This window comes from Streptococcus sp. AS20, assembly GCF_000524255.1.
Lineage (GTDB): Bacteria > Bacillota > Bacilli > Lactobacillales > Streptococcaceae > Streptococcus > Streptococcus constellatus.
Genome location: NZ_JANS01000005.1, coordinates 173015 through 230685, shown reverse-complemented (window position 1 = coordinate 230685; position 57671 = coordinate 173015). Strand labels below are relative to the sequence as shown.

Below are 57671 nucleotides of genomic sequence, written 5' to 3'. Positions count from 1 at the left end.
AAAGATCAATTTTTGTTAAATCCGACAGTTCCTCAATGGAATATCCACGACGAATGGCTTCAGAAAGATAGAAAAGACGATCATCTTGAGCCTTAACAATTTTGGCTACCAAAGCGTCGTCACTAACATTGGTAAGCTCTGGCATCTCATTATGGTAAACACCGATTTCAAGGGAACGGCAAGCTTTGAGAAGACTTTCTTCAATATTACGCCCAATAGCCATGACTTCACCAGTCGCCTTCATCTGTGTTCCAAGACGACGTTCACCATGTTCAAATTTATCAAATGGAAAACGCGGAATCTTAGCCACTACATAGTCCAAAGCTGGTTCAAACATGGCATAAGTTGTCCCCGTAACTGGATTAATCATCTCATCCAGAGTTAAACCAACAGCGATTTTTGCAGCTAATTTAGCGATAGGGTAGCCAGTTGCTTTAGAAGCTAGAGCTGATGAACGTGAGACACGTGGATTAACCTCAATGACATAGTATTTAAAGCTATGCGGATCCAGAGCCAGTTGTACATTACAACCACCTTCAATCTTAAGGGCACGAATAATTTTTAAACTAGCATCACGCAGCATTTGATTTTCGATATCTGAAAGTGTCTGCGTTGGCGCAAAAACGATAGAATCCCCTGTATGAATACCAACTGGATCAAAATTTTCCATGTTACAGACAACCAGAGCATTATCTGCACTGTCTCTCATAACTTCATATTCGATTTCCTTAAAGCCAGCAATAGAACGCTCAATCAGACATTGCGTTACAGGTGACAGTTTGAGACCATTTTCAGCAATTTCACGAAGTTCTTTCTCATCTGCACACATACCGCCACCTGTGCCGCCAAGAGTAAATGCCGGACGAACAATGACTGGATAGCCAATCTTAGCAGCAAATGCAACAGCTTCGTCAACGCTATTAACGATATCAGATTCTGGAATAGGCTGTTCTAAATCTTCCATCAATTGCTTGAAAAGATCGCGATCTTCAGCCTGATCAATAGCAGACAGCTTGGTTCCTAAAAGTTCAACACCCAACTCATCAAGAATCCCAGCTCTTGATAATTCCATCGCCATATTAAGACCTGTCTGTCCACCAAGAGTTGGCAGTATGGCATCGGGACGTTCTTTTCTTAAAATTCGAGTTACAAATTCAATAGTGATAGGTTCAATATAGACCTTATCTGCAATTTCTTTATCTGTCATGATTGTCGCTGGGTTTGAATTGACCAGAACGACACTATAACCTTCTTCTTTTAAAGCAAGACAGGCTTGGGTTCCTGCATAATCAAATTCAGCAGCCTGTCCAATGATAATGGGACCAGAGCCAATCACCATAATTTTTTTAATATCTGTACGTTTAGGCATTTATAAGATATTAAGGGCGTTAAGCGGATATAGCAAAAATAGGAAACTAGCCGACGACGCTCGCGTCTAGGATGTACTTATCTTTTTTGCAAAGTCCACATCCCGTATTCGGTTAAGCAAATACGAGAACTTGCCCTTCTCCTTTCTCTATTTGTCAACTTTCAGTATAACATCGAGTGTCACTTACCACTTTGTTTCAATTGAAAGGCAGCAATCATGTCCATAAATTCATCAAAGAGATAGCTGGCATCATGTGGCCCTGGTGCAGCATCAGGATGAAATTGCACTGAAAAAGCAGGATAGTATCTGTGACGTACACCTTCAATTGATTTATCATTGATTTCTTCATGTGTAATGATAAGCTCCTCTGGTAAACCATCACGCGAAACAGCATAACCATGATTTTGACTGGTAAAATCAATCCGACCTGTCGCAATCTCTCTGACAGCATGATTAAAGCCACGATGACCGAACCTCATTTTATAGGTATGAGCACCATTTGCCTTACTAAAAAGTTGATGTCCCATACAGATACCAAAAAGAGGAATTTTCCCTTGAATCCCTCGAATCATTTCTAGCACTTGTGGTAGGTCATCTGGATTTCCCGGACCGTTAGATAACATGACACCGTCAGGATGGAGGTACAGAATATCTGCTGCACTTGTATCATAAGGAACAACTGTCACATTACAATTGCGTGCTGCTAATTCACGAAGAATTGAATGTTTCAATCCAAAATCAACTAACACAATGCTAGGACCTGAACCCGGTGCTGGATACGATGTTTTCGTTGAAACTTGTTTGATATTATCAGTCGGCAAAACAGTTGCTTTCAACTGATCTTGAAGATGCACCATTTGGTCGCCAACATTAGCCAATGTTGCCTTCATCGTCCCATATTGCCGAATGATTTTTGTTAATGCCCTCGTATCAATACCAGCAATTCCTGGAATTTTCTTGATATTTAAAAACTCATTCAGGGTCATTTGATTGCGCCAATTACTTGCTCGGCGTGCCCACTCATAAACAACCACTCCCTTACATGTGGGAGTGATTGATTCATAGTCGTCGCGGTTAATTCCATAATTTCCAATTAACGGATAAGTAAAGGTTAAGATTTGTCCATTATAAGATTGATCTGTAATAGATTCTTGATAGCCGGTCATACCTGTATTAAACACAATTTCTCCAGTCACATCAATATCAGCCCCGAACGCCTCACCTTCAAATACCGTCCCGTCTTCCAGAATTAACAAGCGCTTTTCCATCTTTGCCCTCCGTTTGTTATTGCAGCAACGTATTAATGCTTATTATTTTTTTCGTCCATTTAGGACAGACTCGATAATTGCCATCCGAACAAATACACCATTTGTCATTTGCTCTACAATACGAGATTTTGGAGCTTCCACTAAGTGATCTGCAATTTCTACATCACGATTTACCGGAGCCGGATGCATGATGATTGCTGTATCTTTCAGCCTATCATATCGTTCCTGTGTTAGACCATGCATTTTATGGTAATTTTCTTTTGAAAAGAGCGAATCGTCATCATGACGCTCGTGTTGGACGCGCAGAAGCATCAAAACATCCACTTGGTCAACGACTTCATCAAGTGTGACAAATTGTCCATAATCAGCAAACTCTTCACTTCTCCATACATCTGGACCTGCAAAGAAAAGCTCTGCTCCAAGACGTTTTAGAATTTGCATATTGGACTTAGCCACGCGCGAGTGGTCTAAGTCACCAGCAATTGCTACCTTCAAGCCGTCAAAATGCCCAAACTCTTGATAAATGGTCATCAAATCTAGCAAACTTTGACTCGGATGTTGTCCAGAGCCATCACCACCATTGACAATTGCAGTTGTAATCGTTGGACTTTCAATCAATTCCTTGTAGTAATCCACTTCTGGATGCCGAATGACGCAAACATCTACTCCCAGGGCCGACATGGTTAATATCGTATCATACAAGGTTTCACCTTTATTGATGGAGCTCGTTTTTGAATCAAAATCAAGCAAATTACATCCCAGCTTCAATTCAGCCATTTCAAAAGCTTTGTGAGTTCGTGTAGATGGTTCAAAGAAAAGATTAGAAATAGTATGTCGTTCATCAAAATGAGCTTTCGCTCCATTTTTAAATTCAATTCCGCGTTTAATCAAACTCAATACTTCCTCATTCGTAAGAGTTTCCATTGATACAACATTTTTAAGAGCGATTTGATTGGATGACATGATGTGATTTCTCCTTTTATTAGATACGAGATATTTCTTTTAATAAAGTTAGGTGTCTAAACTAATTTTTAGGTTCCGGCAGAATAAGATAGAGCACAATTCCAAGAACTGTTGATAAAGCAACTCCCGAAATTTGCAGACCTGAAAGTTGAAGCGTTAAGCCGCCAATTCCTGCAACTAAAATTACACTGGCAATTAACAGGTTTTTCTTATTATCAAAGTCTGTTTGTTTTTCAATTAAAATTTTCAAACCACTAGAAGCGATGACTCCAAAGAGCGCAATAGAAATACCGCCTAGAACTGGAGTTGGAATAGATTGTAAGAGTGCCGATACTTTTCCGACAAAACTCATCACAATCGCAAGTACTGCTGCGCCTGCAATAACATAAACGCTATAGATTTTATTTAAAGCCATCACACCAATATTTTCACCATAACTAGTCACTGGTGGTGCACCAAAAATCCCAGCTATCACTTGTGCAAGACCGTCTCCAGCAAGAGTTTTATCCAATCCCGGGTCTTTAAAGAAATCTTTTTCGGTCAAACTATTCAGTACCATGACATGACCAAAATGCTCTGTCATAGTCACAAATGCAATTGGCGCCATTGTTAAAATTGCACTTGGATAGAATTTAACGCTATAGTCTAAGAAGGGAAGATGCATAGGTGGGACATGAAACCATGAAGCTTGAGAAACTTTTGTAAAGGAAATGATGTCTTCTCCTGTTACCGCTCCAAGAACGAGCGCAAAGACATATCCTACAATCAAGCCCAACAGCACTGGAATAATTCCTACAATCTTTTTACCATAAATATTGAAAAGAATGACTGCAAAGAGAGTAACAATCCCAATAATGAAATAAGTTAAATTATATTTACCATCTTTTAACATGACATCGTTTACCGCTGTGCTGGCCAGACTTAGTCCAATAACCATAATGATTGGTCCTACAACAACTGGCGGCAAAATTTTATCAATCCAAGCGTTTCCAGCAAATTTTACAGTGAGAGCGACAATGAAATAAACCAGACCACCAGTAATAGCTCCTTGAGCGACAGCAGCGATACCGTCTGTTTTCATCAACATTTGCATGGCTGCAATATAAGCAAAGCTAGAACCCATATAAGCTGGTACTTTGTATTTAGTAACTGTTAAATGCGCTAATGTTCCAAGACCACTTGAAAACAAGGCAACTGCTGGGTCAATTCCAACCAGAATTGGAACCAAAACCGTCGCTCCAAACATCGCAAACAAATGCTGAAATGACAATCCTACAAGTAGACCTGGCTTTGGCATATCATGAACATCGTATTTTACATTTTGACTCATTTTCTTATAACCCCTCCGCAATCAAGACACGGTCTTGACCATCCTGTTCTATCATTTCCACAATAATTTCTTCTGTTCGACTAGTTGGAATGTTTTTGCCCACATAATCTGCTCGAATCGGCAATTCACGGTGTCCGCGGTCTACTAAAACAGCCAGGCTAACACGTGACGGACGTCCCAAACTAACTAAATTATCAATAGCGGCACGAATGGTGCGTCCTGTATAGAGCACATCATCCACCAAGATAACTTCATGATCTGTAATATCAACCGGAACGTGTGTCGTATCTTCTTCCACCTTAAAGTCATCACGGAATGGTTTAGTATCCAACTCACCGATAGGTACATTGACCTTTTCAAGCTGTACCAATCGTTCCTGAATCCGTTGGGCAATGTAAACCCCCCTGGTCTTAATACCAATCAAGACAATCTTGTCTAGCTCTTTGTTGCGTTCGATGATTTCATAAGTAATGCGTGTAATAGCACGTTTCATTGTCAAACCATCAACAACTTCTTTCGTTTTCATAGAAAGCCTCCTTAAAAATAGAAAAAGTCTCCTTCACAAGGAGACTTCAGAAAATCTAGGCAAGCACAGAGAAACTACCAACAGCCTCACTGTGCGACACCATCTTATACTTTGACTCCTTGTCTGCCTCACGGGACAGATTTAAAGGATTATTTAATTTTTATAACTATATCACATTTTTTGAAAATATTCAAGAGAAAACTGTAAAGTTTTCACGGAAATCCCTAAATTGATTCTGCATATAACACAAAAACCGTACTTCTTTGTATTTCCTACAATTCATTTGCAATTTTATTGATTTTTCTCAAACGATGATTGACACCACTTTTCGTCAAAGGCTTACTAAGACTATCTGCCAATTGCTGAATAGAATAATCGGGGTGGTTGACACGCAGATAAGCAACTTCCTGTAAATCAACAGGCAAACTTTCTAAACCAACTGTATCAATAATCTTGCCAATATTGTGAATGGTCTTCATACTAGCCGTCACTGTTCGAGCGATATTAGCCGTTTCTGCATTGTTTGTCCGATTCAGGTCATTTCTAGCTTCTCGCAAAAGTTTGACCGACTCAAATTCAGTCATTGCTTTCATAGCACCAGTCACAATCAAAAAGTCCATAATATCTTCAGCTCGTTGCAGATAGGTCACCGCTCCTTTTTTACGCTCAATTATTTTTGCATCCAACAAAAATTTTCGCATTAAGGTTGCTAACCCTTCGGCATGATCAGAATAAACCGACAAGATTTCCAACTGATATTTTCCTGACTCTGGATCGCGCATACTGCCACTTGACAGAAAAGCCCCACGCAAATAAGCTCGGCTAGCTTCATCATCTGATAAAATAGCTTGATCAATACCTGCTTCAATTCCAAAAAAAGAGTCTGCCAAGTGCAAATCAGCTAAAATTTGTTCCACACTTTCATTTAAAAAAACAGTGTAAACACGATTTTTCCGAAGATTTGTTTTTTGATGATGGCGAATATCAGACTTAACGTGATAAAAAGCTGCCAATAATTCATAAATATGGCGAGCAATTTTTGCATTCTCTGTTGTAACGGATAATGTCAAACCCTGACTAGCAATTCCTAAGCTCCCTGACATTTTAATAATTGCAGATAATTCTGTTTTGTCTTTCCTGCCTAGACCGAGCAATTCTTCTTTCACTTTAATAGTAAAACTCATTTACGCACCTGTATGATCTTCATCAGTTCATCTACCACAGACTTACCGTCATGAAAAGCTCCGCCATTTTCCAAGCGAAGAAAATTAGACGAAATGACACGAGGAACTTGTTTTTTCAGGCCTTGAAAATCATGTTCAACTTGCACTAAATATTCATCAAATTTATTAGAATTCATATATTCTTGAGGAACTTGCTCAATGTTCACTAAAACCGTGTCAATAAATGCTTTCCCAAGATGACGATGCAAAACAGCTACGTGGTCACTATCTGTGAAATGCTCGGTTTCACCACGCTGCGTCATAATATTACAAACATAAGCAATCTCTGCTTGGGTTTCCAAGAGCGCTTGCCCAATTTCTTCTATCACCATATTGGGTAAGATAGAGGTAAACAATGATCCCGGTCCCAAAACTACCATATCACTTTCTAAAATTGTTTGTACCACTTTGCGACTAGCAGTTGGTTTTTGGTCATTATAGGTGTTGGTGACATAAACTCGTTCAATCATACCTTGGTGCTCTGCCAAATGACTTTCTCCAGCCACCTCACTTCCATCCGTAAATACTGCATGAAGCGTCAAAGGTGTATCACAAGACGGATAAATCTTGCCAGTTGTGTGGAAAAACTTGGTCAACAGCTGCATAGCATTATAAGTCGAACCCTGCATTTCTGAAATTCCGGCAATAATCAAGTTTCCAAGAGGATGTCCAGCTAAAGCACCGTCTTCTTCTGCAAAGCGATATTGAAAGACTTTTTCATAAAAACGAGGCATATCCGACAAAGCCACCAAAACATTTCGTAAATCACCTGGTGGTGTTAATTGCTGAATGTTTTTCCGTAATTCACCTGAACTTCCTCCGTCATCAGCGACTGTTACAATGGCTGCAATATCTACATCTTTCTTACGCAAACTGTCTAAAATCACAGAAATTCCTGTACCACCACCGATAACAGCAATTTTAGGTTTTCTCATGAACGGTTTACCGTTTCCTTTCTACGGTCTTTATCTCGATGAGACGAATGAACAGTCCAATCATTAGCCAAATCATCGGCTAAACGTTGGGCAAAAGCGACACTTCTGTGTTGACCACCTGTACAACCGACAGCAATTGTCAAAACAGACTTTCCTTCTTTTTTGTAACCCGGCAAAATAGGCTTGATAAGTGCCACTAAATGTTGATAAAATTCTTCTGACTCCGTATGATTCATGACATAATCATAAACTGCTTTATCAAGCCCTGTTTGATTGCGGAGTTCTGGTTGGTAATAAGGATTTGGTAAAAAACGCACATCAAAAACAAGATCCGCGTCTAACGGGATACCGTATTTAAAGCCGAAACTTACCACTTCAACGCGAAATGATTGGAGTTTTGTTGAGTCCGAGAAATGCTCAGAAATTGTTTTACGCAATGCACGTGGTGTTAAGTCAGTCGTATCTACCACATTTTGGCTCATGTTTTTTAATGGTGCAAGTAATTCCCGCTCTAATTTTATCCCGTCTAAAATACGCCCATCTGCCGCTAAAGGATGGCTACGTCGTGTTTCCTTGTAACGAGCGACCAATTCTGTGTCTGCTGCATCTAGAAATAAAATTTTAAAATCAAGTCCATCGTTATTTTCAATTTCATCTAAAACTTGTTGAATTTCCGAAAAGAAAGAACGACTGCGCATATCCACAACCATGGCAATTTTGTCATTGTCTTGCGTTGTTTCAACCAACTGCAAAAATTTAGGAACCAGCGTAGGAGGCATATTATCAATCGTAAAATAGCCCAAATCTTCAAAAGACTGGATGGCTACAGTCTTTCCTGCCCCACTCATTCCTGTCACAATTACTAAATGAATTTTTTTATCTGACATATCTCCTCCTTGATACAATAATCAATTTCAATATCCTAAAGTATCGTTAATTCTTTTTTATTATAACATACCAGACGTGAATCTTATAATAAAAAAGAGAGAATAACAGCGATTAATGTAGTTCTTCTCTCAATTCACATTTATATTTATTGCTTCATTCTTCATCGAACCAAAGGGCAATTTCTCGTTTGGCTGATGCTTCAGAATCTGAACCATGGACAACATTTTGAATCGTTGCACCATCCTCAGCTGCTTGCGCAAAATCCCCACGAATCGTCCCTGGTAGAGCTTCTTCTGGATGAGTAGCACCCATCATGTGACGCCAACCTGAAATCACTTGATTTCCCGATAAAATACCAACAATCAAAGGTCCACTTGTCATATACTCACGAATTGCGGGGTAAAACTCTTTTGTTAATAGAGCTTCATAATGCTGATCAATTATATGGTTTGGAACATTCGTTCTCATTTCTAATCGTTCAATTTTATAACCACGTCGTTCCACGCGCTTCAGTACTTCTCCAACCAAACCACGTTTTATACCATCTGGCTTTATAATAAAAAATGTTTGTTCCATGATTGACACACTCCTCTTTTATTACCTTTATTTTATCATAAATGAAAGAAAGTTGAAAGTCTTTTCAAAACTCTCTTTTATAAATGCCTTATCAATGTCAACGACGTTAGACACATAAAAAATACGAAGAGCCAAAACCAGACCGAGCGGAAAGCTTGCCGATATGTTCCTGGATATGCACGATTTCTCCGTACATACCTTTTTATATCTGTTTTATTTTTTAATAGGAAAATGACTGCGATGCTTGCACCAATTAGCAGGATAAACAAATGCAAGGCACCTCCTACATCGTCTGGCAAAAAAGAATAGAGATAAGTTAATCCTTCTCCGATAACTAAATTGTTAAAAATATGAAAAATCATTGCCCAGAAAATAGAATACTCCAAGGTCACATAAGAGAAGATCACTCCAACAAAAGTTGCAAAAACGAACTGCGGGAGATTACCATGAAACAAACCAAATAAGAGTGAGGACATCAGAATTGCAAAGATTTTTCCATATTTTTCAAACGTTCTTAAACCTGCCCCACGGAAAATCAATTCTTCTGAAACAGGTCCAAAAAAGCTTGCATACAAAAACATAGAAACACTATCTGAACCTGCCGAAGCTGATTCGACAGCTTTAAGCATAGTAAAACCAAATAAATTAAAGATTGTTTCAAAAATCTGATTAAACAGTACAAAACCTAATTGACCTAGAAGCAAGAAAGATAAGACTATCCCAAACGTTTTTGAAGTCATGGCTCTTTTCTGCATTCGTAAATCAGACTTAAATAATTTTCCGTCCCGATACAACCAAAAGATAAATACTCCTGCACAAACAGCAATTAGATAATAGCTGCCATCGCGTGACATAAAACTTTCCGTTGCTTTTTGGATTCTCTCAAGATTTCCGGGATAACGAATCGCTTGAAATAAGGTTACAATCGTTTGATAAATCAGACTAATCATTGCCATTACGGCCACATATAGTAGACATAAAGCAGAGAATAAACCAATATCTTTTCTTACTTGCTGATTTGTTTGCATCAGTTTCCTTTCTTTTTCAAATAACTTTTTTTACTCCAGCTATAGAGTAATAATGCGAATCCTTCATAAAAGGCAAAAAATAATAGAAAAGTATGGCAGAAAAATTCTTCCGGTAAAATCCAAATCACTGGATCTTTCACAGGATCAAAGAGCCAAGTATTGTCTCCGACAAATAAAATCTTATGAAAGAGAGTAAAAAACGCATCAAATCCGATCCCAAATGCGATAGCTCCAACAATAATTGGCAGGTAAACAATACTCAAAACGGCCTTTGAAAAAACAGATAAATAACCTTTTTTAATTATATGTTTTACAAACAAATAAACTACTGGTAAGGTTGCTAGGAAAACAATCTGAACCAGATGAAAAAGATATTTCACAGTTTGGAAATGATGCAATCCTGCTGCTGATGAGTGAAAATCGGGCATTGAGAGTTTTTGCTGGAATGGATTGGTTAGGTAATTCATCAAAATATTAAAATTGTACTGAATCGTTGTAGATTTGAGATAAACTTTGCTTTCTAAATGTAACCAAGAAATTTCCAAAGGATAAAACAACCAAGTGAGATAAATCGTCAATAAAATCGTAGCCGCTAAAAGACAGAGCATGCTCAACCAAAAGATCAGTTTAGTGCGCATCAAAATCCCACTCCGCTAAGCTAGAAAGTACATAATCTGGTTGGATTGGTAAGTCTGCTACTTCTTCTGGACGAGTAAAACCAGTTGTCACCAAAAGTGTAGGAATACCGTTATCAATCCCAGCTCGAATATCCGTAAGATAGTTATCCCCAACCATTATCACTTCTTTATGTGGCAATCCAAGACGTTCAACAGCTTTTTCCATAATAATAGCATTGGGTTTACCAATATAAACAGGTTTTACGCGAGTTGCTACTTCAATTAGAGTGATAATTGAGCCGGCCCCAGGCATGAGACCACGCTCTGTCGGAATATTAAGGTCAGGGTTGGTTCCTACAAAATGGGCTCCCTTTTGGATAGCTAAAGTAGCAATCGATAATTTTTCATAATCTACTTCCCAATCCAAACCAACAACTACATAATCCGGATTGTCGGTGTCTTCGATATAACCAGCTTCTGAAATAGCATTTTTAAGTCCAGCCTCGCCGATAACATAGACTTTCTTTCCTAGATTTTTATCATTTAAATAGTCAATCGTTGCCAAAGTTGCTGTATAAATCGTTTCAATAGGTGTTTTAACATTGAATTGTTCCGCCAACATAGCCTGAACAGTCTCAGGTGTACGTGTTGTATTATTCGTCACAAATAAATATGGAATGTTGCGCCGTTGCAACTCATGTACAAACGCTTCACCCGTAGGAATACGTTCTTTTCCTTTATAAATTGTTCCGTCTAAATCAATTAAATAGCCTTTATAAGTCACTCATTTTCTCCTCTAATTTAAAAGCTTAAATACTCCTCTAATCTATATAAATTGAAAATAGTTTTCTATTTCAACTTTTAAATCTATACTTTATTAATCAAATCGGGTTTCCCAGTTATTGGATGCCTGCGCCTCAAAACACATTGCAATTTGTTGAGTAGTCGTTTTAGATTCAGATAATGCTGGCAACGCATCTAAAGCAAAATAACCACAGGCTATCGTCTCAGCATTTGCTCTAAACTCCCCACCTAAGCTCGTACACAAAACAAATATTTTGGTAATGTGATGTACTGAGGTAGAGTTTCCTGGATTATTTTTATGTTTATCTAAAACGGCAATCAGTTTGTCTGCCTGAACTTCTAAGCCTGCCTCTTCTCTTACTTCTTTTATTGTATTGTCCTTTACAGACTGATCCACATCACACCATCCGCCCGGCAAAGCCCATAGTCCATTTTTTTCTTGAACGAGCAAAATCGTATTGTCTTTAAAAATTGCTGCCCGTGTATCCAATTTCGGTGTTTGATAGCCTGTCTCATCGCAAAACAGCTCTTTTACTTTTTCAAGTGGCATACCAGAAGGAGTGACTAGCATTTCAGCTGCAATCTGACGAATCTCCTGAAATCGCTCAATATCAAATTCATCCTTGCTATAGGCTAATCCATTTTGTGCTAAAGTCTGCAGACGAGTTGCCCATTCTAACCATTTACTATCTTCTGTCATCACAACTTCTCCATATTATACTTGCCTGGGCATTGATATCACCATCGCTAGAAATCTGATGATTACTCTCCAAGCCCTCCAAATCATAGCTAGAGGTAATTTGTCCGCCAGGTCGTACCTCCTTGACATACTTAAGATGAATTTTTCTAGGAATGTGTTTCATGAGAAAATCTGCACCCATAACCTCAAAAATCCAGTCCAAATACTTACTGTTATTAACATGGCCGTTCATATCTAAATCGTAAAAGCGGACATGGTAATCTTTGCTAATTGATTCTTTCAAATCTGGATACTTTGGTCCACGAATCAATTTTTTAGAAAACTCTGCTTCATAAGGTGCAACAATCTTTGACTCTACTGCATGCACTTTTCTACTATCTCTATCCATAAGGACAAAAGTAGCCAACATATTAATAATAGCATTTCCCGCTTCATCATAAATAGTAAACCGACGATAACAGAATAAACGATTATATGACAAAGCTTCTGTTTCAATCGTCATTTCTTCCCCAAATTTAGGCAGCCGTACTACATCAATATCATAATCCGTGATAATCCAGACTAGATTATATTTTTCCAGCATAGCTTTGTCACTAATCCCCAAATCAATGGACTGCAGCCCTGATACCTGTAAGGATAGCAAAATGACATCAGGTAGTTTGATATGACCATTCATATCTGCCATATCAAAAGGAATTTTCATTTTCATTTGATAAGTTAAACCCATAATTTACTCCAATATAAATTTCTCTGCGACTGTATCGCCCAAAAAAAGACCTTTTTTGGTCATACGGACAATGTCCCTGTCAGGTACTAAGAGCCCTTTCTCTGTCAGTTCTGTTACAACTTGACCGTACTGCCGATCAAAAGAAACACCAAATTTTTCCTCAAAGCGTTGTTTAGAAATACCTGACTTCTTGCGCAATCCCAAAAACATTTCTTCTTCCATCATCTCTTGCTTGCTAAGGCGTTCCTCACTCACACGGGCATTACCTTTTTCAACCGCCTCTAAGTAATGACGGATGGGACCATGATTCTTGTAGCGAACTCCATTGACATAACCAGATGCTCCGGCTCCGATACCAAAATATTCCGCATTGTCCCAGTACATAAGATTATGTCGACTCTCAAAACCTGGTTTAGAAAAATTGGAAATCTCATAGTGCTCAAAACCAGCTTTTTCTAACTCCTCAATGATGTATTCAAACATCTCTGCTTCCAAATCTTCTTTAGGCAGAGGGAGTTTTCCACGTCGCATCCGATTCATAAAAACCGTGTGATTTTCTAAAATTAAGCTGTAAAGACTCATGTGAGGAATATCTAGCGCAACAGCCTTGGCTACATTTTCTCGTACATTATCCATAGTTTGCTTGGGCAGCGCATAGATCAAATCAATCGAGATATTGTCAAATCCAGCCAGCTTCAGATTAACGATGTTTTCATAGATATCTTTTTCTAAATGACTTCGACCAATTTGCTTGAGCATGCGATCGTCAAAAGTCTGAACACCTAAAGATACCCTATTCACAGGTGAAACCTTTAAAACAGCAATCTTATCCGGATCCAAATCCCCTGGATTGGCTTCAATAGTCAGTTCTTCTAACAATGACAAATCCAGCTTTTTCGTCAGCTCTGCTAACAAAAACTCCAGCTGCTTCGCTGAAAGAGCTGTCGGTGTCCCACCACCGATATAAAGCGTCTGTAAATGCTTTATATTATAAGAAGTATATTCTTGAAGCAAGTGCTCTAAGTAGGCGTCAACTGGCTGATTTTTGATAAAAACCTTAGAAAAGTCACAATAATAACAAATTTGAGTACAAAACGGAATGTGTACATAGGCAGAAGTTGGTTTGGTATACATAACATTTATTATAGCATAATTTTAGTATATAGATGTTTCAAAGTTCACAACAAAAAGCATAGATCTCTTATCGATATATTCTTGCTCTACAACGAAAATACCATAAGTGTTAAAAACGTTCAACTTAATTCGCTACTTCAACTTGAACTTTTTCCAAATAATAAATTTGTTAGCAAAAAGAAGACCAAAATCTATCAATTATTCATTTTTGAATTGTACCTACCAACTCCACTATCTTCTGGAAAGTCTTGCCGTTTCGGATGGTTAGTTGCTTGTAAAAATTGGATTTGAGCAGTTTTTTATGATAGTTGGACTTGAGATAGTCCGCTTGGTCAGCATTACTATAAAAGAAAGCCGTCTGCCCAAAATGCAGCTGTTCCTTATCATTTGCCCAACTACCTGCCAACTCTTGAACGCTCTCCCAGTCTGTCTCCGGCAGATAAAAGAGAACATCTCGCCGAAAGGCTGTTTCATCCTGCCACCAAGCAGGAAGATTGGCTGTTTCTTTTTGAAGCATGGCAGAGCTGACAAGGACGAAAGACAGGGGAAAATCATAAGACTGACTAAAATAAGCAGTCAAGCTCTCCCGAATCCTCTCCTCCTGCTCCTTGCTATCAAAGAAAAGATTGCCGCTGTTGATGTAGGAGACTGGGTTTTCAAAACCCAACTCAGCCAAATCCTTCTTCAAATCAGCCATAACGACCCTGTTTTTCCCGCCGACATTAATGCCACGAAGCAAAAGTGCATAACGCATATGGTGCTCCTTACAAATATATCTATTATTTCCAAACTAACTCTTAGAATTTCTCGAGTAGATCATTCGTTTTTCTTTCACGGCTTTTCCTAGGTCAACGCTCTTTTCCTCACCGTCAAAAACAAAACCCATTTTTTCATAAAAAGCGATAGCACGTTTGTTATCTTCTAAAACCCATAATAAAATCTCTTGATAACCATCCAAGGCAGCAAAAGCGGCCTGTATGAGCTGCCGTCCTACACCCTTGCCATAATAAGCTTTTAAGACATACAAGGCGAAAATTTCACCCGCTATCGTAGCTGGATCTCGAAAATCACCGTAGCTAACAAAGCCAACCACTTTAGCATCATCCAAAGCGATCAAGGTATTTTCAGGATACTTTTGACTATAAAATCGGCACTTATCTAAAGTCATCTGCTCTTGAAATTCCGCAGGTAAAATCTCATCATAAGCTTCACGCCATGTCTGCCAATGAACTCTGGACTTCCCTTCTATCTCCTCAGCTGTTTCCATTGCTTTGATAGTGATGTCCATTTGCTTTCCTCCTTGAAATCCCTCAGTCCATCGCCTTTATCTCTAAAATCATATCGCGAATCTGTGCAGCCAGTTCGAAGTCGAGAAGTCCTGCAGCTTCTTGCATTTGTCCCTCTAGTTTCTTAATCATATCTTTACGTTCCTGTTTGTTAAGACTTTCAATTTCAACGACTTCTTCTTTGTCTGGCAGGACAGATTTGGTTACACTGATCAGGTCACGAATTTCTTTCTGGATTGTTTGCGGTACAATACCATGTTCTTCATTATAAGCCATCTGAATTTGACGGCGGCGAGCGGTCTCGTCCATAGCCTTCTGCATAGAGTCAGTCACCGTGTCCGCATACATGATGACATGACCCTCACTGTTGCGGGCAGCCCGACCAATGGTTTGGATCAAACCACGCTCATTTCGTAAGAAACCTTCTTTGTCTGCATCAAGGATAGCAACCAGACTGACCTCTGGTACATCAATTCCCTCGCGCAGCAGATTGATCCCGACCAGGACATCAAAGACACCCAGGCGCAAGTCACGGATAATCTCAGTCCGCTCCAATGTCTTGATATCCGAGTGCATGTACTTGACTTTAACTCCCATTTCTTTAAAGTAATCTGTCAAATCTTCTGCCATCTTTTTAGTCAACGTTGTGATAAACGTTCGCTCATTCTTTTCAACACGCGCATTGATTTCACCTAAAAGATCATCTATTTGTCCCATAGTCGGACGCACTTCGACTGCTGGATCCAGAAGCCCAGTTGGTCGAATAATTTGCTCAATCACCGTATCCGTTTGCTCCCGCTCATAGTCACCCGGTGTCGCAGATACATAGACAATCTGATGAACATGACTTTCAAACTCTTCCCGACGCAGCGGACGATTGTCCAAGGCAGACGGCAGGCGGAAACCATAATTGACCAGCATTTCCTTCCGCGAGCGGTCACCATTGTACATCCCTTTAATCTGCCCCATCGTCATATGACTTTCATCAATCATGATGAGAAAATCATCTGGGAAGAAATCAAGCAAGGTATAAGGTGGCTCACCTTCGCTGCGCCCATCCATGTGACGAGAATAGTTCTCAACACCGTTCGTATAGCCCATCTCACGGAGCATCTCAATATCATACTCCGTACGCTGTTTCAATCGTTGGGCTTCCAAGAGCTTTCCTTCCTTTTCAAAGATAGCCAGCTGTTGCTCCAGCTCGGCCTGAATCTTGGCAATGGCAATCTCCATATTTTCGTCATTTGTCATAAAGTGAGTAGCTGGGAAAATTGCTAAATGATCCACTTCACCCAAAACTTGTCCCGTCAACGCTTCTACTTCTCGAATACGGTCAATTTCATCACCAAAAAATTCTACTCGAAAGGCATGCTCATCACGAGAAGCCGGAAAAATTTCTACTACATCACCACGCACCCGGAATTTCCCCCGCTGAAAATCAATATCATTACGCTCAAACTGGATATCTACCAGATCATTGAGTAGCTTATCTCGGGAAATTTCTAGACCAGGACGCAAACTGACCACGCTATCGGAGTATTCCTTAGGAGATCCCAGACCATAAATGCAGCTGACTGACGCCACAACAATCACATCGTTGCGCTCCAAGAGAGCAGAGGTTGCTGAGTGACGAAGTTTATCAATCTCATCATTGACCGAGCTATCCTTTTCAATATAAGTATCACTGGAAGGCACATAAGCCTCCGGTTGGTAATAGTCATAGTAAGACACGAAGTATTCGACCGCATTGTCAGGAAAAAACTCCTTAAACTCGCCATAGAGCTGACCAGCCAGAGTTTTATTATGAGCGATGACTAAGGTCGGTTTATTGACCTTTTGAATAACCTGACTCATAGTATAAGTCTTCCCTGTTCCTGTCGCTCCCATGAGAATTTGAGCTTTTTCACCGCCTTCAATATTATCCACTAATTGCTCAATGGCTTGTGGTTGATCACCTGAAGGCTCATACTTGGAGATCAATTTAAATTTATTGTCTGTAATTCTGTTTATCATATAACACCTCTTTCTACTATTTTAACACAAGTATCATCATTTCAAATTTCTGAGCTTATTACCTTATATTTTATCCCTTAGATATACAAATTGAAAATTTACATGTCATAAAATCTAACATAAAAAACGAAAAATATTTGCTTTTTGAAGATATTTTTGATATAATTTAAAAATATTATTTAAAGGAGAGACTCATGAAGAAAAAAATCATAGCTTTTTTGTTAGCTTTACTACCACTATTTGCTACAACTAATATCCATGCAGATGCAATCAAAGTAGTATCTGATACAGCCTATGCACCTTTTGAGTTTAAAGATTCCGATCAAACTTACAAAGGTATTGACGTAGATATTATCAATAAAGTCGCTGAACTAAAAAGTTGGAACATCAATATGACTTTCCCTGGATTTGATGCAGCGGTCAATGCTGTTCAATCTGGTCAGGCAGATGCTATCATGGCTGGAATGACAAAAACCAAAGACCGTGAAAAAGTCTTCACCATGTCTGATACTTATTATGATACAAAAGTTGTCATCGCAACGACTAAAACAAATACGATTAGTAGTTATTCACAATTAAAAGGAAAAACTGTTGGGGTTAAAAACGGAACTGCTTCTCAACGTTTTTTGGAAAAAATCAAAGACAAATATAAATTTAATCTTAAAACTTTTGATACGACTGATTTGACTTATAATAGTTTGAACTCTGGTTCAATTGATGCTATGATGGATGATCAGCCTGTTATTGAATATGCTATCAAGCAAGGCCAAAACTTAAAAATTTCTATGAAAGGGGAAGCTGTTGGTAGCTTTGCGTTTGGTGTCAAAAAAGGAAGCAAGTATGAATATCTAGTAACGGAATTCAATGAAGCGCTTGCTCAAATGAAAAAAGATGGTTCTCTTGATAAAATCATCTCAAAATGGACAGGATCTACAAAGCCAACTAGTTCCACTCCAGAAACTACTACTCCTGCTGGCAAAAAAGCAACTCCTGTCAAAGCAAAATATACCATTGCTAGCGACTCTTCCTTTGCACCATTCGTTTTCCAAGATAGTAATAACAAATATACTGGGATTGACATGGATTTGATAAAAGCTATCGCCAAAGACCAAGGTTTCACGATCGAAATCACAAATCCTGGTTTTGACGCTGCTTTAAATGCTGTACAATCTGGACAAGCCGATGGAATGATTGCAGGGATGTCTGTAACAGATGCTCGTAAAGAGACCTTTGATTTCTCAGAACCATATTATACTGCAAACGCTATCCTTGCCGTCAAAGAATCAAGTACAATTGCTTCTTATAAAGACTTGAAAGGTAAAACAATCGGTGTTAAAAACGGAACTGCTTCACAAACTTTCTTAACAAAAAATCAAAGTAAATATGATTACAAAATCAAAACATTCTCTGATGCTTCTTCTATGTATGACAGTCTAAACTCTGGTTCTGTGGATGCCGTTATGGATGACGAACCTGTTGTTAAATACTCCATTAGCCAAGGCCAAAAACTGAAAACACCAATCAAAGGAACTCCTATTGGAGATACTGCTTTTGCCGTAAAAAAGGGTAGTAATCCTGAATTGATCCAAATGTTTAATAATGGTTTAGCAAATATCAAAAAAAATGGTCAGTATCAAAAAATTCTTGATAAGTATTTAAAGAAATCAAACTCAAATACTAGCTCTTCAGACAATACAGTTGATGAAACAACCATTTGGGGGCTCCTCCAAAATAACTACAAGCAATTGTTAAGTGGTCTTGGAATTACTTTGGCACTCGCACTTCTGTCATTTGCAATCGCTATGGTCATCGGCATCATCTTTGGGATGTTTAGTGTAAGTCCTGTTAAAGCACTCCGCATTATCTCAGAGGTCTTCGTAGATGTTATTCGTGGGATCCCACTTATGATTCTAGCAGCCTTTATCTTCTGGGGTATCCCAAACCTTATTGAATCAATGACAGGTCATCAAAATCCAATTAACGATTTTGTAGCTGGCACGATTGCTCTTTCACTCAATGCTGGAGCTTACATTGCAGAAATCGTTCGTGGTGGGATTCAAGCTGTTCCAGCTGGACAAATGGAAGCCAGTCGCAGTCTTGGTATTTCTTATTCCAAGACAATGAGAAAGATTATTCTGCCACAAGCAACAAAAATCATGTTACCAAATTTCGTCAATCAATTTGTGATTGCTTTGAAAGATACAACAATTGTTTCCGCCATTGGTCTTGTCGAACTTTTCCAAACAGGTAAAATCATCATTGCTCGTAACTACCAAAGTTTCAAAATGTATGCTATCCTAGCAGTTTTTTATCTGATTATCATTACTCTTTTGACTAGACTTGCAAAACGCTTAGAAAAGAGGATTAAATAATGGCTAAGTTAAAAATTGATGTCAACGATTTACATAAATACTATGGGGAAAATGAAGTTCTAAAAGGAATCACAACCAAATTCTATGAAGGGGATGTCGTTTGTATCATCGGACCTTCAGGTTCAGGAAAATCAACCTTTCTTCGCAGTTTAAATCTCCTTGAGGAAGTAACAAGTGGAACCATCACTGTGGACGGATTTGATTTGACCAATAAAAACACAGATGTTGATCTAGTTCGTGAAAATATCGGTATGGTTTTCCAACACTTCAATCTCTTCCCTCACATGACCGTTTTAGAAAACATCACCTTTGCACCTGTCGAGCACAAACGAATGACACAAGCCGAAGCTAAAAAACTCGGTATGGAGCTATTAGAAAAAGTCGGTCTCTCTGATAAAGCTGATGCCATGCCAGATAGCCTCTCAGGTGGACAAAAACAACGTGTTGCAATTGCACGGGGACTTGCTATGAATCCTGATATTATGCTCTTTGACGAACCTACTTCTGCTCTTGATCCCGAAATGGTTGGAGATGTTCTCAATGTTATGAAAGAATTGGCCAAGCAAGGCATGACTATGATTATCGTAACTCATGAAATGGGATTTGCTCGCCAAGTGGCAAACCGTGTTATCTTTACGGCTGACGGAGAGTTTTTAGAAGACGGTAAACCCGACCAAATCTTTGATAATCCACAGCACCCACGTCTAAAGGACTTCTTAGATAAAGTCTTGAATGTGTAATAACACTCCATCCCGAAAATTGTTTCGGGATTTTTTATATTCGTATTTAATTTATTCCTGATTGAAAACTTAACTCAGGTCTTTTTTGACATTAAATCACTTTTTTGTTATATTAAAATCAATGAAATTCGGAGGTAAGGAGCTTATGTACAAGAAATCTATTGCTTAAAGGAAACTTTATCTAGTAGATTTTTTGTTGTGCTCTTGCTCATTTTCAAAGAAGACAGTTTTACTTCTCAAGGCTAAATATATCCATCGCAAACTACTTGCTTTGCAATATTTGTTAGCAACCCAAAAGCAAAAACAGCTCTACTAGGTAAATAGGGCTGTTTTTCTTAGCTCTAAAATGACAATGAACATCATAAGGAGACATATATGCTACAAATTAGACATTTAACCATTACACATTTAAAAGACTTCAAAAACATGGTTAGTGATTTGTCACTCACTGTTAATACAGGTGATAAAATTGCTATTATAGGTGAAGAAGGAAATGGAAAATCTACTCTTCTCAAACTACTCATGAATGACGCACTTGTTTCAGACTATGTTAGTTATACGGGAGAGATTGAAAAAACTTATAGCCACTACGCCTATTTACCGCAAAGTTTACCTAAAAATGAAAGTAAACTCTCCCTTAACGACTATTTTTTTGGAGATTTGGAAGTAGACCTAGATTACAACAAACTTTATCGCTTCGCTCAAGAATTAAAGTTTGACAGTCAACGTTTTACTAGTCAGCAAACCTTAGCCTCTTTATCTGGTGGCGAACTATTAAAAATTCAACTTTTAAAAATCCTCTCTACTGATTGGGACCTTCTCTTTTTAGATGAGCCTTCTAATGATTTAGATCTAGATACTCTGATATGGCTAGAAAATTTTCTCCAAAATACACCTCGAACAGTTATCTTCGTTTCCCATGATGAAAGTCTTTTGAGCCATGTAGCGACAAAAATCATTCATTTGGAATTGATTAAGAAAAAGCAAGAAGCTCGGACGACTGTGAGGAATCTGAATTATGAGAATTATAGCCAAGAGAGACAGGAGACATTTAAAAAGCAAACAAAAGATGCAAAAAAAGAACGAGAAGAATATCAAAAAGCAATGGCGAAACACCAGCGAGTCAAACAAAGTGTGGAGCATGTCTTGCGTCATACTCATGACAGCACAGCCGGTAGATTACTAGCCAAAAAAATGAAAAATATTCTCTCACAAGAAAAACGTTTTAATCGAGAAGCCACTAAAATGACAGAGTTACCAACACAAGCAGATGCTATCATTCTGGAATTTCCTGCCATTTCCCCTCTTCCATCGACAAAAAGAGTACTTACTATCCAACAAATGTGTTTAAAGATAGAAGAACATATCTTAGTACGAAATATTAACTTTGAACTTTTGGGACAGGAGAAGATTGGGATTATTGGTAAAAATGGTGTCGGTAAATCTACTTTTCTCAAAGAACTGCGACATCTACTGAAAGAAAAGAGAAGCATTACACTAGGATATATGCCTCAAAACTATCATGATATTTTAAACGAAGCCGATTCTCCAATAGATTTTCTAACATCTACAGGAGAGGCTATTGAGCGAGAAAAAATCCTCACACACCTAGCCAGTCTACAATTCACACGCAATGAAGTACATCATCCCATTTCTCAACTGTCTGGTGGACAAAAGGCCAAATTGCTGCTGCTAAAAATGGTATTAGATCAGGCAAATGTCTTGTTATTAGATGAGCCAACACGTAACTTTTCTCCTACTTCGCAGCCACAAATTCGAAAACTTTTTACAAGCTATACCGGAGCTTTTATTACTGTTTCTCATGACCGTACTTTTCTAAAAGAAGTCTGTCAGAAAATCTACTACCTGACTGAAACTGGACTAGAGCAAGTAAGGAAAGAACAATTATAAGTTTTGAAAACTATATGACAGTTTACCTTAAAAACAAGATAGTTGAAAATGTGATAACAATTCTTTGAATTTGTATAAAATAGTATATCATTCCCTAAGTTTTTTTCCATTTGTTAATCTTAAATAACCAAACTTCCCTGCGCTGTCTGCATTTGATAATAAATACCTTTCGCTTGCATCAACTCCTGATGACTGCCATGTTCGACAATATCACCATCAACCAAAACCAAGATGATATCTGCATTTTGAATAGTAGACAGACGATGAGCAATGATAAAACTGGTTCTTCCTACCATTAGCTTATTAAAAGCTTTTTGAATAAGCACTTCGGTTCGTGTATCAATGGATGAAGTTGCTTCGTCTAAAATTAAGATTTTAGGTACAGCTAGAAAAACACGCGCAATCGTCAATAACTGCCGTTGTCCTTGTGATAAAGAGTCACCTGCGTCCGCTAGATAAGTGTCATAACCATTCGGTAATTGCTGAATAAAAAAATGTGCATTCGCTGCTTTAGCAGCTGCTATCACTTCTTCTCGACTCGCTTCTGGTCGCCCAAAAGCAATATTATCATGGATCGTGGTCTTTTTCAGCCACGTTTCTTGTAACACCATGCCAAACTGCCGGCGGAAGGACACTCGAGTATAATTTGTAATATCTCGATCGTCTAGCTTTATCTTGCCCGCATCCACATTATAAAATCGCATAAGGAGATTGATGAGAGTTGATTTTCCAGCACCGGTTGGACCAACAATAGCAACTTTACTTCCCGCAGGAATCGTCATATTTAAATCATGAATCAAGGGCTTGTTTTTTTCATAACCAAAACATATATGTTCAAAATGAATAGCTCCAAAGACAGTCTCACTCGTAAGTTCTTCTTTTCCAATTTCTACAAGTTCCTTTTCATCTAAAATCGTGTACAAGCGCTCTGCACAAGCAAGGGCGCTTTGTAATTCGGCCATGACAGACGAAATATCGTTGAAAGGCTTGGTGTATTGGTTGACATAATTTAAAAATGTCACTAATTGTCCGACCGTAAAGCTAGAGCCGTTGAAGATACGAGCTGCACCAAATCCTACAATCATCGCATAGATAAGAGCATTTACAAAACGCGTTGCTGGATTGACAGTCGAGGAATAGAAAATCGCTTCCTGAGAATAGTTCGCATAGCTCTCATTCCCCTTTGTAAAGCTCGCAATGAACTGCTCTTGAGCATTAAAACTTTGAATCAAACTTTCCTGAGAGAGACTTTCTTCGATAAATTGTGTCTGAAGCCCCCGAGCTGTTGTCTGTTTTTGAAACAACTTATAGCTTTTACGAGCGATAAAGTCTGCAATTAGCATGGATAAAGGGGTTAAAAGCAAGACTAATATCATCATGAAAAAGTCAATCCTTGCCATTGTCACAATCGTTACAAAAATGGTCAACACACCCACAAAAAACTGATTGAAGACCATGAGCAGACCATTATTTAACTGCTCCACGTCCGTCGTCAAGCGGCTCACTAAATCACCACTCCCTTGACGATCAAGATAAGCTAAGGGAAGGCGATGAATCTTTTGAATGACAGCGTCCCGAAGTTTCTGACTATAGCTATAAATCAACTGATTATAGATTAAAGGATTAAACCACTGAATTGCTGTATTAGCAACAATCACCATGCTCATTTTAGAAAGAATTGGAAACAAATGCTGACTTGCATCGGGAAGTAAAACACTATCAACTGCATTTCCAATTAAAATCGGCAAATAAATGGTCAAGGCAACCTGAATAATCGTTCCAACTGTGGCTAATAGGAAAACCCAACGTTGCTGTAATAAGTCACTTGCAAGGCGTTGCAAACTACTTTTAGAATATCTAGTTTTCATGCTTTTCCTCCCTGCTATGTTGTGAGAGATGAATTTCTCGATAAATATCGCTCGTTTGAAGCAAATCTTCATGTGTGCCAAGAGCGACCTGTTGTCCTTTATTCAAGACAAGTATCTGATCAGCTGCACGCAAGCTATTGGTTCGTTGAGAAATTAAAATCAAACTTGTGTTTTTTAATTCGCCTTTAATAGCCTGCAATAGTTTAGCTTCTGTTAAATAATCAAGTGCCGAAGTAGAATCATCCAATACAAGAAATGGAGCCTTTTGTAAAATAGCTCGCGCAATCGTGAGACGCTGACGCTGTCCGCCAGAAAAATTGCGTCCAAAAGCTTCTACCACCGCATCTAGCTGGTCTTCTTTTTCTCGTACAAAATCACTAGCTTGCGCAATGTCAAGAGCCCACCAGAGATGGTTATCACTCACATTATCATTTAATCCCAAAGATAAATTTGAGCGAATGGTTCCTCGAAATAATTCTGCCTTTTGTGGTACTAAACTTATCCAAGAACGCCATTCTTTAAGATTTCGAGGACTTCGATTATTTTTAAAAACAACCAACTGACCTGCATCTGCCTCATACAAATGTGCCAACAGCTGCACTAAAGTTGATTTCCCTGCTCCTGTTCCTCCAATCACTCCCAAAGTCTGACCAGATGGTAAATCAAACGAAATATTTTCTAATGCTGGACGAGCGGCTTGTGGATAGGTAAACGTAACATTTTGAGCAGAAATAGATTGATCACCCACAGAGTAAACAATCGGTAACTCTGCCAGAACATCTTCTCCCTCCTGTTCGAAAACTTCTTGAATTCGTCCAGCGCTGATGTAACTTTGGTTCAAAGAAGTAATGAGCATCGCCAATTTCAACAGTTCTATCAAAATTTGCAAAAGGTAATTGACCAAAGCAACTAATTTCCCTTGCGTTAGTAAACCATGTCCAATCGCTAGATTTCCATACCAAATAACTATAACCAGAGTACTATTCACTACGAAAAAGGTCAACGGACTAATCAAGCTAGACAATATTCCTGTTTTTATCTGCCAAGTCTTATAATTTTCATTGATATTTTGAAATTCCTGAATTTCTTTAGTTGTTTGTCCAAAAGCACGGATAACACGCACACCTTGTAATTGTTGACGTGTCATACTGACAATATTATCTGTAATCCGACGAATATTAGCATAAAGTGGATTGACGAAACGTGACATGATGTAGATAATAACGGTTAAGACTACAACCATCAGCAAAAACCACAGCGTAATACTTGGACTAATCAAAAATGCCATGATGATCGAGCCAAAAACAATAATCGGCGCACGTAAAAACAGACGAAGAAATTGATTAATACCAGTTTGAATTTGATAAGTATCACTTGTCAAACGAGTAACCAAACTAGATGCTGTCAGGTTATCTCGCTGAGCTTTTGGCAAACGCATAATTTTTTGATATAAATCTTTGGTCAATTGACGCGTAAATCCTACCGCTGCTCTTGAGGAATAATATTGGGCAATAATCGCCACCCCAACACCAAACGATGCTAGGACAACCAATAAAAAGACCATGATATAAAGATGTGTACTATCTTTTTCAGGGATTATTTGGTCAACAATTGTCGCAATCAAAATTGGCACCAATAATTCAAAACTGGCTTCTAACAATTTAAAAAGCGGTCCTAACAGGGATTCCCTCACATAACCTTTAAAATATTTCAATAAATCTTTCATGAAATCTCTTTTCTCATCTAAAACTAGTTCTATTTTATCATAATCTACCTTGCTCTGCGATTTGTTGGCGGATACAGTCAAATTGCATGCCTTTTATTATGGCAACAGATTTTAATTCTTTCTTTTTTTGAAGCAAATAAAAAGAAGAGAAACGTTTCCATCCTCTTCTTCTACTTTTTGAACACATATTTATATGCACGAACGGTCTATTTTCAATCTACATAAGTAGTTTCGTCTTTATTTAAAAAAGCATAGGACAAACCAATCAAAAGCCCTCCACCAATCCAATTAGCTAAAAAAGTAACGCTAAAATGCCTTAAAATATTTAAAAGATTAAAAACCTCTATTTGCCCAGCAATTTTATTAAAAGCTACTAAAGAAAATGATGCAAAATTAGCTGCCAAGTGCTCATTGGTTAAAAAAACAAACATATAAATGGCAGAAATCACAATCAGAATTTTTGCAGTTGAATTTTTCAACAACAAATAAGATAGAATTGCAATATTAACAAAAATATTGGCAACAATCCCTTCAAAAATGACAAGCTGATTAGGACGAGACAATTTATGCTCTGCTATCCCAGCTAGAAAACTCTTTGATGTGAGATGAGTAAATTCACTAGTTTGATTAAAGATAAAACCAATAAAAAGAGCGCCTACTAAATTAAAAAATGTACAATATAGTAAAATGAGCAAAGCTTTTTTCCAATTTATCTTCTTCAAAAAGGTTCCCGCCGTTAAATACATCATATTTGAAGTAGTTAATTCAGCATTTAAAAAGAGAATGTAAACTAATCCCCAAGCAAAAATAAACGGAAAAACAAAACGTCCAGTCCCAGAAGCAAATCCATTCATTAGGTCTGCTACAATAACTCCCGCCGCTGTACTCAATGTCAAAAATGCCCCTGCAAACATCGAACGAATTGCATACTTCGCTTTACTCCTGTTAAATAATTCTTCCTTTTTGTAACACGCATATTCAATTTTTGAAATAAATAACGATTCTGACATTCTCATCTCCCCTTGTTTTTTGTCATAAAAACGATGTGTTCATTATATCACAAACTTTTAGTTATGGGAAACGTTTTCTTTATAGATCCATAAAAATAGGCGAATAAACTAATTTCATCACCGAACAAAAAAGATTGGGATAAAAATCCCAATCTCTCTCATCTAATTACAAATATTATCGACGACGATTCGCCCAAGCAACATCCAAATTTAACACTTCCTGTGTTGTATATTGTTGACGATAAGGATTGTAGACCTTGTTAGATGCTGTAGCGCTAGTTGTTTGCGTACCTGGTACATCGTATTGTGTCAAATTATACTGTTGAATCAAATTATTTAGCTTGACGTTATAGCTTGTATCCGTCGCATAAATCCCTGTCAAAGCTGCTGTCGCATTCATATAACTAGTCGTATTACTTTTCCAAGCATAGGTATAGCGACTATGCTTTAAAATTGCTACATAGTCTTGCAAAGATTCAAAATAACTCGGATACGATCTAAACTCTGCATTGACCTTATAAGTATTTCCTTTCCCATCATCTTCTAGCGTAGGCATTGTAGCAGATTGACCAGCGTATTGACCTTTAATTCCAAATAAATTGTGATGAGGGGCAGCTGATAAAGCAGAACGTCCAGAATTGCTTTCCAAAATGGCCTGTGCAATCATAACGGAAGCATATAAATCGTTTGCTTGACCCAATTGACGAGCAGTTTCACCAATTTGTGAAATAAACACTTCTGTTTGGGTCAAGGGACGTTGGTAAGCCTCATCATTGGCACTAGCTGGGCGAATTTGCTTGGATAAAACTGCACTAACTAATAAAGTAACAGCCACCAAAACCAGAACTGTTAAAACTCTTTTTTTCAATTTTTTCTTTCTCATAGTTCATTTCTCCAGTATAATATATGTTTGATTATAACATAAAATCCTCGTTACTTAGTTACAATTTGGTGACAGATTCATTATAAAGGCGATAGAACAGAACTAAAAGTTTTTACTTTTTCGTTCGTAGTTCCAGTTCCGCGAAAATGATTAGAAACTTTTTGAAGTCTAAAAGACAAACAAAGTTGAGACTTGCTTCGCAAGTCCTATCTGCAACCTCAAAGCAGTACGTTGAGCAATCAGCTACCGTGTCACGTGTCAAGAGGTATTTCTAACGAAAAAGCAAGACCGGGATTTTTTGTCCCAGCCTCTTTTCTTTCATTCCTAAATTTTTTCCAAAATCGCATCCCAAGCCGCATCTAAACCATCTTTGTTTACAGATGAAAAAATAAGAAAATCATCATTTTTATCAAAATCTAACCTTTTTTTAATGACCGATTCGTGCTTGTTCCATTTACTGCGTGGAATTTTGTCTGCTTTTGTAGCTACAACGATGACGGGTATCTCATAGTATTTTAGAAATTCATACATTTGCACATCATCTGCACTTGGCTCATGCCGAAAATCCACTAAACTTACAACTGCTCTGAGATTTTCCCTAGTCGTCAGATACTCCTCAATCATTCTACCCCACTTAGCTCGTTCTGTCTTAGAAACTTTGGCATAGCCATAGCCTGGGACATCCACAAACCGAAGTTGATTGTCAATGTTGAAGAAATTCAGCAGCTGCGTTTTCCCTGGCTTACCAGAAGTTCGCGCTAAGTTTTTTCGATTTAATAATGTATTAATAAAAGAAGATTTTCCAACATTGGATCGCCCAGCAAGAGCAATTTCAGGAATCTCATCCTGAGGATAATGAGATTTGTTGGCTGCACTCAACAAAATTTCCGCATTGTGCGTATTAATTTCCATACAACACCTCGCTTAAGCTGTTTCTAAAATCGGTTTATCTGTTCCATCAACTGCTTCCTTGGTAATCCGCACTAACTTCACATTTTCTTGACTTGGTACTTCAAACATGACATCCATCATGGTTTCTTCGATAATCGAGCGCAAACCACGAGCACCTGTCTTGCGTTCAATGGCCTTGTTGGCAATTTCTTGGAGGGCATCATCATCAAACTCTAATGTAACATCATCATAAGAAAGAAGCGTTTGATATTGTTTTACTAGGGCGTTCTTTGGCTCACGGAGAATTCGTACCAAATCATCAACTGTCAAAGGCTCAAGCGCAGCAAACACTGGTAAACGACCAATCAATTCAGGGATAAGCCCAAATTTTTGAATATCTTCGGAAATAATTTCTTGCATATAAGAACTATTTTCATCAATGGCTTTGTTATTTTGACCAAAACCAATGATCTTTTCACCTAGACGTTGTTTGACGATTTCTTCAATTCCGTCAAAAGCACCGCCAACGATAAAAAGAATATTCTTGGTATCCACTTGAATCATTTCTTGCTGTGGATGTTTGCGACCGCCTTGTGGAGGTACACTAGCTACAGTCCCTTCAATGATTTTAAGCAAAGCTTGCTGAACGCCTTCACCAGACACATCACGAGTAATAGAGACGTTTTCGCTTTTCTTTGCAATTTTGTCAATCTCATCTACATAGATGATGCCACGTTCTGCACGTTCAATATTGAAATCTGCAGCTTGCAAGAGTTTTAAGAGAATGTTTTCAACATCTTCCCCGACATAGCCAGCTTCCGTCAAAGCTGTCGCATCTGCAATCGCAAAGGGAACATTTAGACTTTTCGCTAAAGTTTGAGCAAGAAAAGTCTTACCAGAACCGGTTGGACCAATCATAAGAATATTGGATTTTTGTAATTCGACATCATCCTCTTCTTCACGATTATCGTGAAAATTGATACGTTTATAGTGATTGTATACAGCAACAGCCAGCGCTCGCTTTGCACGATCTTGCCCTATTACATAGTGATTTAAAATGTTAAGCAATTCTTGTGGTTTTGGTACTTCCGACAAGTCTGCCAAGACTTCTTCTGCTAATTCTTCTCTAATAATTTCTTGTGCTAATTCCACACATTCGTTACAAATAAATGCATTATTTCCTGCAATAATTTTTTGAACTTCTTCTTGACTTTTACCACAAAAAGAACAATAAACCATCATTTCGCTCGTACGATTTGTAGGCATCTTTCACTCCAATCTATTCATTACAATTTCTTTTTCGTTCGTTTAGTTGTTTATTATTTAAATAAGGTCATATAAAAAGCATGAATACTATTCACCAAATTTGTAAAAGCATTCAGCCAAAAGAGAACTGATAATCCATACCGCTTTTTACGAAAAGCCTGTGTAGCCGCCATGACACAAACGACACACAAAAGAGCCGTAAAAAATCCGAAAATACTACGTTCCATTACGACTCCTTTCTCTGGAAGGTTGTTACAGTAAAATCATACTCATTCTTTTCGTCTTTGGCATAAAATTGACGAGAACACTCCTGAAATTTCGTCATATCAAACTCTTTCGGGAAATAGGTATCTCCTTGTAAACTAGCATGAATACGTGTCATAACTAACTCATCAATGAAAGGCCCAAATGCAGAAAAAATTTGACCACCACCAATAATATAAAGCTCTTTTTCCTGCATCTCATACCATTTTAGAACAGAAGTGACATCGTGAAAGATCAATACATGCTCATTGTCTACTTGATACGACTTATCTCTTGTCAAAATAATCGTAGTACGATTAGGCAACACTCTACGGTTCATCCCGTCAAATGTCACCCGACCCATTAAAATAACCTGTCCAGTTGTTGTTTCTTTAAAATGCTTAAGGTCAGCTGGTAAATGCCAAGGCAATCTATTGTTTTGCCCAATCAAGCCATCCTCATCTTGTGCCCAAATAGCTACAATTTTCTTCGTCATTCCCTCATCCTTTGAATTGATAGTTCTATTTTATCAAATTTCAGTAAAAAAGGCTGATTTTAACTATCAAATCACCAGACAATTTATATTTGCCTTTGGAAAATAGTTAAATAAGCCTCTTCGTTTATTAGTTTTTGAAAAAACATAATAAGTCTGGTGAAACTCAGCTTTCTGTGAATTCTTTTTATTTACATTCTGGGAGGCGATTGGAATTGCATAGGAAGCAAAACCAATTTGTATCAAAATAATAAACTTTTTTACATTCAGAGAAATTTTGTTTCATTATCAAATTGCTAAATCAAATTTCAACTGTGGCTTAACAGGGTCATAATTGATCAATTCAAAATCGTCTGCTTTAATATCAAAAAAGTTGGTTCCATCTGGAACATTCAATATCAAACGAGGTGCACAGTCCGTTGGTTCACGCCGAAGCAATTCTTCTGCTTGCTCGAATTGATTATTATAAATATGTAAATTATTGACAAAATAAAAGAATTTGCCAACTTCCCACCCAAAATGTTTAGCAATCATCATTTGCAATGCGACATACTGCATGGCATTGATATGGTGAGCTACCAACATATCATTTGAACGCTGTGTCAGAGTTGCATCTAGGTAGATTTCACCATCTACACGTCGGACATCAAACATGGTCTGAAAAGCACAAGGCAATAATCCTTCTGTTTCTTCAAAAGCTTCATAGTCCCAAAGTGAGATAATATTTCGACGATTCCAAGGATTCGTCTTCAGCTGTTTTAAAATTTTATTGATAATATCATGTTTTTTAACAACAGCACCATATCGCTCACCAATAGTGCGAGTAGTTCCTACTTCCCAATCATTCCAATAATGAACGTTGTATTTGTTTTCTAAAACTTCTAAGCTATTGGATTGATCTTGATAAATCCAGAGGACTTCTTTGATCGCTGATTTGATAGCAATCGGACGAAGCGTTGTGATAGGGAATTCTCCCTTGCTCAGATCGTACTCAGCAAAAGAACCAGTGATATACTTAGAATTAGCAACTTTCCCATTTTTATAGCGCGGACGTGCATTTTCAGAAAAAACACCTTCATATAAAATTCTTCGAATATTTTCTTTTAAAATGGTATCTGCTTTTGTCATGACTTTCCTTTTCTAATCTTGCTTTTTCTAGTATAACACAAAATAAAAATCTCCTACAAGTTAAAACCTCATAGAAGATTATTTTTCAATATCGAATTTTTTGGGCTCCATAAATCGAATGTTGTCGGTGAAGACTAAATGCCACGACACAGACTATGAAAAAATATGGAAAATTGCTAAAACCAAACACCTCACAACCAATCAGAATCGGTCCCAAGAAAGTAGAGGTAGCACTTCCGAAAACTGCAGCATAGCCTAGCGCCGCAACCAAGCTAACTGGAAGACCAAATAAACCTGCCAGTAGAACGCCTAGACTTGCCCCAATGGCAAAAAGCGGTGTTACTTCTCCACCTTGAAAACCTGCTGATAAAGTCAAAACTGTTAGAAGTAATTTAAAGAACCAATCATATAAATAAATAGATTGTCCAGCAAAACTAGCCGTAATTAAATTTGTTCCAAGCCCTGAGTATCGACCTTTATCCAACAATAAAAAGACAATACTTAAGACAATTCCCATCACCACGATTCGTTTGTAGGGATTTGGAAAAATAGTTGCCGCTTTCTTTTTACTCCACAAGAGGGCATAAGCAAATACATTGCCACAAAGTCCAAATAAAACTCCAAGGAGCACTAATTTAATAACAAGTATTGGAGATAGTCTCAAATGAGCAGAAATTGGTTGCATAAATTTTTCAAGACCTAACGCATGTGATGTCCAAGCAGCAACGAGAGAGGCTATCATGGCAGGATACAAAGCAGTCAGCTGCAAGTTCCCTACAACCAAGACTTCCATCGCAAACAAAACTGCAGCCAGTGGCGTTTGAAATAGTCCAGCAAAACCAGCAGCCATTCCTGTAACTAAAAATACTTTTGAAGTATTAGGAATAGAAAAGTTCTTGCAAAACCAGTGAGAGACTGTGGCACCTAATTGTACTGCTACTCCTTCTCGACCGGCCGAACCACCAAAAAGATGCGTCAACCAAGTCGTCACTATAACAAGAGGGATTAAGCGCTTGGGAATGTGATTTTCTACACCATGACCAACTTCAAAAATCAAGGTCATTCCTTTGCTACTTTTCCCACCATATTTCTGATAGAGAAATACAATCACTAATCCTGCAAAAGCTAAAAAAGGAATCAAATAAAGGGAATGCAAGATGCGGACTTCACTTAAAAATATAAGCGTTCGCCCAAATATCGTATCAATAGTTCCAATTACTAGTCCCATAAGAATGGACAATACCGTAATAGCTATCACTTGATTTCCGATATTGACCCACTTTAACCTATGAATTTTTTTCATTTTATCATTCCTATATTAGATATGCCGCTCTTGATAAGCACGTGAATGTTTTAAAATATCTGAAAAAGTCTGCACAAGGGTATCTTCATATTGTTTTTCCTGCACACTATTTGCGACTTTCTCTAAAATAATTTGCTCACGCTGAGTATCTAATACTGCTTTCCCAGTCTGACGTTTGTAGAGAGCTACCTGGCTCACTAACGCCATTCTTTTTTCTAACAAGGTAATCAAGTCTACATCTATTTGATCAATTTCTTTTCTAATTTCTGCTAAATCCATAGCTGCCTCCTAATTACTTTCTATCTTATCAAAATCTTTTACAATATGCTAGTGGTCGTCCTATCTCTACCATCTAGCTCAAGCACTTTTTCATATACCTTATCATTCCATTTTACCAGTCCATCGTTTTGATAATCTAAATAATGAATCCTGTTTTTTAAATAATTTGGAATAATACCTTCAAATTCCTTTTTATTTTGGCTTGGAATAATGCAGACACAAAGACTGAGATCTAACAATACCGCATCTTTCACTTTTGCTGTATGATAACCATCAAATACATAGCCCTTTTGATTCACAATAGTTTCATACCGGAAATGAAAGCTAACACCAGGTATGAAAGCTTCTTCCAGATCGACTTCCGTGGGATTTCTCTCTAGCAATCGTTCCATTGCTAACCTATAACCAGATGTCGTATTAGACCACCCAAACATGACATAGTCAAAATAATCCGCTGGATCACCTGCTGCATTTCGTTTATCGTTCACAAGCTGTTTGCCAGTCAAACCAAAAGCCTTCGTGGCAGACAATAATTTCCCTCTTTTCAAAATCTCCTTAGCAGATTCCACAGTGCAAGTATGACTGAGATAATCTGACGTCACACATTCACCATATACATTAAAGTTTCCAGCTTCTTTTCTGTCACGCGGAGTAAACGGATATATTACTTTACTATTATCCAGATACTGACAGACTAGGCTTTGTAGAACAGGATTTTCACACTCTATTTGAGTCTTCCTATTGTACATTTTTTCATACGCCACGAACTTGGCAATTTTTTCCAATTCCCATTTGTTAATTTCAGGATAATCTACTAAGGCTAAATGGTAAATCCCCTGCCATTGAAGGCTAAAATCATTTTTACAAATTTTTAATTTCATAGAATACCTTTTCACATTTATAATTGCTATGCTTATTATACATCTATATACTAAAAAATTGATAAGAGATTTGATTCAATGATTGAAAAACTCATTTTATATCGTAAAATACTAAAATAGAATATGTGTAAATTTTTTCTCAATTGAATGCAAAAATACTTACTTAAAATGAGACAAACCTACTAAAATAGCGCCCTTTTAACCTCAATGACTCCAAACGATACTCATAACGCCCCTTTTCTTTAAAATCTTAGTTGACAAGCCCTTTCCTTGTATGGTAATTTTAAAAAACAGAGGAGAATCGTTTATGTTAGATAAATATTTGGAAGAATCAATTTTAAATAAAGCAACCATTTTACAAATCATTCTAGAATTTCAAACGATTGATATTGAGCAACTAGCACAACTCACTGAATTTAGTGAAAAAATCATCTATCAACATCTAGCAGAATTGAAAGAGGAATTCAATGATTTATTTTATCTGAAAGTTTTTGCGAACACAGTTCACTTAGACCTGATTACAAAAATCAATCCTTCCATCTGTTTTCATCGGATTTATCAAAGTTCAACCTTTCTCCACCTTTTGCGCTACTTCTTACAAGAAGAAAAAGAGAGTTTCATTTGCTTTATCCAAAAAGAGTACATATCCCGTGCAACTGGCTATCGAATACGTGATAAGTGTTTGGACTTTTTGAAAGAAGTTGGGTTATCTTTAGACAGATACCAAGTCATTGGACCAGAATACCGTATTCGGTTCCTTATCGCTTTGCTGGAATATAAATTTGGCATTCATCTGTATGAAATTAAAGAAAAAGAGTTAAAACTCGTTTATCAATGGATTCGTTCTTCCAATGCCCACATCTCACAAGAAGCCTTCGAAGCAGCTACAGAAGAAAGTCGCTTCTTTTCTATTCTCGTGGTGCTAATGTGGAAACGAAAGAATTTTCCTATGGTTCTACCTGCCTCACAAGAGCTAGAAAAACTAAAAACGCTCCTTGTCTATCCAAAACTGATAACCTTAACCAAGAAAATTTTGGAACCTGCCCTACAAGTGATGTTTACACCGACAGACTACGATTATCTATTTTTAGCCTATTGTACTACCCCTAATCCTTTCTCTAGAGACAAATGGTTGGAACACGATCGCGATACAGCTCTTGATATTATCATGAAACAAGGAATGTTACTGCCGCTCATTCAAAAATTTCGCTTATTATTTGGAGATGAGCTGATCAATTCTCAACCATTTAGGATTGTCATGCTCTTCTTTATGAAGCCTTTTATCTGCAATTTACAAAGTTTGGTTCCCAATTCTTACATTTTCCAATATGACCACCGCGGATTGTTTGACCCTCTCTATCTCCTCTTAAGCCCACTTGTCAAAGAATGGATGAAAGAGGTGGGATTGACAGGTGAAGTATACAAGTACCACATTTATCATGTGACCATTCAACTGAGGGAGTTGATTTATGCCAATATGGCACCTATTTCTTTGTATATTTTTGCAAGTAATAATGCCGATGTAACGACTTTAAAGAATGCTTTTTCAAGAAATATTCCTCCTTCTATTACTCGGATTGTGGTAATTGACTTTTTGAATAGTTCGCTCCATTTACAGGATCACGACGAAACAAATATAATTGTAGCAGACCAACATATTTCAACTTATATCAAGAGCTTATTTCCAGATAAGGAACACATTCTTATCAATTTCTCGATGAATTTTTATGATATTCATTATCAGCATATCTATGAAGCTATTTATAAGTTGAGAAAAGAACGCTATCAGGAATATATCAATGGGTTGAAAAAGTTACTTTAATCATCATTAGATGGAAACAGAGTAATGGTGTTTACTTTATGAACTGTCCTCAACAAAATGAAGAGCTTAATTTTTCAGCGCCAGTAGTAATTAAGGCAAGAAAAAACCTGAAGAAAACGTTCAAAAAGAAAGTTTTTTTCAGGCAAGTAGACAAATTTTGCTGTTTCAAGTATTTAAGAAGACCCTTTCCTATGTGAGGATAGGGACATAACTCCGTAAAGCAGAAAGCTCGCAAGCAAATAACCAATAAAAATTTTGATTGACCACTGTAAGACATAAGACCAGCCATATTTTGGGATATTTAAAAAGAAGTAAGCAAATGGACTGTCTTTAGCACCTGGAATAGGCCACTTGAGAACCAAACCATTAAACAGGGCAAAAGCCATGTAAAGTAGAGGCACACTAGTCCAAGCAATGGGATCAAACCAGCGATATTGCAAACGTTTATCAAAAAGCACAGTATCCGCTAAAAACCATAACGGTACAATGTAATGACATAGGAAATTTTCCAGTCGATAAAAATCAGTCGCTAACGGAGCAAGCAGAACATGATAGATGACACAGGTAATCATGATACACATAGTGACACCGCCTTTAATCCGAAATAGTGTCTTCGTTTGCCAGCGACTTTCAGAATGCGCCATTAGATACAGCAAATAAGCTGTGAAAGCTGTTACGATAATGTTAGACAAAACAGTATAATACATAAGCATGCCAAGACCGCCATGCTTTGTAATTTCAAGATAGACTCCCACAAACCCTAAGATAAACAATATCATGCGGCTATAAAAAATTACATTTCGTTTCATTACTGACCTCAGATTTTCTTAACAAATTCTGACTTAAGTTTCATCGCACCAAAGCCATCAATCTTGCAGTCAATATTGTGATCTCCAACTACAATCCGAATATTTTTCACGCGCGTTCCTTGTTTCAAATCCTTTGGAGCACCCTTGACTTTTAAATCCTTGATGAGAGTAACAGTATCTCCGTCCACAAGTTGATTGCCATTTGCATCAATCGCTTTGATGCCATCATCTTCTTCATCGACTTCAGCCGGATTCCACTCATAAGCACACTCTGGACAAACTAATAGTAACCCATCTTCGTAAACATATTCTGACTGGCATTTTGGACAATTTGGTAATTGATTCATCTTCTCTCCTTGCTAATACTTAGAATTTATGACGCCTTCCCATTTTACTATAAAATAAAAAATTTGACAAATAAGAGAAAATGACTAATTTTTAAAAGAAATATGATAGTTTAAATAATCTATCATTACTTTTTCTTTTGTAAATTTTACCTTTTGATACTTCATTAAGGCACTATTCTTTTGATTTTCTACCAAGTAAAATAAATGAATCTCTAAAAAACGTTGCAAAGCAAAACGATAACAAAGCTCTGGATTAATATCCCTAGTATAATTTGAAAAAAATAAGTTAGCCAATTCAGGAAATGACGAAACATCAGTTTTCAAAGATAATCCCCATAAAAATGTTCCAATATCTTCCTCTGGAAGGGAATAACGTGCATCACCAAAGTCTAGAATAGTTAATTTATCCTTGTGAAAAAGAATATTGTCAGCGTGCAAATCGTTATGAATAAAAAGGGCAGGCTGTGCTTGTTTCGCTTTCTCCAAAATACTTGTGTTTATTTGAAACAATTCCCAATAATTTTTATAATTTGAAATATCCTTTTCTAATTCCTTTTCGTAAGAGAATAACCTGATATGCAAACTAGAAACCAAATCATCATAGACTGGAATTCTCTGATATTCTATACAACTTTCCTTTGAGAAATCATGAAAATGGACGATCTTTTGGGCTATCTGAGGAATTATATTCTTCTCAAAGGAAATGGTTTTTCCTTTTAAATAGACAGATTGCATCACATATAGAATACCTTTATTAACATTTAATGAGAAGATCCACTCTCCGTCCTGAAAAGGAAGGTAAGCAAAATCATTTAGTTCTTCCTCATACAACGCATTTACAAATTGAATTTCTCTTTTCAAATAAGATTTTGCCTCATAAAAAAGTGGGGAAGTCTGAGGAAGATAAAGAATACGCACGACAACTCGTTCATTCATTACATAATTTAAATTTTCAGTCCCGCCTGATAATGGACGCAATGATATATCTTCACCATATAAATCTCGAAGTAAGTTTTTAATTAATATTTCATTTTGAAATGGTTGAAAAAACATTTCCCACTCCTCCAAACTTTCACACTAAAGTATACCACAAAGTTCCATGGTTCAGTTTCCTCGAGTTCCTGAGTACGCTTATAAAACACAGCAACGACTTTGAGAATTTTGCCTCTGAAAACATCTGCTTCAAGGCTAGCCGCCTCCACAATCTCAAGCGAATCTAATATAACCTTTTCTATTAAATTCAAGCCCTTTGCAGCTGAATAATGAATAGGATTTGCCGTATAAAAACTATCAACATCAATCAATAGAACCAACAACTCTACCTGCACCGTGAATGCAATCTGCGTGCTCAATGTATCATCATTATTACTAACTTTTAACTCAACAAGAAAAACCATATCATTTTCATTGATGAGGGGAACATCTCTCCGATTAAACAAGATAAAGATTAATTACTTGGGTATGCATTTTTATAGCGTCACTTATCCATAAAATCATCTCTATTCTCTACCAAGCCTGATATACTGCGTTATTACACCAAAATTTTAAGCAAAATAAAAAGAAATGAAATACGATTCCTTTATGTTTCACTTCTTTCCTTTTCGCAATTGTTCTAGCGTTTCTTGGAAAACGATCGGCACTTCTGCTGTAAATTCCATGATTTTTCCTATCTTAGGATGAGTAAATCCAAGCGTTCTGGCATGCAAAAATTGCCCATTCCCCTTCAAGGTTTTTCGTGGTCCATACACGCCATCCCCTGCTACCGGATGACCAATATAAGCCATGTGCACACGGATTTGGTGGGTACGACCTGTTTCTAATTGCAATTCTACTAAAGTATAATTCCCAAAGCGTTCTAAAACGTGAAAACGAGTGATTGCTGGTTTACCTTTAGCTGTAACAGCTTGCTTCTTGCGATCTTTTTCACTTCTCCCAATTGGTGCTTCAATAACACCTCTATCATTTGGCAAATTGCCATGCACAATAGCCCAATACTTCCGTAGAGATTTTTTAGCTTTTAATTCATCAGCCAGCTTGATATGGGCATCATCATTCTTAGCAATCATAAGCAAGCCTGATGTATCTTTGTCAATCCGATGGACAATTCCAGGGCGCAAAACACCATTGATACCGGACAAATCCTTGATGTGGTACATCAGCGCATTGACCAGTGTTCCACTCGTATGCCCTGCACTTGGATGCACCACCATACCTTGAGCCTTGTTCACCACTGCGACATCTTCATCCTGATAAACAATATCCAGTGGCAGATCTTCTGCAACGTATTCCATCGCTTCAGGTTCGGGCAATTCGTAAGTAATCACATCACCTGCCTTGACTGCATACTTTGCTTTCTTGACTTGCCCGTTGACTAAGATTTGCCCATTTTTGATTTGTTCATTGGCATGGCTGCGGGATAATGGTGTCAAATCAGCAACCGCCTTGTCCAACCGTACACCGCCAATCTCTACTTTAACTTGCATTGCCCTCTTCCTTTAACATCATCACTATCAGTACAAGCACGCCAATCGTCAGATAACTATCAGCAACATTAAAAATCGCAAAATTGACAAAATCCAACTGAAACATATCCACGACAAAGCCTTGCCGCATACGGTCAATAAAATTCCCAATCCCACCTGCAATAATCAAACTCAAACTAGACAGTAACCAGACAGAACCTTTGATGTGCTTGCTCAAATACCAAATAGCTGCACCAATCACCACTAAAGTAATCACCGCAAACAACCACTGCTGGTTTTCTAAAATTGAAAATGCCGCACCTGTATTTCGCAAATAGGTCAAACTTAAAATCTTTGGAAGGAAGGGTTTTACTTCACCTAATTGAATGTTTTTGACAATTTCAAACTTGACCCATTGATCCAAAGCAATTAAGGCTACAATCACAATTGGCACCATCACTTTTCGTTTCATTTTTTACCTCTTTTTGCAAAATATTTTTCCATAACAGCAACAAAAGCTGCACCAATTGGTGAAAGCTCTACTTCTTCACGTTTAACATAAACCATGCGATTTTCCAAGTTGTCTTGTAATCGAATCACCGTAATGCCGTTTACGCTATTACTATCCAAAAATCCAGATCCTGTTGCATAAGCATCTGTCCGCTCTAAAATACCATTCAAAGTGGCACGATCAGTTACATTAAACATCTGAGAACTGGCACTAGTATCCACAAAATTCTCTGAATAATAGAGATATTCATCTTTTTCCTGCGTAAAACGAACTGTCGGCAGATCTGTCAAATCTTCCATAGTAAGCTCCTCTTTCCCAGCTAAGGGGTGATCTGCCCGTAGATAGATATGCGTCTGAAAAGAAATCAAATCTATCACTTCTAGTCCCAATTTATCAATCCGCTGCATCATTCCTTTAGTATTTTGATTGTTCAGATAGATAATGCCAATCTCACTGTGCCCCTGCGCCACTTCATCTAAAATCTGCACTGTTGTGGATTCAAAAATTCGGAAATTCTTATCTTTGGGATAGCGTTTAGCAAATTCCGTTATCAGAGGCGGTAAGAAATCATAGTGCTGGCTAGCAATGGAAAATTCTGCTTTTTCTTCCTCTGGATTGGCGTATTGATTTTGAAATACATCAAATCCCTTGACCAATTCTTGGGCTTTTTCGTAAAATTCCATCCCTCGACATGTCAGAAATGTGCCACTACTCGTTCTATGAAATATTTTAAAGCCCAATTCTTTTTCTAAATCTCGAACCGCAATGGACAAGCTCGGCTGGCTGACATACATTTTCTCAGCTGCTTCACGAAAAGTGCCACTGTTGGCAATCGCTACAACATAACGCAGTTGTTGAATATTCATGCTTTTATCCTCTTTTAAATGTTTTATCATTATACCATAAATCAAGGCATAACTAAACCGTCATACACTAAGGATTCAATAAAGGCATTCTCCTACGTTCCCTAGAATAACATTCTTGACACATGTTTGCCTCCTCTTACTTACCGACATAAACGGTTTCTGTCATTACTTGAAACCCTAATCGTTGGTAAAGTTTGTAAGCTCCTGTATTTTCCTTGTCTACCACAATTTGGAAATTTAAATCATTCCGCTCATACATGTCATTCATTATTGCCGACATAAGATAAGAGCCTAGTCCTTGTCCCTGTAGCTCTTTTTTCACTGCTAGACCAAAGAAAAAATTGAAATCTGTGCTCATATCAACAGAGCAAGATGCAACGATTTGCCCGTCTTTTTTCAATACAAACAAAAGAGTATTATCATTTAAAATAGCTTCACGTGCATAAGTGCGGCTGCTTTCTAAAGGATTTCCAAACGCTTCTGCTTGGAAAGTTGCAATCTCTTCGACCAAGTCCAAATCTGCCAAAACAACTTCTAAACCCGCTCTCTTTTCTAAAGCAAATTGTCTGCGCGGCTGCTCCAGCCACAACTCAGCATCTGTTATGTGAAATTGAAAATGCTCTAAAAAATTCGGGTGTTTGGTCAAAAAAGCTGTTTCTGTCACATAGTCAACTTCGGATAAATTGTATTGTGTCGCTACATTTGCAAATTCGCTTAGCAAGGCACGAGCAATTCCTTTGCGCCGATAGGCAGGTATCACATAGAGTGAAACTTCAGCTTCTTTCGGTTCATCAGCATAAACGAATAAATAACCTACTAACTTAGCTGCTTCATAGGCTAAGAAAAAAGCAGGCATATCTTTATCTACGTTGTAAGTCGTATCAAGATAGGGGGTACGATAAGTTCCATCTAGCTGATGACAATCTCTCGTAATTGCTAACAGTTGTTGGCGTTCTTTTTCTGTTACATTATTTCTTTTTAAAATATTCATCACTTTTCTCCTTAACTCTTTCATTATACCACAAAGAAAAAGCGACTACTTTGACAAAGGAGACTATTCAAGATATAATGTAAAAAAATACACAGAGGACAAGAACATGACAAACTCAAAGCTTATTACGCGACTAAAACGCTCCGAGGGACAATTACGTGGCATTCAAAAAATGATAGAGGAAGAACGCGATTGTGCAGACGTTATCACCCAATTAACCGCTGTTCGCTCTAGTGTCGAGCGTGTCATTGAGTTGATGATTACCGAAAATCTCACCGAATGCCTCAACCATCCTTTGGACGATCCTAAAGCTCAAAAAGAGCGGCTAGAAAAAGCCGTCCAATACTTTATCAAACGAAAATAATCTCAGTAGTTTTCTTCGCTTGCTGAGGTTTTTTATTGACGTTGCACAGTAAAAGCGTTATTCTAACTATCACTTCTTTTTTAAAAAATAGAATTGATCTATTGAGCAAAGGGAGCGTCCGCCCGGCTGATGGACGAAACTCGTTTCTAGGTAGACTGTCCGCCCGGCGGAAAAAGTCAACTTGTTGTCAGGCAACGTTTCAGCCCGGCTGACAGAACAAACTGATTTCTAAGCAAGCCGTCCGCCCGGCGGATAGGGCAAATCTGTTTTTAGACAAGTCGTCAGCCTGGCTGATGAACGAAACTCGTTTTCAGACAAGTTATCGACCAAGTCGACGAAGTGAACTGCTTTTTAGACAAACTATCGACTCAGTCGATAAAGTAAACTACTTTTTAGACAAGCTATCGACTCAGTCGATAAAGTAAACTGCTTTTCAGGCAAACTGTCGACTTGGTCGACAAAGAAAACTTGTTTTCATAAAACCTGTAGACCAAGTCGATGAAGTGAACTGCTTTTGGTGCAGATTGTCGCCCATTGAAAGAAAAATACACCTCACTATGGTATAATAAAAGTAATAAAACAACCCAAAGGAGGCAAGTAAAATGGACTTATACACAAAAGTGGAAGAAACCCTAAACAAACTAAACATTCCATTTGAAATCGTAGAGCACGAACCAGCGCTTACAACCGAGCAAGCCGACAGCTTCATCGAAGGCATCGAGGGTGTCCGCACCAAAACCATGTTTCTTACTAATAAAAAGAAAACTGCCTACTATTTACTCATTATGGACGACAAAAAACGCTTGGACATGGACTTGTTTAAAGAACTGGTCGGAGCCAATAAAATCCGCATGGCATCATCTGATAGTCTATTTGAAAAAATGATGTTACCAGCAGGTGTTGTTTCTCCTTTTGGATTGTTAAACAATGTAGACAAAGATATTCAAGTCTATTTTGACAAAGAAATCATGTCGGAAAAACGAATGAGTTTTCACCCCAATACCAATGAAAAAACACTCTTTTTAGACACAACGGACTTACTCAAATTCCTAGAAGCTATTGGTTATGAGCCACATATTATTGAGTTATAGGTTGGACAAAAACTCAATTTCTAGTCAAAATGAAGCAATGAACAAGAAAAAGCTTAAAATCAACGTTTTTGATAACTTGATTTTAAGCTTTTTACTATTTTTGGAAGGTTTTTATTCAGTTTCTTTTCTCTTTATTCCACCTCGCCATGCCAGAAATTCATGCCCCCAGCTACATTGGTTACATCAAATCCTTGCGCACTTAAAAACTGACACGCAGCCGCAGAACGTGCGCCAGATTGGCAGATAACATAGTATTTCTCCTGCTGGCTGAGTTGTTTGTAGCCCGTCTCAAAAGTGCTTAATGGCAGATTTTTTGCCGTCGGCACGTGTCCCATTTGAAACTCATAATCTTCTCGCACATCAAGAATGGATAAGGTTTCTGTCTGATATTTTTTATAAAATTCAGGCATGCTGATGCTAGTTTCCATATTCTACTCCCTCTGGTTTTACCATTTTGTACAAGGCAAAGGCGCCGTCTAGATTTTGAACAGAAAATCCTGCTTGTTTGAGAATGCGCTCGGCAATATAGCTACGAAGTCCACTATGACAGCTCACGATATAATCTTGCGACTTGTCTAACTCTCCTAAACGCTCACGCAATTCATTTAAAGGAATGTGAACCGTATCCACTTTCAAACGACCTTGTTGAAGCTCACTGGCCGTCCGCACATCTAGGAACTTCTTACCAGCAGCTAGTTCATCTTCCAATTCATACCACTGGATATTGTCGCTCAAACCTTCTACCAAGTTTAAGGCTGCATATCCCAGCATATTGACCGGATCTTTAGCAGAGCCAAACGGTGGCGCATAGGTAAATTCCAACTCTGGCAAATCAAAAATGGTTAGATTACCTTTAATAGCCGTTGCCAAAATATCAATCCGCTTATCAACGCCTTTTTTCCCAACACCTTGTGCACCATAAATTTTGCCACTTGTTGGCTCAAAGAGGAGTTTCAAGGTCACATCAGTCGCACCCGGATAGTAGCCAGCATGATCCTTACCACTGACATGAATAACTTGATAAGGCAGGCCATTCATACGAAGAATGCGCTCGCTCAGCCCTGTTGAAGCTGCCGTCATGTCAAATGCCCGAACAATAGCTGTACCAATGCTGCCTTTATTCTTTCGAGCTACTCCAGCAATCACATCCGCAACTTGACGACCTTGACGATTGGCAGGCGAAGCCAATGAAATCAGTGCATCTTCTCCTGTAACTTCTTGCTTGACAACAATCGCATCGCCGACCGCATAAATATCAGGTTGACTGGTTTCATAACGCTCATTGACTAAGATACCGCCACGCAATCCCAACTCAATACCTGCTACCTGTGCTAAAGCATTCTCTGGTTGCACCCCGACAGATAAAATGGTCACATCAGAAGCAATTTTTTGCCCATTCTCCAGCACAATGACCTTTCCCTTGTCCTCAAACCGCGTAGCAGACTGAGAAGTAACTACTTGAATGCCGTTTTTCAACAATTCAGCCTGAACAAAAGCAGCCATTTCTTCATCAAGCGGTGGCAAAACATGCGGTGCTTTCTCAACAATTGTCACATTCAAACCACGCTTGCGAAGATTTTCTGCCATTTCAAGTCCAATGAATCCAGCCCCAATCACCACAGCTTCTTTTGGTTCTTTCTCCAAAGCTAACATAATCTCATCTAGGTCAGGAACATTACGTAAAGTATAGGTATTTTCAGCTGTTTCCAAACCTTCAATTGGAGGTACAAAAGGTTTTGCCCCCGGAGATAAAATCAGCTTATCGTAACTCTCTGTAAATTCCTTTCCGTCATGCCGAACCGTCACCATATGTTGATCTGGTGAGATAGCCGTCACTTCATGGAAAGGTCGCACATCTAAACGAAAGCGTGCCTTTAAACTCTCAGGCGTTTGCACTAACAAGTCTTCTCGCTCAGCAATTTCTCCAGAAACATAGTAAGGCAGACCACAGTTCGCAAAGGAAACGAATGGCCCCTTTTCAAAAATAATAATCTCAGCGTCTTCTTTTAGCCGTCTTAAACGCGTCGCTGCAGACATTCCACCTGCAACTCCACCAACAATGATAATTTTCATTCAACTTCCTCCTTTATCACTTTTAAACAACTTTTCCGGTCCAAGCACTCATACCGCCTTGAACATTGACAACATCGTAGCCTTTTTTCTTTAACTTTTTGGCTGCCATTTTGCTCCGCACACCGGAATGGCAAATGACATACAGTGTTTCATTTGTTGCTGGCGTGTATCTTGCGATTTCATTGAGTGGGACATTCTTTGCGCCTTTGATATGACCACGCCGATATTCAGACGGCGTTCGCACATCTAGCAGTTGAATTTTCTTTTTTAATTTTTGTTCCAATTCACTTGTAGAAATACTATCTATTTTCGTAAATAAGTGAAACATAAGCACCTCCATTTATACCCTTATGGGGTATATTAAACCATGAAGCCTTTCTTTTGTCAAGCATCTTGTTTCAATCTTTTAACAAAAAAAGGAAGCTTCACAAATCAACTATGCCAAGTTGCTTGTAAAGCTTATCCTTTCTATCGAATGATTCAACCTTTAGTTTACTTTTATATGTTTACAAAAGGTTCATCAATCTTCTTTTTTACAACGACCAACTAAACCTAAAGCTGATAAAAGTAAACCGATACCTGTCAGCATTGTAAGAGTTGAACCATCTTGTACATCACCTGTACTTGGTAAAAACTTTTCTTTCGCTGGAGCTGGTTTGGTCGGAGGTGTTTGTACAACCGTCAAAGTTGGAGGTGTTGGTTTGTCCGAGACTGACGGAACTACTGGAGGTGTTGGCTTGTCTGGAGTCACTGGATTCGCAGTGTAATGCACATCCTTGACAATATCCTCTTGAGTGACTGTCTCTGATGGAACAGTCGCAACATCTACCCTATAACCTGGAATCACTGGGGATGGCACAGCGTCATAATTAGCTTTGTCACTGGTCCAAGCTGTAGCCGAAACTTCAGTGCCTGTGATCTTATCTTTCGTTACTGTGCGTGTCCACGTTGCTGTTTGTACATTATTAGCTGGCGTTTGACTACCCGCTCCATGATAACGAACTGTCAAGCTCACTTTCTTTGTTTCTTGGATATCAGTTGTGCCATGCTTCAAGTGAACCGTTACGTTTTGATCATGACTGCTATCAAGATCGAACTTAGCTGGAAGTGGGTCTTTTGAAACCAATTCATAGCCTTGGGCCAGATAAGCATTCACGATTGAATCATATTTTGCTCGTGCACTATCTGAAAGAGGAGTATCTGAATCTCCGCTAGTCAGCACTTCCTTATCTTTCAGCGTTTTATGAGCAGTATCATCAATGATGGTGTAAGTCACTTTTTGCTTATCAGCTTTATAGGTAACTGTAACATGGATATCAGAGTGAGCAGCGGTAATAGTTACTGCATCAACTTTTGATTTATCTGGTGTATAACCATCAACCGTTGGAGAAACCACTTCTGAGAAAGTACCTGTTGAGGGAGCCCATACCCCCTCTTGAGAGATTTTCCCAGTAACTAAATCTTTTGTATTCGTACGTTTAAAGTCTAATTTTTGGACTTTAGGAGTAGCTGCTTGGTCACCATTTTCATAAACATACTTGATGGTCTCTGTGACAGTCTTTGTTTCTTCAACTGGAGCTGTCTTATGACGTAGATGAACTTCAAATTTTTGATAAGTAGTATTGTAAGTCACACCATTTGTTGGATAATTGTCTGAATAAAGTTCATAATTTCGATCGGTATACGTCTTAATGGTTTCAGCTGTTCGATAAGGATCAGTCTGCCCATAAAAACCATTCAAATCCTTCGTTTCAAGCGTTTCCCCTGTTGTGTCATCGATATAAGTTACCTTTGCACTAGCTGGATTAGCTTTGTAAACGACTGTCTTTTCGATATTGGCACTGTTAGCCGTAATATTGTCAACTGCTGGAACTTCCGCTAAGTCTGGAGTGTGACCTTTGATTGCTGGTGATGTTACGGCTGCAAAACTTGTTCCATTTTCTGCTGTCCAGTCTCCAGTTGTAACATTTGTAACTAAATCGGTAGTTGCTGTTCTGGTAAATTTTAATTCAGTAGTATAAGTTGGAGCTGCTGTAGCACTATCTTTTGCATAAATATATTTAATGGTTTCTTTAACTGTCTTAGTCTGAGTTTCAGTTTTAACTTTATGTTTTAAATGAACTTCAAAGGTTTGAAGCTTATCATTATATTTTACACCATCTGCTGGATAATTATCTGAAACTAATTCATAATTTTTATCCGTATATTTTTTAATTGTTTCAGTTGTTCTGTATGGATCCGTTGTATTATAATCACCAGTTAATTCTTTTGTTTCAAGAACTTTATGATTGTCATCATCATCAATATAAGTCACCTTAGCGTTAGATTTATTAACAGTATAGACGTAATAAAAGACTTGATCAGAACTATTAAAAGCTATCGATTGATTTCCTGTTAATTGGGTTCCTTGTATAGAAGGAATTGACTTAGGCGTAGTTACAAGTGTATAACCAGGTATATTTTGCGGTTTAGCAGTAAAATTAGGTGACTGCGCATGTAATGGACCTCCTGGATAACCATATTGGTAAGTTTGTGTTGCAATTTGGTTCCCAGCTGTATCTACATACTGTACAGTTATCTTTGTTTGACCTTCTGAACGTGCATTAGACGGCTTAGTAGTAGCACTAATCTTTTCTGATTTAATTTCATTTTCAGTTCCATCATCATTTACACTATAACTTTTGGAATTACCAGTAATCGTATTATTAATCGAGGAATCCGCAAACATAAGTCGAGTCGAATGCCCTGTACCCTGAATAGCAGATGTTTTAGCTAAAATAGAATTTACTTTAGCATTCACCACATCAGTCCTATCAATTTCCTGATATCGATCTCCAAACGTTCCATAATCATCTGCAGGATGAATATCATGATAAGTCGTCGCACCTTCACCAATCATTTTACCTAAGTTAGTGGCAATAGTGTAGGTACCATCACCATTATCAATGACAACTGAAGAATTTTTTCCTGCTTTCTTTAATGCCTTTAAAATATCTGCATCTGTTGATTTAGGTGGAAGAGTAATTAACTTATTTTCATTTTCGTTAGTAATTGGTATAGATGTAGATGTATCATTCTTAACAAGGTATTTACCATCTTCACTAATAGCTAAAGTACTAGTGATGCGATGAGGCTCTGGATTTATTTTAATAATCTTTGAACCATTTTCTAGTTTTATGCGATGAATAGTGATGATATCTCCCTTGGGAATATTTGTATTTCCTGGTGTTTGACCATCACTAGATAGCATGTTGTTATAATAGTTTGCATCACCAGTTGAAGTACCTATTTTGATTGAATTTGCCGCATCACTACTAGCACCGTTGTACACAGCAAAATTTCCCTCAGATTTAGGAAATGTTCTCTGTACAGGTTTAAAAGTAAAAGTTGATCCGTTAATGTTCAATACAATATTATTTTTACTTTTTTGAGCCGTAAATTTGGCACCATTTGCAGCACTAAAATTAACATTAACCGTTTTTTCTTGCCCCTTTGAAAGTGATGCAAATTCACTATTCAATGTAATCTCATAAGCAAGATCGTCTTTTTTAGAAAAATCAAATTTGATAGTTCCAACACCAGGAATCGTTTCTGCTGTCCCAGAGCCAAGATTTGCATAATAAGCAGCATAAGCGTTATTTTCCAGTTTGACTGGAATCCGAATCTTATCTCCAGCTTTCAGCGTTCCATCCTGCTTAATTTTAAAAGTCATTTGAACCTTTTCGAAAGAAACTTCTTGAGCAGGTAGGGTTTTCGTATCTCCCGCATTCATAACTGTTCCGTCTTTTGTCGTAACTGTTACTGAAAAGTTTGAAATATGAGAAGAAGATTCTGCGACACTTCTACGGGTACGTGCCGCTCGTGTTTTAGGTATTGTGCTTTCAACAATTGTTTCGTCAGACTTTGGCGCTGTGTTTTCAGGAGTTGTTCCCTCAATATTTGGAGTTTTAGCTGATTTTGAAGATTCTCCATTTGTTGACAAACTACCATCGCTTGACATTGATGAATTCTCTGACGGAGCACTTTCTGTACTAGAATTTTGAAATTCTGAGGCAGTCTGAGTACTACTCACGCTTGTATTTTCTACTCTTGAAAAACTACTAGCTGAAGAAGCTTCTGTTACCGTTGATGATGTAGTAGTAGATACTTTTTCTGTCTTTGCATCCTCTGTGGGAGCAGAGACACTTGTAACTTGACCGCTAGTACTGTTTTGCTCTTCAGCATAAGTCGTTTGACTTCCTCCTACAATTCCATAAAGAGCTAGAGTAGCAATAGCAATGGAAACCAGACCGACATTCTTCTTCCGCAAAGAGAATTTATCTCGTTTCCCATTATAAAGTTTAAAACTTTTCACCTTGTGCATTCCTTTCGTTGTGAAATATTCATACAATTTTTTATTTAGGAAATGGATTGGTAACAGACTATATAAAACTGTTATCAATCCTTAAAAAATTGAATAAACCTACATATTATATTATACTTTGCTGTTCCGAATAATTCAACTAATATTATTATAAAATACATAAAAAACATATAAAAAATGTAGTCAAAACAAAGATAGCTGCAAAAAATTTACAGCTATCTTAGAATATAGATGATTTATAATTATTTTATGTATACTTTCTCTTCTTTTCAGATTACCAGCTTCAAAAGAAAGGCCCACACCATAGGTGTAAGGGTCTTTACATTTTATTTCGCGATTGGATAAACAGAAACTTGTTTTTTATCGCGACCTTTGCGTTCAAAGCGTACAACGCCTTCTACTTTCGCGAACAATGTATCGTCTCCACCACGGCCAACGTTAACACCTGGGTAGATGTGAGTACCGCGTTGACGGTAAAGGATAGATCCTCCAGTTACAGTTTGTCCGTCAGCTGCTTTAGCTCCAAGACGTTTTGCTTGTGAATCACGTCCGTTTGACGTTGAACCTCCACCTTTTTTGTGGGCGAAAAGTTGCAAGTTTGCAAGATTCATTTTTAACATAGTGTTTTTCCTCCGTGTTAGTTTTCTGTGATAACTCTGGTTTGGACGAACTCAGATGAGTCCTCTGATAAGTTTGCCATTCCCAAGAAGAATGATTCAAAGAAAAGTTGAGTCATTTCTCTCTGGTGTGGCGGAACATCCGTCGGTATTTCTACTCGTAAAAATCCGCCTTCTTCTTCGTTTAATTCTAAGATTGGTTCGTAACCTGCAAATTTTTCAATTGAATTGATGAAATTTATGGCAAGCGTAGAAACCGATGCACACACGACATCAAAGCCGTATTCGCCACTTTCGGCGTGTCCAGTAATTTCCGCACTCCTCAGCTCGCCATCTTCGGCTTTCTCAAAGACTGCCTGTATCATGTGTTCTCCTATAAATTAAGCGTTGATTGCGTTGATGACAACTTTAGTATATGGTTGACGGTGACCTTGTTTGCGGTGGCTACCTTTTTTAGGTTTGTACTTGTAAGTAACAACTTTCTTTTGTTTTCCTTGTTTTTCAACAGTTCCAACTACAGTAGCTCCAGCAACAATTGGAGTTCCGACAACAGTTTTATCACCACCAACAAGAACAACTTCGTTAAAAGTCACTTCTTGACCAGCTTCAACATCCAATTTTTCAACGTAGATAGCTTGACCAACTTCAACTTTAACTTGTTTTCCGCCAGTTTTAACGATTGCGTATGTGCTCATTATGCACCTCCTATGATTTTTTGGGGTTTCCCCGTATTTTTGTGAAGACTCGCCTAGCATCGTGGGACGAACCACTTAATACTCACTAAATGCGAGCTACGATGTTCGAGCGGTTGCACAGGAATGTGCATAGTCAACTCTATAAGTATAGCACTTCCAGAATAGTTTGACAAGTATTTTTTATCAAAAGGTAGCTATCTAATGCATTTTTAAGCAAGGGCAAAACAATTTTCGCTACAACAATTCCTCAATTAGCTCATCCACTTCGTCGATCTCTGCTTCCGGTGTGATTTCTGTAATCACAATGCCTGCCACAGCACGTTCTACCAAGTTTTCGACATCCATACGTGCCTCATATTGCTCGGCATTTTTTATCTTTGGATTGGTTTTCGGACGGTCTGGTGCAAAAATGGTGCAACAATCTTCAAAGGGTTGAATCGAGATATTAAATGTATCAATCTTTTCAGCAATGTCAATGATTTCTAGTTTATCCATAGTCACGACTGGACGAATAATTGGAGTATTGGTGACAGCATTGATCGCTTGCATACTCTCTAGCGTTTGGCTAGCAACTTGACCAAGACTTTCTCCGTTGATGATAACGAGCCCACCGCGTTCTTCACGAATCCGATCCGTGATCCGCATCATAAAACGACGAGTTAAGGTCATCAGATAAGCTTCTGGTGCTTTCGCTTTGATTTCTTCTTGAATTTCCGTAAATGGCACTTCAATAAATTGGATATTACCACCAAATTTGGTTAACTTGCGTGTCAAATTCTGCGCCTTTTTAAGAGCACCTGGACTTGTATAAGGCGGGCTCGCAAAGTGAACCGCTTCAATATCCACTCCACGTTTAAGGGCTAGATAGCCCGCAACCGGGGAGTCAATTCCGCCTGACAGCATCAACATCCCTTTTCCAGATGTCCCAACAGGAAGCCCACCTGCTCCACGGATTGTTTCATAAGACAGATAAGCTGCTTCCTCACGTATTTCCACTTGTAGGATAATATCCGGCGCTTTCATCTTGACTTGAACATGTGGGATGGCATCAAACACGGCATTTCCAAGAGTTTGATTCAGCTCACGGCTATCCAATTCAAAATTGTGGTCGCTACGTTTGCTGGCAATCTTAAACGTCATTCCCTCTTTATAAATTTCTTTCATAATTGTCTGTACCGCTTCAATCAAAGCAGGAACAGACTTCTCAACTTTATAAGACGGAGAAAAATTTTGAAGCCCAAAAATTTGTTTGAGGGATTCTGCGACTGGTTGATAAGCCGTTCCATGAAGATAGACATGTGCGCGATCTCGATCTGCTTTCACATGAACCTCTGGATAAATAGACAGGACTGCTTGCATATTGCGTTTCAATTTGTTAATGAAGCGCATTCGATTTTTTCCTTTAGTTGAAAGCTCGCCGTAGCGAACCATAATTTCTGAATACTCCATTTGTTTACCTTACTTTTCTAGTTTTTTCATAAATGATTTTGAACGTTGTTAGAAATTGCTCAATCTGACTCATATCATTATCTGCATCCAGACTAATCCGAACAGCAGTTTGAGCTAGGGATTTTTCAACACCCATGGCTATCAAAGTTCCAGCTGGTTTGCCCGCTTTAGAGGAACAAGCACTCGTAGTAGAGATATAAATGTCATACTCTTCAAAAGCATGAACTACCACTTCACCTCGTACGCCTTTAATTCCGAAAGTCAAAATATGGGGCGCAAAATTTTCTATTCCTGAAAAAATTGTTACATCAGGGTATTTAGCTAGCTCTTCTAGAATAATCTCTTTCATCTTAGAGGTTCGTGTGGTGAACGTTTCCAAATTTTCCATAGACAAGCGCAAGGCTTTTGCAGTTGCTGCAATACCCGCCAAATTTTCAGTCGTAGATCGCTTATCTGATTCTTGACCACCACCATTCAACAGCGGACAAATTTTCTTGCCAGATTTGATATAGACAAATCCAACACCACGTAAACCATGAAATTTATGGCTAGAAAACGTCGCAAAGTCCACGCGATCAGTTAAATAATTTTCTGTTGAAATCTTGGCTATGGCTTGAACCGCATCCACATGAAAAGAAACTGTTGGCCTGTCCGCTAAAAGCTTTGAAATAGCTTTAATCGGCTGAACAGAACCGATTTCATTGTTGATAGCCATGACAGAAACTAGAGTAGTATCTGGTCGGATAAGGTCTGCTAATTTTTCAACCTCTACAAAACCTTTGTTATCGACAGGTGCAAAGTCTATTTCAAATCCTTGCTCTTTCAGCCAGAGTGCGGATTCTTTCACTGCTGGATGCTCAATAGCAGATACAATGAGATGCTTGCCATAGCGTGCTTTTTCAAAAGCCACACCCTTGATAACCCAATTATCTCCTTCTGTCCCTCCAGACGTAAAAAAAATCTCCTGAGAAGATTTACCTAAAAGACCTGCAATCTGCTTGCGTGATGCATCTAACAAGCGCGTTGCTTGACTACCCAAACTATGAAGACTGGAAGGGTTCCCCCAGATTTTTGAAGCAACTTCTGTATAAGTAGCCAAAGCCTCTGGGTAAGGCTTTGTAGTTGCCGAATTATCTAAATAAATCATCTTAAACCTCTATATTTCAATACCCTTATTGTAACATGAAAAAGAAATAGGAACAACAGAGAAAGTCGTAAATAAAAGCTCTCTAAGCGGAAAACTTAGAGAGATGACAACTATATTATTTTCTTAATAGTCATAAAATTCATGTAAAAGAACAGATAATTCCTGTTGTTGTTCAATGAGGCTTTGCCCAATTGTCGTTGATTTTATCAAGGTTCGTTCGCGAACGTGCTCAATTACTCTCTTCAAGGAAGATAAATCTAAAGCTTCCTCAATCATTTTTTGGACGTTTTGGAAAGGTTGATGCGTCACAATTTGGAAACCATAAGAATTATTAAGCAAGGAATAGCCAGCAATTCCTGTTTTCTTTTGATAAGCTTCGCACAAACCACCATCAATAACGAACAGCATTCCTTCACCTCGAATCGGCGATTCTCCCTTCAGCGTTTTCACAGGTGTGTGCCCATTTACAATCCTAGAATGTTCTGAAAAAAGCCCAAATTCTTCTAAAATTAACTTGCATATATTGGCAGAATTCCGATAAGAAAAATAAGGATTTTCTTTTTCAACGTGCGTCTGTTTATCCTCGATAAAATAACGTTCTAGAGTTGTCATTTTGTCTTTACCAAACAAAGGAGACAACTTCCCATTCCAACAGTACCAGATAAGATCAGTTGAGAAATCGTTCTGAATTTCTGGATTTTTAGAACTTTCTCGAATATGGTATTCAAAAAAGTCGAGCAATTCTTTACCAGCATAGCGGATTTGATTGATTTGCAAAGGTTGAAAGTCTCCTGATGTCTCTAGAGGGATACAGCCATGAAACAGGAGATGATTGTTATAAATCTTATACATGGAACCCTTGTTCATCAAAAAAGAAATCTGGTTCTTGAGCTGAATAGAATGCTGGAATGAATCCAGCAAAGTAGCAACCACTTCTTCTTCCTCATCCGTTAATTCCTCTGGCTTTTGGGGATTAATCGTTTGAAAACAAGTATTAGCTAAGAAATGCTTCTTCTCTTCTATCATGACACTCTCTTCCCAGTAATCAATCTTATCCAGAGTAAGGTGTTGAGACATATTAAATTCTGGTCGTCTTTTGATGAGCTGATTTTCCAATTTAAACTGGATAATCGCTAAAGCTTGGTGAATCTTCTCCAACTGAAGAATTTCCTCAGGAGAATAATCGTCACTTCTTTTTCCTAACTTAGGTTTGAATTTTGCATTTTCCGAATAAGTCTTTTCAGCAAAGAGGACGAGTGGTCTTAGATTAAGACCATAAGCTCGCTCAATATCGTAAAGATACCCGTACCTAGCAGCTATTCGTAAGAGAATGAGTAAACATTCTTTTGAGCCGAAGAAAGCCCCCATCCAGATAATGTCGTGGTTGCCCCACTGAATATCAACAGAATGATAAGCCATGAGTTCATTCATTACTTTATCCGCTGCTGCTCCGCGATCAAAAATATCACCAACTATGTGAAGATGATCAATGATTAATTGCCGAATGACCGTTGATAATGTCGAAATAAACTGATTTGCTTCACCTAAATCAATCAAATAGTTCTGAATCGTTTCAAAATAAATATTGCTATCCGGCAGATTTCTATCAGTGTAAAGCAATTCCTCAATAATGTAAGCATATTGTGGCGGCAAGGCTTTCCTTACTTTAGAGCGTGTGTATTTGGCTGCTACAAAAGCTAGCAAAGTCAACAGATTTTGAATGATTTCTCCATACCAACTTTTATCTTTCAAAGGATAAAGGAACCCATCGCTCAAAACTTCCTGAGGATACGCAATTAGTAAGGTCAGCTTGTCTTTTTCCTCTTTTGATAATTTCTCTCCAAAGCAATCATTGATTTTTTCGTTCAGGTTTCCTGCACAGGTTCTCAAGATATAGTCAAAAGCCTCAAACTCACCATGAATATCACTAAGGTACAACTCGGTTCCCTTTGGTAAATTTAAAATGGCTTCCAGATTGATTAACTCTGTGATGACCTTTTGCTTAGAATCAAACTCTTTTAATAGAATTCGTTTGTATTGCTCCATTCGTTCACCTCATTTCAATACAATACTATATTTAATACTTATTTGAAGACAGAGATTTCAAATGTTCTTCAATAATGCAAGCCGTTTCTTCAATAGATTTATCGGTAATATTGATGATATAAGCCTGATGCTTTTGAAAAACTTTCTTGGAATAATCTAGTTCTTCATAAATTTTTTCTACATCTGTATAGCTTGTAACTTGTGTCAAACCGAGCGCATCCAAGCGATTGCTTCTCACTTTAGCCAATTTATCCGGATCACAGACCAACCCAATCATTCTTCTTTTATCTACTTTATCTAAAACTTGTGGTAGTGGAACTTCAGGGATCAAGGGAAGATTTGATACTTTATAGCCTTTATTAGCTAAATAGATACTGAGTGGAGTCTTGGAAGTTCGAGAAACTCCCAGAATCACAAGGTCTGACTCCAAAAATCCTTGCGGGTTCTTGCCGTCATCATATTTAACAGCAAATTCAATCGCAGATATTTTGTTGAAATATTCCGTATCCAAACGATGTAGAACACCTGGAACTTCAATAGGTTGAGTATCCGTTTTTTCCTTGATGATTTCAAAGAATGGATTCATCAAATCTAGATAGGATAAATGATTGACTCTACTAAATTCTCTAGCTGCTGCTGCTAAATGGCTATCTACCAAAGTGCTGATAACAACTGCATCATCTTTGATAGCATCTTGCAAAATATCTAACAATTCAGATTCCTTATTAATAAATGGGAATCGATAACTATTATTGAAAATCAAATCTGGATATTGAGCCATGACGGCTGATAATAATTTTTGGGATGTTCCTCCCAAAGAATCAGAAATAGTATAAATAGTAATCTCTTTTTTCATGAAAACTCCTTTTTTAGCGATTTACTTCAGCATTTCTTGCTTCTTGGATAATAAAGTTCAGCAAAGCCGACTTAGTAATTGTTCCTATAATGTGAGCTTCATTTTGCTCCTCCACAACAGGCAATGAATCAATGGCGAAGTCCTGCAAAAGTGCAGCTGCTTCAAGAATATTCAAATCCTTATGGCAAGTCTTAATATGTGGCATTCTGGTCATGCAAACGGCTACTGGGGTCACATCAATATTGGCATTGAGGGCAGCCCTTAACAAATCCTTTCGTGATAAAATGCCTTGCAGCTGCTTCTTTTCATCTATCACATAGAGAACATCTGCATCATACATAAATAATGTGATAATAGCATCTTGAATAAAAGAATCATGTGTTACTAATACGGGGGAGGTCATCACATCCTCTACTTTCTTCTGAAAAGTATCAAAGAAAAAGAGAGTTTCCAAATCTGAACCAGAATAAGTGTAGCCAACTTTCGGGCTTGCTTTTAAAATCCCTACTAAGGTTAGAAAGGATAAATCTGAGCGTAAGGTCGCCCTAGATACATCTAACAGCTCTGATATTTTTTCCCCGCTGACTGGCTGATCCTTTTTCACAATTTCTACAATTTCTTTTTGTCGCTTTGTTAATTTCAACTGTTACTCCTTTTAAAAACTTCAATCTTTAATAATCATCATTATGTGTCATATTATAACAAATAAATTCTGATTGTCAATGATTTATGACTGATTCTTTTCTGTTGACAAACATATATGCTATATATTACAATGTAT

Annotated in this window: 56 protein-coding genes and 1 other annotated feature (1 of these 57 cut by a window edge); of the genes, 6 read left to right on the top strand and 50 right to left on the bottom strand. The window is 37.9% G+C overall.

Annotated elements, in window-relative coordinates; all coding sequences use genetic code 11:
• From carB to uvrB, 18 genes are all read right to left on the bottom strand, one after another.
• Positions 1–1369 carry the beginning of a carbamoyl-phosphate synthase large subunit gene (carB, locus tag HMPREF1514_RS02100; RefSeq protein WP_037596937.1) on the bottom strand. 1811 nt of this gene lie to the left of the window's left edge, so only the first 1369 of its 3180 coding nucleotides appear in the window; the start codon lies at positions 1367–1369; its stop codon lies beyond the left edge, outside the window.
• 179 nt (positions 1370–1548) lie between these two features.
• Complete coding sequence (locus HMPREF1514_RS02095; protein ID WP_037596935.1) at positions 1549–2637, bottom strand: carbamoyl phosphate synthase small subunit; 1089 nt, start codon at positions 2635–2637, stop codon at positions 1549–1551.
• 42 nt (positions 2638–2679) lie between these two features.
• Positions 2680–3600: an aspartate carbamoyltransferase catalytic subunit gene (locus HMPREF1514_RS02090; RefSeq protein ID WP_037596934.1), complete on the bottom strand. Its 921-nt coding sequence runs from the start codon at positions 3598–3600 to the stop codon at positions 2680–2682.
• A 61-nt stretch (positions 3601–3661) separates the two neighbouring features.
• The gene (locus HMPREF1514_RS02085; RefSeq protein WP_037596932.1) at positions 3662–4930 is read right to left on the bottom strand and encodes a uracil-xanthine permease family protein; all 1269 of its coding nucleotides are present in this window, start codon (positions 4928–4930) and stop codon (positions 3662–3664) included.
• 4 nt (positions 4931–4934) lie between these two features.
• Positions 4935–5456, bottom strand: a complete 522-nt coding sequence (gene pyrR / locus HMPREF1514_RS02080; RefSeq protein ID WP_037596931.1) for a bifunctional pyr operon transcriptional regulator/uracil phosphoribosyltransferase PyrR — start codon at positions 5454–5456, stop codon at positions 4935–4937.
• A 272-nt stretch (positions 5457–5728) separates the two neighbouring features.
• A complete protein-coding gene (gene whiA / locus HMPREF1514_RS02075) occupies positions 5729–6640 on the bottom strand; it encodes a DNA-binding protein WhiA (protein WP_037596929.1) in 912 nt (303 codons plus the stop codon).
• Positions 6637–7614, bottom strand: coding sequence for a YvcK family protein (locus tag HMPREF1514_RS02070; protein ID WP_003035601.1), 978 nt, complete (start codon positions 7612–7614; stop codon positions 6637–6639). Before HMPREF1514_RS02070 ends, whiA begins: the two co-directional genes overlap by 4 nt.
• Complete coding sequence (rapZ, locus tag HMPREF1514_RS02065) at positions 7611–8501, bottom strand: RNase adapter RapZ (RefSeq protein WP_003068901.1); 891 nt, start codon at positions 8499–8501, stop codon at positions 7611–7613. Before rapZ ends, HMPREF1514_RS02070 begins: the two co-directional genes overlap by 4 nt.
• Positions 8502–8655: 154 nt before the next feature.
• A complete protein-coding gene (gene ndk / locus HMPREF1514_RS02060; RefSeq protein WP_037596927.1) occupies positions 8656–9078 on the bottom strand; it encodes a nucleoside-diphosphate kinase in 423 nt (140 codons plus the stop codon).
• A gap of 77 nt (positions 9079–9155) precedes the next feature.
• Positions 9156–10106, bottom strand: coding sequence for a CPBP family intramembrane glutamic endopeptidase (locus tag HMPREF1514_RS02055; RefSeq protein ID WP_037596926.1), 951 nt, complete (start codon positions 10104–10106; stop codon positions 9156–9158).
• Positions 10106–10744 carry a TIGR01906 family membrane protein gene (locus HMPREF1514_RS02050; protein ID WP_037596925.1) on the bottom strand — a complete coding sequence of 213 codons (639 nt, stop codon included), beginning with the start codon at positions 10742–10744 and terminating at the stop codon, positions 10106–10108. The genes HMPREF1514_RS02055 and HMPREF1514_RS02050 overlap by 1 nt, the downstream gene beginning before the upstream one ends.
• Complete coding sequence (locus HMPREF1514_RS02045; protein ID WP_037596924.1) at positions 10734–11507, bottom strand: TIGR01457 family HAD-type hydrolase; 774 nt, start codon at positions 11505–11507, stop codon at positions 10734–10736. The genes HMPREF1514_RS02050 and HMPREF1514_RS02045 overlap by 11 nt, the downstream gene beginning before the upstream one ends.
• Before the next feature lie 93 nt (positions 11508–11600).
• Positions 11601–12227: an NUDIX hydrolase N-terminal domain-containing protein gene (locus HMPREF1514_RS02040; protein ID WP_037596923.1), complete on the bottom strand. Its 627-nt coding sequence runs from the start codon at positions 12225–12227 to the stop codon at positions 11601–11603.
• Positions 12214–12954 (bottom strand): acyl-[acyl-carrier-protein] thioesterase, encoded by a 741-nt coding sequence (locus tag HMPREF1514_RS02035; RefSeq protein ID WP_037596922.1) that lies wholly within the window; start codon positions 12952–12954, stop codon positions 12214–12216. Before HMPREF1514_RS02035 ends, HMPREF1514_RS02040 begins: the two co-directional genes overlap by 14 nt.
• A 3-nt stretch (positions 12955–12957) precedes the next feature.
• A complete protein-coding gene (gene hemW / locus HMPREF1514_RS02030) occupies positions 12958–14088 on the bottom strand; it encodes a radical SAM family heme chaperone HemW (protein ID WP_037596921.1) in 1131 nt (376 codons plus the stop codon).
• Between the two features lie 202 nt (positions 14089–14290).
• Positions 14291–14842, bottom strand: a complete 552-nt coding sequence (locus HMPREF1514_RS02025) for a DUF1697 domain-containing protein (RefSeq protein ID WP_037596920.1) — start codon at positions 14840–14842, stop codon at positions 14291–14293.
• A 36-nt stretch (positions 14843–14878) separates the two neighbouring features.
• Positions 14879–15376 (bottom strand): GNAT family N-acetyltransferase, encoded by a 498-nt coding sequence (locus HMPREF1514_RS02020; RefSeq protein WP_037596918.1) that lies wholly within the window; start codon positions 15374–15376, stop codon positions 14879–14881.
• A 22-nt stretch (positions 15377–15398) separates the two neighbouring features.
• Positions 15399–17387 (bottom strand): excinuclease ABC subunit UvrB, encoded by a 1989-nt coding sequence (gene uvrB, locus HMPREF1514_RS02015; protein ID WP_003068887.1) that lies wholly within the window; start codon positions 17385–17387, stop codon positions 15399–15401.
• Positions 17388–17581: 194 nt separating this feature from the next.
• Here uvrB and HMPREF1514_RS02010 point away from each other — a divergent pair, with 194 nt between their 5' ends.
• The 3 genes from HMPREF1514_RS02010 (at position 17582) to HMPREF1514_RS02000 (ending at position 22410) form a co-directional block, all read left to right on the top strand.
• Entirely contained in the window at positions 17582–19759 is a 2178-nt protein-coding gene (locus tag HMPREF1514_RS02010; RefSeq protein WP_037596917.1) for an ABC transporter substrate-binding protein/permease, read from the top strand.
• Positions 19759–20499 carry an amino acid ABC transporter ATP-binding protein gene (locus HMPREF1514_RS02005; RefSeq protein WP_003032251.1) on the top strand — a complete coding sequence of 247 codons (741 nt, stop codon included), beginning with the start codon at positions 19759–19761 and terminating at the stop codon, positions 20497–20499. The genes HMPREF1514_RS02010 and HMPREF1514_RS02005 overlap by 1 nt, the downstream gene beginning before the upstream one ends.
• A gap of 375 nt (positions 20500–20874) precedes the next feature.
• Positions 20875–22410 (top strand): ATP-binding cassette domain-containing protein, encoded by a 1536-nt coding sequence (locus tag HMPREF1514_RS02000; RefSeq protein WP_037596915.1) that lies wholly within the window; start codon positions 20875–20877, stop codon positions 22408–22410.
• Positions 22411–22529: 119 nt separating this feature from the next.
• Here HMPREF1514_RS02000 and HMPREF1514_RS01995 read toward each other — a convergent pair whose 3' ends face one another.
• The 12 genes from HMPREF1514_RS01995 to HMPREF1514_RS01940 form a co-directional block, all read right to left on the bottom strand.
• Positions 22530–24278: an ABC transporter ATP-binding protein gene (locus HMPREF1514_RS01995; protein WP_037596914.1), complete on the bottom strand. Its 1749-nt coding sequence runs from the start codon at positions 24276–24278 to the stop codon at positions 22530–22532.
• Positions 24268–26004, bottom strand: a complete 1737-nt coding sequence (locus HMPREF1514_RS01990) for an ABC transporter ATP-binding protein (protein ID WP_037596913.1) — start codon at positions 26002–26004, stop codon at positions 24268–24270. The genes HMPREF1514_RS01995 and HMPREF1514_RS01990 overlap by 11 nt, the downstream gene beginning before the upstream one ends.
• 212 nt (positions 26005–26216) lie before the next feature.
• Positions 26217–27014: a formate/nitrite transporter family protein gene (locus HMPREF1514_RS01985; protein WP_037596912.1), complete on the bottom strand. Its 798-nt coding sequence runs from the start codon at positions 27012–27014 to the stop codon at positions 26217–26219.
• Between the two features lie 175 nt (positions 27015–27189).
• Positions 27190–27897, bottom strand: coding sequence for a glucosaminidase domain-containing protein (locus tag HMPREF1514_RS01980; RefSeq protein WP_037596911.1), 708 nt, complete (start codon positions 27895–27897; stop codon positions 27190–27192).
• 324 nt (positions 27898–28221) lie between these two features.
• Positions 28222–28809 (bottom strand): ribosome biogenesis GTP-binding protein YihA/YsxC, encoded by a 588-nt coding sequence (gene yihA, locus HMPREF1514_RS01975; protein WP_003068868.1) that lies wholly within the window; start codon positions 28807–28809, stop codon positions 28222–28224.
• Positions 28810–28821: 12 nt separating this feature from the next.
• Positions 28822–30054 carry an ATP-dependent Clp protease ATP-binding subunit ClpX gene (clpX, locus tag HMPREF1514_RS01970; RefSeq protein WP_003068865.1) on the bottom strand — a complete coding sequence of 411 codons (1233 nt, stop codon included), beginning with the start codon at positions 30052–30054 and terminating at the stop codon, positions 28822–28824.
• A gap of 53 nt (positions 30055–30107) precedes the next feature.
• Positions 30108–30281, bottom strand: coding sequence for a hypothetical protein (locus HMPREF1514_RS09410; RefSeq protein ID WP_003024903.1), 174 nt, complete (start codon positions 30279–30281; stop codon positions 30108–30110).
• Positions 30281–30793, bottom strand: a complete 513-nt coding sequence (locus tag HMPREF1514_RS01960; protein WP_037596910.1) for a dihydrofolate reductase — start codon at positions 30791–30793, stop codon at positions 30281–30283. The genes HMPREF1514_RS09410 and HMPREF1514_RS01960 overlap by 1 nt, the downstream gene beginning before the upstream one ends.
• A gap of 285 nt (positions 30794–31078) precedes the next feature.
• Complete coding sequence (locus tag HMPREF1514_RS01955) at positions 31079–31918, bottom strand: thymidylate synthase (protein WP_037596909.1); 840 nt, start codon at positions 31916–31918, stop codon at positions 31079–31081.
• Between the two features lie 85 nt (positions 31919–32003).
• Positions 32004–33221 (bottom strand): voltage-gated chloride channel family protein, encoded by a 1218-nt coding sequence (locus HMPREF1514_RS01950; protein ID WP_037596908.1) that lies wholly within the window; start codon positions 33219–33221, stop codon positions 32004–32006.
• A gap of 15 nt (positions 33222–33236) precedes the next feature.
• Complete coding sequence (locus tag HMPREF1514_RS01945; protein ID WP_006267865.1) at positions 33237–33500, bottom strand: chorismate mutase; 264 nt, start codon at positions 33498–33500, stop codon at positions 33237–33239.
• Positions 33501–33538: 38 nt separating this feature from the next.
• Positions 33539–34381, bottom strand: a complete 843-nt coding sequence (locus HMPREF1514_RS01940) for a hypothetical protein (RefSeq protein WP_037596907.1) — start codon at positions 34379–34381, stop codon at positions 33539–33541.
• Between the two features lie 307 nt (positions 34382–34688).
• Between HMPREF1514_RS01940 and HMPREF1514_RS01935 the strand changes: the two genes are divergently transcribed.
• A complete protein-coding gene (locus tag HMPREF1514_RS01935) occupies positions 34689–36203 on the top strand; it encodes a helix-turn-helix domain-containing protein (protein WP_037596906.1) in 1515 nt (504 codons plus the stop codon).
• Positions 36204–36376: 173 nt separating this feature from the next.
• On the opposite strand, the gene HMPREF1514_RS01930 is transcribed toward HMPREF1514_RS01935, so the two are convergent.
• From HMPREF1514_RS01930 to HMPREF1514_RS01895, 8 genes are all read right to left on the bottom strand, one after another.
• A complete protein-coding gene (locus HMPREF1514_RS01930; RefSeq protein WP_037596905.1) occupies positions 36377–37012 on the bottom strand; it encodes a Pr6Pr family membrane protein in 636 nt (211 codons plus the stop codon).
• Positions 37013–37020: 8 nt separating this feature from the next.
• Positions 37021–37359, bottom strand: coding sequence for a zinc ribbon domain-containing protein YjdM (locus tag HMPREF1514_RS01925; RefSeq protein ID WP_037596904.1), 339 nt, complete (start codon positions 37357–37359; stop codon positions 37021–37023).
• A gap of 84 nt (positions 37360–37443) precedes the next feature.
• Entirely contained in the window at positions 37444–38412 is a 969-nt protein-coding gene (locus HMPREF1514_RS01920; RefSeq protein WP_037596903.1) for a phosphotransferase enzyme family protein, read from the bottom strand.
• The gene (locus HMPREF1514_RS01915) at positions 38379–38798 is read right to left on the bottom strand and encodes an amino acid kinase family protein (protein ID WP_324252729.1); all 420 of its coding nucleotides are present in this window, start codon (positions 38796–38798) and stop codon (positions 38379–38381) included. Before HMPREF1514_RS01915 ends, HMPREF1514_RS01920 begins: the two co-directional genes overlap by 34 nt.
• A gap of 147 nt (positions 38799–38945) precedes the next feature.
• On the bottom strand, positions 38946–39842 hold the full coding sequence (locus HMPREF1514_RS01910) for an RluA family pseudouridine synthase (protein ID WP_037596902.1): 897 nt from the start codon (positions 39840–39842) through the stop codon (positions 38946–38948).
• Positions 39832–40293 (bottom strand): signal peptidase II, encoded by a 462-nt coding sequence (gene lspA, locus HMPREF1514_RS01905; RefSeq protein ID WP_037596901.1) that lies wholly within the window; start codon positions 40291–40293, stop codon positions 39832–39834. Before lspA ends, HMPREF1514_RS01910 begins: the two co-directional genes overlap by 11 nt.
• Positions 40290–41198, bottom strand: coding sequence for a LysR family transcriptional regulator (locus tag HMPREF1514_RS01900; protein WP_037596900.1), 909 nt, complete (start codon positions 41196–41198; stop codon positions 40290–40292). Before HMPREF1514_RS01900 ends, lspA begins: the two co-directional genes overlap by 4 nt.
• A gap of 136 nt (positions 41199–41334) precedes the next feature.
• Positions 41335–42189, bottom strand: coding sequence for a GNAT family N-acetyltransferase (locus HMPREF1514_RS01895; protein ID WP_037596899.1), 855 nt, complete (start codon positions 42187–42189; stop codon positions 41335–41337).
• A gap of 106 nt (positions 42190–42295) precedes the next feature.
• Here HMPREF1514_RS01895 and HMPREF1514_RS01890 point away from each other — a divergent pair, with 106 nt between their 5' ends.
• Together HMPREF1514_RS01890 and HMPREF1514_RS01885 are read left to right on the top strand one after the other, a co-directional pair.
• The gene (locus HMPREF1514_RS01890; RefSeq protein WP_003068825.1) at positions 42296–42553 is read left to right on the top strand and encodes a metal-sensitive transcriptional regulator; all 258 of its coding nucleotides are present in this window, start codon (positions 42296–42298) and stop codon (positions 42551–42553) included.
• A 602-nt stretch (positions 42554–43155) separates the two neighbouring features.
• The gene (locus HMPREF1514_RS01885; protein ID WP_037596898.1) at positions 43156–43644 is read left to right on the top strand and encodes a prolyl-tRNA synthetase associated domain-containing protein; all 489 of its coding nucleotides are present in this window, start codon (positions 43156–43158) and stop codon (positions 43642–43644) included.
• A gap of 131 nt (positions 43645–43775) precedes the next feature.
• Here the strand turns inward: HMPREF1514_RS01885 and HMPREF1514_RS01880 are convergent, their stop codons facing one another.
• The 12 genes from HMPREF1514_RS01880 to HMPREF1514_RS01825 all read right to left on the bottom strand — a co-directional run bounded on the left by HMPREF1514_RS01880 (position 43776) and on the right by HMPREF1514_RS01825 (position 57533).
• The gene (locus HMPREF1514_RS01880; RefSeq protein WP_003068820.1) at positions 43776–44072 is read right to left on the bottom strand and encodes a rhodanese-like domain-containing protein; all 297 of its coding nucleotides are present in this window, start codon (positions 44070–44072) and stop codon (positions 43776–43778) included.
• The gene (locus HMPREF1514_RS01875; protein WP_003024967.1) at positions 44062–45717 is read right to left on the bottom strand and encodes an FAD-dependent oxidoreductase; all 1656 of its coding nucleotides are present in this window, start codon (positions 45715–45717) and stop codon (positions 44062–44064) included. The genes HMPREF1514_RS01880 and HMPREF1514_RS01875 overlap by 11 nt, the downstream gene beginning before the upstream one ends.
• A 22-nt stretch (positions 45718–45739) precedes the next feature.
• On the bottom strand, positions 45740–46045 hold the full coding sequence (locus HMPREF1514_RS01870) for a rhodanese-like domain-containing protein (protein ID WP_037596896.1): 306 nt from the start codon (positions 46043–46045) through the stop codon (positions 45740–45742).
• A gap of 192 nt (positions 46046–46237) precedes the next feature.
• Positions 46238–50071: a mucin-binding protein gene (locus tag HMPREF1514_RS01865; protein WP_051426766.1), complete on the bottom strand. Its 3834-nt coding sequence runs from the start codon at positions 50069–50071 to the stop codon at positions 46238–46240.
• A 335-nt stretch (positions 50072–50406) separates the two neighbouring features.
• On the bottom strand, positions 50407–50700 hold the full coding sequence (rpmA, locus tag HMPREF1514_RS01860) for a 50S ribosomal protein L27 (protein WP_003032879.1): 294 nt from the start codon (positions 50698–50700) through the stop codon (positions 50407–50409).
• 17 nt (positions 50701–50717) lie between these two features.
• Positions 50718–51062: a ribosomal-processing cysteine protease Prp gene (locus HMPREF1514_RS01855; protein ID WP_037596891.1), complete on the bottom strand. Its 345-nt coding sequence runs from the start codon at positions 51060–51062 to the stop codon at positions 50718–50720.
• A 15-nt stretch (positions 51063–51077) separates the two neighbouring features.
• Positions 51078–51392: a 50S ribosomal protein L21 gene (gene rplU, locus HMPREF1514_RS01850; RefSeq protein WP_003068805.1), complete on the bottom strand. Its 315-nt coding sequence runs from the start codon at positions 51390–51392 to the stop codon at positions 51078–51080.
• Positions 51393–51427: 35 nt separating this feature from the next.
• Positions 51428–51517, bottom strand: a sequence feature (ribosomal protein L21 leader region).
• Between the two features lie 109 nt (positions 51518–51626).
• A complete protein-coding gene (gene thiI, locus HMPREF1514_RS01845) occupies positions 51627–52841 on the bottom strand; it encodes a tRNA uracil 4-sulfurtransferase ThiI (RefSeq protein ID WP_003068803.1) in 1215 nt (404 codons plus the stop codon).
• A 4-nt stretch (positions 52842–52845) separates the two neighbouring features.
• Complete coding sequence (locus tag HMPREF1514_RS01840; RefSeq protein WP_003068801.1) at positions 52846–53988, bottom strand: cysteine desulfurase family protein; 1143 nt, start codon at positions 53986–53988, stop codon at positions 52846–52848.
• A 123-nt stretch (positions 53989–54111) separates the two neighbouring features.
• A complete protein-coding gene (locus tag HMPREF1514_RS01835) occupies positions 54112–56034 on the bottom strand; it encodes a fructose-bisphosphatase class III (RefSeq protein WP_037596889.1) in 1923 nt (640 codons plus the stop codon).
• A gap of 31 nt (positions 56035–56065) precedes the next feature.
• Positions 56066–56890 carry a pyruvate, water dikinase regulatory protein gene (locus HMPREF1514_RS01830; protein ID WP_037596887.1) on the bottom strand — a complete coding sequence of 275 codons (825 nt, stop codon included), beginning with the start codon at positions 56888–56890 and terminating at the stop codon, positions 56066–56068.
• A 13-nt stretch (positions 56891–56903) separates the two neighbouring features.
• On the bottom strand, positions 56904–57533 hold the full coding sequence (locus tag HMPREF1514_RS01825; protein WP_037596886.1) for a CBS domain-containing protein: 630 nt from the start codon (positions 57531–57533) through the stop codon (positions 56904–56906).
• Between the last annotated feature and the right edge of the window lie 138 nt (positions 57534–57671).

Bases quoted from the DNA above. Each gene is read 5' to 3' on its own strand.
- HMPREF1514_RS02050 (WP_037596925.1), bottom strand. From the start codon at position 10,744: ATGCGCACTAAACTGATCTTTTGGTTGAGCATGCTCTGTCTTTTAGCG.
- HMPREF1514_RS02010 (WP_037596917.1), top strand. From the start codon at position 17,582: ATGAAGAAAAAAATCATAGCTTTTTTGTTAGCTTTACTACCACTATTT.
- HMPREF1514_RS01950 (WP_037596908.1), bottom strand. From the start codon at position 33,221: ATGAAAAAAATTCATAGGTTAAAGTGGGTCAATATCGGAAATCAAGTG.
- HMPREF1514_RS01855 (WP_037596891.1), bottom strand. From the start codon at position 51,062: ATGATACAGGCAGTCTTTGAGAAAGCCGAAGATGGCGAGCTGAGGAGT.
- HMPREF1514_RS01945 (WP_006267865.1), bottom strand. From the start codon at position 33,500: ATGGATTTAGCAGAAATTAGAAAAGAAATTGATCAAATAGATGTAGAC.
- HMPREF1514_RS01895 (WP_037596899.1), bottom strand. From the start codon at position 42,189: ATGAATATTTTAAAAAGAAATAATGTAACAGAAAAAGAACGCCAACAA.
- HMPREF1514_RS02005 (WP_003032251.1), top strand. From the start codon at position 19,759: ATGGCTAAGTTAAAAATTGATGTCAACGATTTACATAAATACTATGGG.
- HMPREF1514_RS01890 (WP_003068825.1), top strand. From the start codon at position 42,296: ATGACAAACTCAAAGCTTATTACGCGACTAAAACGCTCCGAGGGACAA.
- HMPREF1514_RS01980 (WP_037596911.1), bottom strand. From the start codon at position 27,897: ATGAGAAAGAAAAAATTGAAAAAAAGAGTTTTAACAGTTCTGGTTTTG.
- HMPREF1514_RS01995 (WP_037596914.1), bottom strand. From the start codon at position 24,278: ATGAAAACTAGATATTCTAAAAGTAGTTTGCAACGCCTTGCAAGTGAC.
- yihA (WP_003068868.1), bottom strand. From the start codon at position 28,809: ATGGAAATTAATACGCACAATGCGGAAATTTTGTTGAGTGCAGCCAAC.
- HMPREF1514_RS01840 (WP_003068801.1), bottom strand. From the start codon at position 53,988: ATGATTTATTTAGATAATTCGGCAACTACAAAGCCTTACCCAGAGGCT.
- HMPREF1514_RS01930 (WP_037596905.1), bottom strand. From the start codon at position 37,012: ATGAAACGAAATGTAATTTTTTATAGCCGCATGATATTGTTTATCTTA.
- HMPREF1514_RS02000 (WP_037596915.1), top strand. From the start codon at position 20,875: ATGCTACAAATTAGACATTTAACCATTACACATTTAAAAGACTTCAAA.
- pyrR (WP_037596931.1), bottom strand. From the start codon at position 5,456: ATGAAAACGAAAGAAGTTGTTGATGGTTTGACAATGAAACGTGCTATT.
- HMPREF1514_RS09410 (WP_003024903.1), bottom strand. From the start codon at position 30,281: ATGGAACGTAGTATTTTCGGATTTTTTACGGCTCTTTTGTGTGTCGTT.
- HMPREF1514_RS02020 (WP_037596918.1), bottom strand. From the start codon at position 15,376: ATGGACATCACTATCAAAGCAATGGAAACAGCTGAGGAGATAGAAGGG.
- thiI (WP_003068803.1), bottom strand. From the start codon at position 52,841: ATGGAGTATTCAGAAATTATGGTTCGCTACGGCGAGCTTTCAACTAAA.
- HMPREF1514_RS01875 (WP_003024967.1), bottom strand. From the start codon at position 45,717: ATGAAAATTATCATTGTTGGTGGAGTTGCAGGTGGAATGTCTGCAGCG.
- HMPREF1514_RS01870 (WP_037596896.1), bottom strand. From the start codon at position 46,045: ATGTTTCACTTATTTACGAAAATAGATAGTATTTCTACAAGTGAATTG.
- whiA (WP_037596929.1), bottom strand. From the start codon at position 6,640: ATGAGTTTTACTATTAAAGTGAAAGAAGAATTGCTCGGTCTAGGCAGG.
- HMPREF1514_RS01835 (WP_037596889.1), bottom strand. From the start codon at position 56,034: ATGGAGCAATACAAACGAATTCTATTAAAAGAGTTTGATTCTAAGCAA.
- ndk (WP_037596927.1), bottom strand. From the start codon at position 9,078: ATGGAACAAACATTTTTTATTATAAAGCCAGATGGTATAAAACGTGGT.
- hemW (WP_037596921.1), bottom strand. From the start codon at position 14,088: ATGTATACCAAACCAACTTCTGCCTATGTACACATTCCGTTTTGTACT.
- HMPREF1514_RS02090 (WP_037596934.1), bottom strand. From the start codon at position 3,600: ATGTCATCCAATCAAATCGCTCTTAAAAATGTTGTATCAATGGAAACT.
- HMPREF1514_RS01880 (WP_003068820.1), bottom strand. From the start codon at position 44,072: ATGGAAACTAGCATCAGCATGCCTGAATTTTATAAAAAATATCAGACA.
- rpmA (WP_003032879.1), bottom strand. From the start codon at position 50,700: ATGTTAAAAATGAATCTTGCAAACTTGCAACTTTTCGCCCACAAAAAA.
- HMPREF1514_RS02095 (WP_037596935.1), bottom strand. From the start codon at position 2,637: ATGGAAAAGCGCTTGTTAATTCTGGAAGACGGGACGGTATTTGAAGGT.
- HMPREF1514_RS02035 (WP_037596922.1), bottom strand. From the start codon at position 12,954: ATGGGTTTAACTTATCAAATGAAAATGAAAATTCCTTTTGATATGGCA.
- HMPREF1514_RS01990 (WP_037596913.1), bottom strand. From the start codon at position 26,004: ATGAAAGATTTATTGAAATATTTTAAAGGTTATGTGAGGGAATCCCTG.
- HMPREF1514_RS01830 (WP_037596887.1), bottom strand. From the start codon at position 56,890: ATGAAAAAAGAGATTACTATTTATACTATTTCTGATTCTTTGGGAGGA.
- HMPREF1514_RS01885 (WP_037596898.1), top strand. From the start codon at position 43,156: ATGGACTTATACACAAAAGTGGAAGAAACCCTAAACAAACTAAACATT.
- HMPREF1514_RS01920 (WP_037596903.1), bottom strand. From the start codon at position 38,412: ATGTTTTTTCAACCATTTCAAAATGAAATATTAATTAAAAACTTACTT.
- HMPREF1514_RS02025 (WP_037596920.1), bottom strand. From the start codon at position 14,842: ATGCGTTATGCACTTTTGCTTCGTGGCATTAATGTCGGCGGGAAAAAC.
- lspA (WP_037596901.1), bottom strand. From the start codon at position 40,293: ATGAAACGAAAAGTGATGGTGCCAATTGTGATTGTAGCCTTAATTGCT.
- clpX (WP_003068865.1), bottom strand. From the start codon at position 30,054: ATGCCTACAAATCGTACGAGCGAAATGATGGTTTATTGTTCTTTTTGT.
- uvrB (WP_003068887.1), bottom strand. From the start codon at position 17,387: ATGATAAACAGAATTACAGACAATAAATTTAAATTGATCTCCAAGTAT.
- HMPREF1514_RS02070 (WP_003035601.1), bottom strand. From the start codon at position 7,614: ATGAGAAAACCTAAAATTGCTGTTATCGGTGGTGGTACAGGAATTTCT.
- HMPREF1514_RS02055 (WP_037596926.1), bottom strand. From the start codon at position 10,106: ATGCAAACAAATCAGCAAGTAAGAAAAGATATTGGTTTATTCTCTGCT.
- rapZ (WP_003068901.1), bottom strand. From the start codon at position 8,501: ATGTCAGATAAAAAAATTCATTTAGTAATTGTGACAGGAATGAGTGGG.
- HMPREF1514_RS01985 (WP_037596912.1), bottom strand. From the start codon at position 27,014: ATGTCAGAATCGTTATTTATTTCAAAAATTGAATATGCGTGTTACAAA.
- HMPREF1514_RS01925 (WP_037596904.1), bottom strand. From the start codon at position 37,359: ATGAATCAATTACCAAATTGTCCAAAATGCCAGTCAGAATATGTTTAC.
- HMPREF1514_RS02040 (WP_037596923.1), bottom strand. From the start codon at position 12,227: ATGACAGAAGATAGTAAATGGTTAGAATGGGCAACTCGTCTGCAGACT.
- rplU (WP_003068805.1), bottom strand. From the start codon at position 51,392: ATGAGCACATACGCAATCGTTAAAACTGGCGGAAAACAAGTTAAAGTT.
- HMPREF1514_RS01955 (WP_037596909.1), bottom strand. From the start codon at position 31,918: ATGACAAAAGCAGATACCATTTTAAAAGAAAATATTCGAAGAATTTTA.
- HMPREF1514_RS01900 (WP_037596900.1), bottom strand. From the start codon at position 41,198: ATGAATATTCAACAACTGCGTTATGTTGTAGCGATTGCCAACAGTGGC.
- HMPREF1514_RS01940 (WP_037596907.1), bottom strand. From the start codon at position 34,381: ATGAAATTAAAAATTTGTAAAAATGATTTTAGCCTTCAATGGCAGGGG.
- HMPREF1514_RS01960 (WP_037596910.1), bottom strand. From the start codon at position 30,793: ATGACGAAGAAAATTGTAGCTATTTGGGCACAAGATGAGGATGGCTTG.
- HMPREF1514_RS01935 (WP_037596906.1), top strand. From the start codon at position 34,689: ATGTTAGATAAATATTTGGAAGAATCAATTTTAAATAAAGCAACCATT.
- HMPREF1514_RS01910 (WP_037596902.1), bottom strand. From the start codon at position 39,842: ATGCAAGTTAAAGTAGAGATTGGCGGTGTACGGTTGGACAAGGCGGTT.
- HMPREF1514_RS02085 (WP_037596932.1), bottom strand. From the start codon at position 4,930: ATGAGTCAAAATGTAAAATACGATGTTCATGATATGCCAAAGCCAGGT.